Here is a 47,702-nt window from a genome sequence, read left to right as displayed (position 1 = left end):
GGGCAGCACCCAGCAGCAGCCACGCCGCCACCTGGCGGCGGCCCTTGCGGAAGTTGCGCCGTGCTGCACCCCAATTCACGCGACTGCTCACTTTCGGGCCCTTCAGTCCCCGCCCGCTCGTTCGATCTGTCCCACGTCGCGCACCGCCATGCTCGCCCCGGCCCGCTTCTCGACCCAGCCGCGCACCCGAATTCGTTGTCCTGTCAGAGACTTGGGTGCGAGCCCGGCGGCCTCGAACGACCCGATGATGCGCCTTGAAATAGTCACCGCAAAGCCACGAGTCCAGCGACCGCCAAAGTTCAGATAGACCGTCGAACCGACTTCCCGCACCGAGCTGATTCGGCCTTCGACCACGGTAAAGCGCCCTATCCGGGTCACCATATCGCCGGAATTTGCGGCGTTTTTTATGACATCCCTCGCCATCCAGATACCGACCGCCCCTGCACGCGCGCCAGCTTCCGCCGCCAGCAGGTCCTTCCGGCACTCCGCCGGGAGGACCTCGATCCCTACCAGTGCACCACCCTCGGCCAGCAGCCGGCGCTGCACCAGCTCCCTACCCGGCTCCGTCACCACGAAGGCCGATTGCCGGCCGTAGCGGTCCGGCCCGTCGTCGGCACCATGCAGCGATACATTTCGGCCGAGCGTCAGGGCCGACAACGCCGCGACCTCTGCATCATATCGTTCGCGGCCCGGCTCGATTCCGGCGAGCCGGATTTCGCGGCCGTCGGCCAAGCGTAGTGTGCGCGGATCGATCACCGACGCCACCACCCCCTCGCCCTGCACCGGCAGATCCAAACAGCCGGCCGCCCCGGCGCCGCCCGCCTGCGACAGCAGCACAGCACCGCCGCAGATCGCGTTCAGCCACCAGGCGCTGTTTCGCCGAAATGCCATCGAGACCGCCGTGCTGATTCGGGTTCGCCGCAAACATCACGAAGACTAGCGATCCGCGCGATCCCGGCGAAGTGGAATGGCTATCGGTCTCGGTCGAGACGCTGGTCGTTACGCGACCGACCGATGAGCGATATCGCAGGCCCGTGCAGCGCGTATCGCGCGGGCCCGCATCGATCGTAATCGCGCGACTACTAATCGCCTCAGATGCATCAACGTGTAGTAACAAGCCTCTGCACGCACAGACTCATTCCACTCGCCGGAAAACTGCGTCGCTTGCCGCGCAGCAGGCGATGCGGCATGATCGCGCCCAATCATCAGAAGCGCCGCGATCATGATCGGCGCTCGCCAGGGAGGATGTCTTGAAGCCGTTCCGCAGCACTCTACTCGCATGTCTGTCGATCGCAGCGATCACCGCCGCGCAGGCGCAGTCGCAGCCACCGCTGAAGCTCGGTGCAATCCTCGACATGTCGGGCCTCTATGCCGACATCACCGGAACGGGCAGCGAGACTGCGGCCAAGATGGCGGTGGAAGATTTCGGCGGCACGGTGCTGGGGCGCAAGGTCGAGATCATCGCCGCCGACCATCTCAACAAGGCCGATCTGTCCGCCAACATCGCCCGCGACATGCTCGACAATCAGGGCGTCGAAGCGATCATCGACGTCGCCGCCTCGGCGACCGCGCTGGCCGCCGCCGAGATCGCCAAGGCCCGCAACAAGATCATCATGTTCTCCGGCCCGGGCTCGATCCGGCTCAGCAACGAAGCCTGCGGTCCCTATACCGTGCACTACGTGTTCGACACCTTCGCGCAGGCCAACACCACCGGCCTTGCGGCGGTGAAGCAGGGACTCGACACTTGGTTCTTCCTGTCGGCCGACTACGCGTTCGGCCAGGACCTCGAGCGCGACACCACCAACGTCATCAAGGCGTCAGGCGGCAAGGTGCTGGGCAGCGTCAAGCATCCGCTCAACACCTCCGACTTCTCCTCATTCCTGCTGCAGGCGCAAAGCTCGAAGGCGAAGGTGATCGGCCTCGCCAATGCGGGCGGCGACACCATCAACGCGATCAAGCAGGGCGCCGAATTCGGCATCACCAAGGGCGGCCAGAAGATCTCGCCGCTGCTCGCCTTCATCTCCGACATCGACAGCGTCGGGCTGGAAACCGCCCAGGGCCTGATCCTCGCCGAAGCGTTCTATTGGGATCTCAACGACGAGACCCGCGCGTTCTCCAAGCGCTTCATGGAGCGCACCAAGCGGATGCCGACCTCGGCGCAGGCGGGCCTGTACTCCGAAACGATGCACTACCTGCAGGCAGTCAAGGCGGCCGGCACCACCGATGCGGCCGCGGTGACCAAAAAGATGAAGGAAATGCCGATCAACGACTTCTTCGCCAAGAACGGCAAGATCCGTGAGGATGGCCGGATGGTGCATGACATGTACCTGTTCGAGGTCAAGAAGCCGTCGGAGTCGAAGGGCCGCTGGGACTACTACAAGCTGCTCGCGACGGTGCCGGGCGATCAGGCGTTCCAGTCGCTCGCCGATTCCCGCTGCCCGCTGGTGAAGAAGTAGCCCGATCAACACCGTCATTGCGAGGAGCGCAGCGACGAAGCAATCCAGCTCAGTCCGCGGCGCTGGATTGCTTCGCCTTCGGCTCGCAATGACGGAGAATCCGTGAGACGGCGCCGTGGCGCGCGTCATCAAGACAGTCGCTGGGCACAACGAACAACAACAAGGATCCGCCATGACCGACATCGTCCTGCAAGACCTCGACCGCGGCCTGCTCACCATCACGATGAACCGTCCGGATCGGCGCAACGCGCTCAATCAGGACATGATCCGCGGCCTGGTCGAGGCAGCGCATCGCGCCAAAGACGATCCGGACGTCCGCGCGGTGCTGCTGAAGGGTGCCGGCGGCACGTTCTGCGTCGGCGGCGACGTCAAGTCGATGGCGGCTGCGGGTGCTCCGCCGCCGCTCGAACAGAAGGTGGCGAACCTCCGCCGCGGCATGGAGGTGTCTCGCATCCTGCATCAGATGCCGAAGCCGGTGGTGGCGCAGATCGACGGCGCGGCGGCCGGAGCTGGCCTGTCGATGGCGCTCGCCTGCGATCTGCGGGTCGCGGGCGCGTCGGCGAAGATCACCACTGCGTTCGCCAAGGTCGGGCTCTCCGGCGACTTCGGCGGCACGTACTTCCTGACGCATCTGATCGGCGCCGCGAAGGCGCGCGAGCTGTATCTCACCTCGCCGGTGCTGACCGCCGAGCAGGCGCAGGCACTCGGCATCGTCAGCCGCGTCGTCCCCGACGCCGAGGTCGAATCCGCCACGCGCGAGCTTGCGCTGTCGTTGGCACAGGGCCCGACCGTGACGCTCGGCTACATCAAGACCAACATCAACAATGCCGAAACGCTGTCGCTCGAAGCCTGCTTCGACGGCGAGGCGCTGCATCACTCGCGCTGCGCCGAGACCGCGGACCACAAGGAAGCCGCGGCCGCCTTCGTCGAGAAGCGCGCGCCGGTGTTTCAGGGCCGCTGACGATGGCGCCGTTCCTCCGCCTGCGCCAGATCTGCCTCGTCACTGAGCCGATCGAACCCGCCGCCTCGCGCATCGCGACGATTCTCGGGCTGAACATCTGCTACCGCGATCCTCACGTCGGCAAATACGGCCTGGAGAACGTGCTGTTGCCGGTCGACGCGACGCTCTTGGAAATTGTCGCACCGACCCAACCGGGCACCGCGGCGGGCCGCTTCCTGGAGAAGACCCAAGGCCGCGGCGGCTACATGGCGATCTTCTGTTGCGACGATCCGGACGCCCGCGGCCGTCACGCCGCCAGCCTCGGCGTCCGCACCGCCAATGTGATCGATCACGCGCCGTATCACGGCGTCCAGCTCCACCCGCGCGACTGCCGCGCCGCCTTCATCGAGCTCAACCACACTGCAGGAAGCGACAACATTCGCGGCCCCTACCCGCCGGCCGGCCCCGATTGGGACAAGGCGATCCGCACCGACACCACGCAGGCGCTGACCGCAGTCGAGATGCAAAGCCCCGACCCGGCCGATCTCGCCGCGCATTGGGGCCGGATTCTCGAACTGCCGGTGGAAACGGATGCAGATGGCGTCGCCCAACTGCGCCTGCCGAACGCCACGTTCCGGTTCGTGCAGGGCGCCAGCGAAGCGATGACGGCGCTGACGTTCAAGGTGACGGCTCCCGAGAGGGTCCGCGCAGCCGCACAAGCGCAGGGCATGCCGCTCACCGCCAACGGCTTCCGCCTGGCAGGCGTCGAGTTCAGGCTGAAGAACTAACAACCTGCATGGCCTCATCCTGAGGAGCCCGGCTAAGCCGGGCGTCTCGAAGGATGGCTGCGAGCCACGCCGTGCACCACAACCTCATGGTTCGAGACGGCGCTACGCGCCTCCTCACCATGAGGGCCGATGACTTGGGAAACAACTTCGGGATTCCGGGTTCACGCGCTGGCGCGCGTGCCCCGGAATGACGTGCCAATGAGGAAAGCTACCGTCCCTTGAAATGCGCGACGCGGCGTTCTTCGGTGGCTTTGACGCCTTCCTTGAAGTCTTCGGTGGCGCGCAGGCGGGTCTGCTCGGCGAGTTCGTGCTTGGTGGCTTCCATCACCCGGTCGGCGAGGCCGGCGCGCATGGTGGCGCGGGTCGAGAGAAGACCGAGCGGCGAGCATTCGGCGATCTCGCGGGCGAGCTTCAGTGCGCCGCTGCGCACCTCGTTGATCGGCACCAGCACGTTGGCGAGGCCCATCTGCACCGCTTCTTCGCCGGTGACGCGGCGCGAGGTGTAGAACATCAGCTCGGCGTTATTCTTGCCGATCAGCTCCGGCAGCGTCACCGTCAGGCCGAAGCCGGGATGAAACCCGAGCTTGGTGAAGTTGGCCGAGAACCGCGCCTCTGCGCAGGTGACGCGGAAGTCCGCCGACACCGCAAGACCTAGTCCTCCGCCGATCGCGGCGCCGTGCACCGCTGCAATGATCGGCTTCTTGGCGCGGAAGATCCGCACCGCCTCGTAATACAGATGACCGATCTCGCCGAGGCTGTCGGCCGGATCGCCCTTTGCTGCGGCCGGGTCGGCTTCCTGCCGGGCAGGATCGCCGAAATTGGCGCCGGCGCAGAACGCCTTGCCTTGCGCCGCCAGCACGGTGGCGCGCACTTGCGGATCGGCGTCGATCTCATCGAGCGCGTTGGCGATCTGCCGGATCAGCGAGATGTCGAAGAAATTCAGCGGCGGCCGCTGGATCTCGATTGTGGCGACATGGCCGGTCTTTTCGACCGCGATATCGGTGTAGCTGCTCATGATTGATCCTCGATCGTTCGATGCGCGCCGGCGTCAGCGCAGGCCGAGCCCGCGGGCGATGATGCCGCGCAGCACCTCGGTGGTGCCACCCTGGATGGTCAGCTTCGGCGCCAGCTTGGTGGCGAACGCCGTCAGTTCGTCGAGCGTTGCATGATTCGATGCCTCGCCGTCGACGAAGGCGGCGAGCTCACGCACCCGGTGCGGCAGTTGCTGCTCCCAGATCGTGCCGATGTCCTTGACGATCGAAGCTTCCACCACCGGCTCCTTGCCGGCCTGCAGCATGCCGGCGACCGACACCGACATCCGCCGCATGGTGTGGAGTTGTGCCACCAGCCGGCCGATACCCTCGGCGCCGCGGGTGTCCGGATCGGGACCGAGCGCGCGCACCAGTTCGGTGAGCACGTAGTAGGTCTCGAGGAAGCGTTCCGGCCCCGAACGCTCGTAGGCGAGTTCGGAAGTCGCCTGCTTCCAGGCGCCGTCGACCTCGCCAAGCAGATGATCGTCCGGCACGAACACGTCGGCGAACACCACCTCGTTGAATTCGTACTGTCCGGTGATCTGCGCGATCGGGTTCACCTTGATGCCCGGCGACTTCATGTTGACCAGGAATTGAGTGAGCCCGTGGCGGCGGTTTTCCTTGGTCGGCGGCGAGGTACGGAAGATCGCGATCATGTAGTCGGCGATGTGCGCCGAGGTGGTCCAGATCTTCGATCCATTGATCAGGTAGCCGCCGTCGGTCTTGGTCGCCTTGGTCTTGGCGGCGAACAGATCGGAGCCGGAATTCGGCTCGCTCATGCCGATCGCGAAACACAATTCGCCGCGGCAGATCCGCGGGAGAATGTCCATCTTGATGTGCTCGGGCGCGTATTTCAGCAGCACCGGTCCGCTCTGGCGATCGGCGACGAAGAACCGCCGGGTCGGCGCATTGGCGACACGCATCTCTTCGGTGACGACGTAGCGCTCCAGGAAGGTGCGCTCGTGGCCGCCGTATTTCTTCGGCCAGGTCATGCCGAGCCAGCCGCGCTCACCGACGCGGCGGGAGAATTCAGGCGCGTCGGAATCTTCGCGCTGCGGCTTATTGGGATCGAAGGTGCCGGCGGCGATCTCTTCGGCAAGGAAAGCGCGGACTTCTTTGCGCAGTTCTTCGCAGACGGGCGGCAGGCGGATCGGATCGAAACGGAGGGCGGCGGTCATCGCATTATCTCGCTACGTTGATGCGGTCAGCGCGAAGCGACCAGCGGCCACAAATCATCGGCGCCGCGCGCGGCGACCATGCGGCCGAGCTCGACCGCCCAATGGCTCTCGTTGCCGAAATCGTCGCGCCAGGTGAGCGCGCGCAGGCTGAAGCGATGCAGGATGTGCTCGCGGGTGAAGCCGATCGCGCCGTGCACCTGATGGGCGATCGCCGCGCCTTTCTCAGCCGCTTCAGCGCAGCGAATCTTGGCCGCACTGGCTTCGAGGAACACGGCGTCGTCGAAGCCTTCGGCGCTGCTGATCGCATCGGCCGCGGAGGTTGCAGCAGCCAACGCAGCAGACGTCTCGCCGGCGAGCTTCGCAAGATTGTGCTGCACCGCCTGGAATTTGCCGATCTTCTTTTCGAACGCGACGCGCTCATTGGCGTAGGTCACGCTGCGGTCGAGCAGGGTTTCAAGCGCGCCGGCGATCTGCAGGCTGCGCGCGACGGCGCCCATCAGCATCAGCGAAGTCTGATCAAGCCCTTCGGGCGCGGACGCTGTGGTAATCGGCGCGACCTTGTCGAAGGTGACGACATCCGACGCATCGCCACCAAGGCCGAGACCTTTGTCGATCCGGCACGCGGACGCCGGCACCAGCGCGATCTTCGCGCCGGCGGCGCTCTGCGCCAGCACGGCGATATGCTGCGCGTCTTGCGCGAACGGCACGCTGCGCGCACGACCCGACAGCTTGCCATCGGCATCGAGCGTGAGGCGATCTTTCGGATGGGCCGGCGCGATCGTCATGGCGCCTTCCGGCGCGACGATCTTGCCCTGCGCCAACAGCCAGCCGGCCAGCATGGTCTCGGCGAGCGGCACTGCGAGGCCGGCGCGGCCTGCTGCGTTGAGGACGCCGAAGCCTTCGGCAAGGCTCGCGCCCGAGCCGCCGAATTCCTCCGGCACCCATGACAGCGGCAGCCCGGATTCACTCAGCGCCTGCCACAGCGGCGCCTTCCAGGTTTCGGCTTTGTCGGCGTTGATGGTTTGCGCATCGGCGAGGTCGGCGAAGATCTTCTCCGCGGTCTCGACGACGATATTGTCGGTCTCCGTCACGGCGTTTCCCGGTTGCGCACTCAGCTCCCGGCGGATCGCCAAGCATGTGTGCTGGTCTTGTTGTTGTGCGGCATGATGCGGAAAAGCTGAAACGAACACAAGCGCAGCCGGCACGGGGCGGATTGCGCGCCGGACATGGTCGAAACGCCTCACGCCGCAGGCTTATTCCGCATCATGGGCTTTGCCGGCTTGCTCTCGATATCGCAACCGATATGGTTGCGGCGACGCGGCGAAGCCGGTTCGATGCAAAGGGAGTGAAGATGTCAGACGGACTGAACGTAATCGTCACCGGGTCGGCCTCGGGCCTCGGCGCCGCGACTGCCAAGATCCTCGCCAAGGACGGCGCGCGGCTGGTGATCAACTACGCATCGAGCAAGGACGACGCAGAAAAGACCGCCGAAGAGTGCCGCAAGCTCGGCGCCGCCGAAGTGATCGTGGTGCAGGGCGACGTCGCCAAGGACGAGGATTGCAAGCGCATCGTCGAAGCCGCTGCCCCCTGGGGCAAGCTCGACGCGCTGGTGAACAACGCCGGCACCACCAAGCACGTGGCGCATCATCTGCTCGATCAATTGTCGGCCGACGACTTCCAGCGGATCTACGCGATCAACACCATCGGCCCGTACCAGATGGTCCGCGCGGCGCGCGAGCTGCTCGTCGCCGGCGCCAAGGCGGCCGGCCATGCATCGGCGGTGGTCAACGTCTCGTCGGTCGCCGGCATCAGCGGCATCGGCTCGTCGATCGCCTATGCGGCCAGCAAGGGCGCGCTCAACACCATGACGTTGTCGCTGTCGCGCGCGCTGGCGCCGAACATCCGCGTCAACGCGATCTGCCCCGGCTATATCGATACGCCGTGGTTCACCAAGGGACGCGGCGCCGAGGAAGCCAAGCAGGTGCGCGACATGGTGGTGTCGCGCGTGCCGCTGAAGATCGCCTCGACCGCCGAAGACATTGCCGAATTGGTATGCTTCCTGGCAACGCCGAAATCGAGCAGCATGACCGGCGAACTGGTGCGGATGGACGCCGGCATGCACCTGGCCGGCTGACGTCACATCCGCAGACAGCAGTGAGCGGCCCGGCGCACCGGGCCGCGATAGCCTCAGCGCGGATCGTAGGGATAGCGATTGCCGGGATCGGAAATCACCCGCCGCGCCACCAGCCTGTTCCAGATGAACAGCACCGCCACCGCGCCGATCGTCGCGGTGATGAAGCCGGCGCCCTGATTAGGGCCGTAGTGCCCGATCATCTGCCCGACCGCGGTGGCGAGGAATGCGCCAGCGATGCCGAGGACCGTGGTGAGCACGAAGCCTTGCGGATTGTTCGGCCCCGGCGACAACACCCGCGCGATGATGCCGGCAATAAAGCCGACCAGCAGAATCCAGAGTAACCCGCCCATCTTCCGTATCCTTTCTCACGGTCCGCTCCGGACCGCTCGCAACCAAAGCAACAACAACCCGGCCGCTGCCGATCAGATCCAGCGCGACGCTTCGTCGTCGGTCGGCAGCCGCCCGTCCGGGGTGAGCTGGTCGACCACGTCGGGCAGATAGCGACTGAGGCCGTCGAGCAGTTCGTCGCGCGACATCCCGGTCTGCCGGGTCATCGCGTCGATCTGTTCTGAGCCGAGCGCGTTGGCGAGATCGCTCGGGCCGATCTGCTGGTTGGGGCCGTGACCGACCCAGGAGTTGGCGGCATCGCCGAGGCCATTGTGCTGGAGCTGCCGCAGCAGATCGCCGAGCCCGCCCGACAGCACGCTGCCGGCCGCACCGCCGAGCACCAGGCCTCCAAGGCCGCCCTTAAGGAAGTCACCCCAACCACCGCCGGTATTCGCGGGCGGAGGCGCCGGCACCGGGCGCGGCTGATTGGCCGGCGCAGTCTGCGGCTGGCCGCTGGTCATATGTTTGTAGGCCTTCCACGCCAGCAGCGCGAGAATCGCCATGGTGAACTTGGACATGCCGCCGCTTTTGTCCTGCGGGTCGGCCGGGCCGCGCGGGCCGTTCTGCATGCCGTTGAGGATGTCGAGCAAACCCATCGAGACCTCCTATGTGGTTCCGGCACGGCGCCGCTCCGGCGCGGCGCTCCCGGCCGGCATCACAACGTAGGAAGGGGTGATGGAGTTTCCAAGGCGGACCCGGCGGTCGCACCGAATCCGAAAACCGTACCTGTCGCTCAGCTGGTGATGCGCGCGTCGGCGACTGCCTTCTTGAACAACGCGTTCATCGCTTCGGCGATACCCTGGGTGGGGCTGACCTCGAAGTAGAAGCCCGGCGACGCGCAGGCTTCCATGTTTTGCGCGATCTCGCTGTTCGGCGACGGGCCGTAGGGGCCGGCGTTGAACGGCGCGATCCACTGCTTGTACCAGTCGTTGCTCGGCAGGTTGAGATAGGTGGTGTACAGCACCGCGATCTTGACGCCGCGATCCTTCAAGGTCTTGCACAAAGCCGGATTGATCGGCGACTGGCAGCGGTTGCCGGTCTTCGGCTTCAGGCAGCTCGGATTGTATTCGTCGGCGACGCCGTCGGAGACAAAGAACAGATATTTCTGCGGCGAGCCGGACACGCCCGAGCCGGGCGTGCTGATATCTTTGTTGATGGCAGGAAAGATCGTCGTGTAGCTGGTGTCCTGGTCGTTGTTGTCGTTCTGACCCTTCACCGTCATCAGGTCGATCGCGCTCGCCGCGGTCTTGGCGCTCGACAGGCTCGCCGATACCGAGAACAGGTTGCGCAGTCCGGCGGTCTGGGCCGACGCCCCGAAATCGTAGATCGCCATGCGGAACTGGTTCGAGTAGGTCGCGGTCGCGGTCGCGGTGTCCATCAGTTGCTGCGTGGCGCTGCGCAGTACGTCGATCCGGGTGGTGATACCGAGCGACTTGGCCAGATTGTAGTAGTTATTCTTGTTGTTGACGTCGTGACAGGCGAACGCGCAGTGATCGTCCGACGATTTGTTGGCGGTGGCCGCGATCATCGCCGACACATCATTCGGCGTGGCGCCCACACCCATCGACGGCGAATTGTCGAGCAGCAGATAGAAATCGATGTATTTCGGCATGCTGGCGGTAGCGGTGGACGTGCCGCCCACCGTCATGGCCGACATCCCGACCACCTTCATGAACATCGTCGAGATCTGGGCCGAAAACGTCACCTGCGAGGTGACGACGTCCGACACCTTGGTCACCGTCGCCGATGAGCTGGCGAGGGTGTAGCCGGTCAGGCCGTTCAGATTGCCGTTGAAGATCCGCAGTGCGTCATCCGCACCGGACGAGATCACACCGTCGCCCGACATCGCTCCGGCCGCCACATAGGCCGGCGAGGTCCGCGACACCGCGCCGACCGAGGCCGCATCCGCCGCGGCCTGCAGCTTGCTTCGCAGCGCATTGGCCCGGCTGTAATCGACCGCGCAGCCGATTGCGGAAACCAGCGGAACCAACACCAGCGCAAAAATCACCGCGATATTGCCGCGCCGGTCACGAGAAAAGCGAGCTATCGACCTCGAAAACGTCATGGGTACGCCCGACTAACACAGCCGGGCGCGAACCTAGCGGGGGCCGCCTAAGCAAGATTTAAAGTCTATGACAAAACACCGGCTGGAGCGGGCGCCGGGCGACAATCGGGGGAGCCCGATCGCGGTCAGCAAGCCCGACTTCCGGGTGGCGATCGGTCCGCCGCTCTGCTATGGGAGGCTCCTGCTCGCGGCCCTGGCCGCAGCCGGACGGTCCCGTAGCTCAGCCGGATAGAGCGGCGGTTTCCTAAACCGTAGGTCGGATGTTCGAGTCATCCCGGGATCGCCAGCTTTGCTCCCCGGCACGGCTGGCCGGCACGAGGCCGGCCAGCAAGTCGACGGGCAAGCCCCCCTTAGCTCACACCTTGACCATCCGCTTGCCGCGGTTTTCGCCGGCCAGCAGGCCGATCAGCGCCTGCGGGGTGTTCTCCAGGCCGTCGATGACGTCCTCCTGGACCTTGAGCTTGCCGCTCGAGACCCACTCCTGCAGCTTGGCGACTGCTTCGTCGCGCTGATCCATGTAGTCCATCACGATGAAGCCCTGCATGATCAGCCGCTTCACCACGATCAGGCCGGGGATGCCGCGCGGGCCGGTGGCCGAGGGGGTGCGGTCGTATTGCGAGACCGCGCCGCAGCAGGCGATCCGGCCCTTCATGTTCATCTGCGGCAGGCAGGCTTCGAGAATGTCGCCGCCGACGTTATCGAAATACACGTCGATGCCGTTCGGCGCCGCGGCGCGCAGCGCCTTGAACAAAGCGCCGTCCTTGTAGTCGACCGCCGCATCGAAGCCGAGCTCGCTCACCAGCCAGTCGCACTTCTGCTTGCCGCCGGCGATGCCGACGACGCGGCAGCCTTTGATCTTCGCAATTTGGCCGACGATCGAGCCGACCGAACCGGCCGCGGCCGACACCACCACGGTCTCACCGGCGCGCGGCTTGCCGATGTCGAGCAGCCCGAAGTAAGCGGTCAGGCCGGCGATGCCGTAGACGCTGAGCAGATGCGTCATCGGCTCGACCTTGGGCAGCTTGGCAAGATGCTTGGCGGGCAGCGCCGCATAGTCCTGCCAGCCGGTATCGGCAAACACGAGATCGCCCGGCGCCAGGCCCGGCGCTTTCGAGCTCACCACTTCGGCGACGCTGCCGCCCGGCATCACGCTGTCGGTTTCGACCGCGGCCCGATAGGTCGCGCCCTGCATCCAGGCGCGGTTGGCGGCATCAAGCGAGATGTAGCGAACCTTGACCAGCGCCTCGCCATCTTTGGGCTCAGGAACCGGCGATTCCGCCAAACGGAAATGCTCCGGGCCGAGTTTCTCCTTCGGCTTCTCGATCAGCAGGATCTGGCGGTTGACGGTCGCGGTCATGAGCTTCCTTGTTGCTTGATGGGAATGCGGACGCGACGCGATCTTAGTTGATCCGCAGCGAAAGGAAATCGGCGGCGCCGAACGCTGTGCTGCTAGACCGCCATCGCCTGCATCACGCGATCGAGCGCGCGGGTGTAGACCTGCCGGGCGATGTCCGGAAACCGGCGGCTGAGCGATTCGATCATCACGCCCGAATTGATCTCGAGCACGCGGGGACCTTGCGGGGTCCACACCACGTCGACGGCGCCGAAGCCAAGACCGATCGCACCGGCCGCTTCGGCCGCAAGCGCGACGCAGCTGTCGCGCAGCTCGCCATCGCCGAGTAGTTCGGGCTCCGCGCCGAATTCGAGATTGTGCCGCCAATCGAGCCGGAACTGCGCGCCGGCCGGCACCACGGCATCGAGCGCGGCGTGATCCGCCGGCAGGTTCGCCAGCACGGCGCCGAGCCGGTCCGCCGGGACCGCGTCGAGGAGAAGCTGCAACGCGCTGCGGACGCCGTCGCCGCTGATCGCCGGCCGCTTCTTTTCGTAAACCACCAGCGGCGCCCGATCGAGCAGGATGACGCGAACCTCGCGGGCGATATCGAAATACGTCGCGATCGCCAGATTCTGATTGGCGGCGAAGATCGCGGTGGCGGCCTGTTCGAGTTCGAGCTCCGTCGTCGCCTTGAACACCAGATGACCGCAGGTACCCTCGTTCGGCTTGAGCACCAGCCCGGCCGGATGCGCGCGCAGCATCTCCAGCATCGCCGACCAGTGGCCGCTGCTCGGCACGTATTTGAAGTGCTGGTGATTCATGAACAGCCGGTGCGGCACGCAGGCTAGGCCGGCCGCACCGAGGATATCGGCGGTCGCCGCTTTGTCATTGGCGAGGCGATGCGTCACCGAGCTGTTCAGACCGAAATCGTAACCATAGATGAAGTGCCGAGCCTCGCCTTTGCTCAGCACGATCAGCCAGCCGTCGAGCCCGAGCGTGACGTCGACGCCGCGCGCGCCGCAATAGTCTTTGACGATCCGGACGATCACGCGGTCGGCATATTGCATCGGGGTCTCGTCAACAGGCGGTGACCGGCGCGGCGGACGGCTGCCGGCGGGCGCGCGGTGGGATCGCTTTGCAGCGGCGAAATGTCAAGCCGAACCGCATCGCCCGACTCTCAGGGCGCCAGCCATCGTCACAGGATTGCGACCGCGGCGTGACCGGATGATCGCGGAAGCTCCGAGGTTATCGAGGCCGGCGCGCCGTGCTATACCGCGGCCCGGTCGCCGCACTCAGACGCACGGGGCTCCCCGCTGCGGCGGCCGATCGAACGTCCGTCCTGCCGATCCCGCGGGGATTCCATGGAAACGCTGCTGCTTCCGCTCTCGCCGCGCTACATCGTTCTCACTGTCTGCGCCGTCCTCACCGCTCTCCTCGCCGCACTCGCAGCGTTCGACGCCCACACGCCGCTGTTCGGCGTGGTGCTGGTGCCGCTGCTGGTGTTCGGCGCGCTGACGCTGCTCGGCATCCACGATCTGCTGCAGACCAGTCACGCGGTGCTGCGCAACTATCCGATCTCGGCCCATCTGCGCTTCCTGCTCGAAGAAATGCGCCCGGAGATGCGGCAGTACTTCTTCGAGAGCGAAAAGGACGGCAAGCCGTTCAGCCGCGACACCCGCGCGCTGATCTATCAGCGCGCCAAGATGGAACTCGATAAGCGTCCGTTCGGGACTCAGAAGGACGTCTATGGCGACGGCTACGAGTGGATGCACCACTCGGTCGCGCCGCGGCCGCATGCCGAAGAGCCGTTCCGGATCACGATCGGCGGACCGGATTGCGCCAAACCTTATTCAGCCTCGGTGTTCAACATCTCTGCGATGAGCTACGGCGCGCTGAGCCCGAACGCGATCCGCGCCCTCAATGCCGGCGCCAAGAAGGGCGGCTTCGCGCACGACACCGGCGAAGGCGGCGTCAGCCCGTATCACCGCGAGCACGGCGGCGACCTGATCTGGGAGATCGGCTCCGGTTACTTCGGCTGCCGCACCCGCGACGGCAGGTTCGATCCCGAGGCATTCGCCCGCGTCGCGACCGACGACCAGATCACGATGGTCGAGCTGAAAGTCAGCCAGGGCGCCAAGCCGGGCCATGGCGGCGTGCTGCCGATGGCCAAGATCTCCGAAGAGATCGCGCAGATCCGCGGCGTCGGCATGGACGAAGACTGCGTCTCGCCGCCCTATCACAAGGCATTCTCGACGCCGATCGAGATGATGCGGTTCATCGCCGAGATGCGCCGCCTCGCCGGCGGCAAGCCGGCCGGTTTCAAGCTTTGCGTCGGCCACCCCTGGGAATTTCTGGCGATCTGCAAGGCGATGCTCGCCACCGGGATCTATCCGGACTTTATCGTCGTCGACGGCAAGGAGGGCGGCACCGGCGCAGCCCCGCTGGAATTCATGGACCATCTCGGCATGCCGATGCGCGACGGCGTCAGCTTCGTGCACAACGCGCTGATCGGAATCGGCGCCCGCGACCGCATCAAGCTCGGCGCCTCGGGCAAGATCGCCACCGGCTTCGACGTCGCGCGCGCGATGGCGCTCGGTGCGGACTGGTGCAACTCGGCGCGCGGCTTCATGTTCGCGCTCGGCTGCATCCAATCGCTGAGCTGCCACACCGACCGCTGCCCGACCGGCGTAACCACGCAGGAGCCGTCGCGCTATCGCGCGCTGGTGGTGCCGCACAAGCTGGAGCGGGTTTACAATTATCACCGCGCGACGCTGCAGGCGCTGGCCGAACTGGTGGCCGCCGCCGGGCTCGACCACCCGCGCGACATCCGCCCCTATCACTTCTCGCAGCGGACCTCGCCGTCGGACGTCATCTCACTCGCACAGCTCTACCCGGCGCTGCGTCCGGGCGAGCTGCTGGAAGGCACCGACGATCCCCGTTTCAAGCAGGCCTGGGCGATGGCCCGAGCGGAGAGCTTTGCGCCGGTGGTTTAGCGCTCGGCGTCGCAGCGCCGATTGGGGCGCGTCAGAATTCCCCGTGCACCCGGCCTGAGAACACCGAGACCGGGCCGCGGTCGGCGTTGTAGGCGGGGTTGGCGATCAGCTGATAGTCGGCGGTCGCGGTCCACGACGAGTTGAGCGCCAGCGCATAGTAGCTCTCGAACACCCGCTCGCGGCGATAGTTCAGAGCGCCGTCGCCGATCAGCGGGCCGAGGCCGCCGGCAGCGAGGAAATCGCGGTGATCACGCGACAAGCCGTTGAGCGCGCCGGCGATGCCGATCACATCGTCCGGGCGGCCCCAGCGCTGGCCGCGGATCGACACGCCGCCCGACAGGCTGCTGTCGATATCGGTGAACGCCATGATCTCGTTCTTGCCGTCGTTCCAGCTCCAGCGGCCGAACACGCCAATGTCGTCGGTGACCGCCTGTTCAAGATTCAGCGCGTAACCGTATTTGATCCGGCCGCGGCGGGTCTGGGTGATGTCGAGGTTCAGCGCCGGATCGTTCAGCGTCTCACGATAGCTGCCCGAATAGGTGCTGTTGATGAAGCCCAGCGTGCGCAGCTTGCCGGGAAGGCCGAACAGCGAATAGCGGGTCTCGAGCTCGGCGACGTATTCGCCGCGCTTGAGCAGCTTCATGTCGTAATTGTTCGAATTGGATTCGGCGTCGACCAGGAAGTAACCGGCGCGGATCGCCCATTGTTTCTGGTTGAGTTCGGCGGTGGCGCCGTAGCCGAGGCCGAGCTTGTCGGCGGCGTAGTCGAACGCGCCCGAGGCCCAGATCGACCAGTTCATGAAATCGCGGCGCGGATCGTGCGCGTAGGAGTTGCCGTCGAACACGTCGATGACGCTGAAGCGGCCGACCTGTAACGTCAGCCGCGAGATGTCGGCCTTGCCGGAGAGCTGCGAACCGCTCGACGCGAGCTGCTCCTGCTCGCCGCCGAGCCCAAAGGTCTGGCGCAAATAGAACCGCGACGGGCTGAAATGCGGATAAGCGAAGCCGGACTTTTGGGCTTCGCCGTTCGGGAAGCCGCCGGCGCCGACCGTGTCGCTGAGCCCGTAGCCCTGCAGGAATTCCGGGTTGAAATAGAACTCGCCGCCGTCCCACAGCCGGACATTGGCGAACAGGCTGGTGCTCCAGGTGTTCTTGAACTGCCCGCCGGGAAACAGGCTGTTGGTGCCGCTATACGGTGCCCGGAACGACGGATAGCCCTGCCCGATGAAGGTGGTCTGGCCGTGGAGCTCCCAGCGATCGGTCTCCGGATCGGCCACCGCGGCGAGCGACGGGAAGGCGTCGGTGCTGCCGGTGCCGAACCAGTCGATCTTGCGATTCACGCCGACACGCACGGCCTGCAGGTTCAGCGACGTCGCGTAGCTCGCGCCGGTCGGCAGCGCGACGGTGGCGTTCTGATACTGGCTGTAGAGATATTCGATCCGTGCGCTCCAGTTCGGCGTGAAGCCGTATTCGACGCCGGCACCGGCCGCCCAGCCGATCCGCGCGTTCATCACGCGGCCGACGTCGGGGTCGGTAAGATAGCGCTCGTGCTCGAAAGCGAGGCCGCCGGTGACATAACCGAGCCATCGGCCGGCGATGACGCCGAGCCGGGCCCGGACCGTGCCGTAATAATCGAGGTGCTGCAGCGTGTTGGCGGTGCCATTGTCGAACTCCGACAGCACCGCGTTCTGCGGCAGATAGCTCGGGAACGAGATGTCGGCCTCGACACCGAGCAGCAGGTTCGATCCGGTGACGAAATTATAGCCCGCCTGGGCGCCCGCGGTGGCTCCACCGGCGCCGTTGCTGTTCTGCGCAATCGAATTGGCGTCCTGCAGCGTCGCGCCGGCATGGCCGCGGACGTAACCCGCATGGGCACCGACATAGAACCCGCTCCAGTCATACGCCGGGTCCGGCCGCGGCTTGCCAATGCCGCCCGCGGCCGCGCCCTGGGGCAGCAGCAACGCGGCGGCGGTCGCCGCGCCGGCGATCAGCGTCGAGGCGGACGGACGCCGAAAGGTCCGATTGTGCGGCGTGCACAGCTCACGCGAGGCGAGGTCGCGGCGGTCCGAAATCGGGCTAGCGGGGCATCGTCGAACAGTCATCAAGCTCACCTGAAACGCAAAAGAGCGCGCGGCGATTGGTCGCGCCTCGTCACCCCGACGGCATCTGAATGTCGTTCGCAACCTGACGAAAGTCGGAAGCAGTGTCAGCTTATGAGGGCCAGCGACACGCAAAAGCGCCATCTACCGCACACAACTCGAAGCGTCGGGAGCAGGACAGCGCCAGTCTAGAATTCCTCAAAGTCCAGATGGCACGGTAACTTACTGCCGTTGATGAGGCGCGCGTGAGGCCGGCGGCCTCTCGGCCTCAAAAGATCGAGTGGTATCAGAGGAAGAGCCGGTCGGCCGGGCACGGCGCAGGTGAGCCGCGACGCAACCCAGCGTGGCGACCCCGCCGATGTGCTCGGCGGATCCCCTCAGGCGGAGGGTTTGGTCGACAGCGCGGCGAGATCGAAGCGGTGCATGTCGGCCAGCAGCTCGCAGAACGCGCCGGCCCCATGGTCGAGCAGCCGCCGTCCCTTCTCGGCAGTGGCCGCGGAGGCGTCGCCGATAGCGCCGCTCGGGTGCAGGTCTTCGGCCGCCCAGGCAAACGGCGCCGGCCGCTGCGCCGACAACCAACGATAGGTTTGCTCCATCGCCACGCTCGCCGGGCGGAAGTCGGCGATCCGATCGGCCCGCACCAGCTCCGGCGCATGCGCCAGCATGATCGAGGTCTCGGTCGCGCCGCCATGGATGCCGTGGCGCAGCTCGTCGGCGGCGAACAGCCCGTCGGGCACGCCGAACCGCGCCCAGCCGGTGGTCACCACCAGCATCCGGTGCCGGACGCGCAGGTCCTGCGCCACCAGGCCCATCGCGGCGCTGTTGCCGCCATGGCTGGTCACCATCACCAGCTTGCGCACACCCGCCCGGGCGATGCTGTCGCCGATCTCGGTCCACAGCTTCAGCGCGGTCTCGGTCGATAGCGTCAGCGTACCCGGGAACGACAGATGCTCGGTCGACAGACCGATCCCCTGCACCGGGAGGAACGTCGCGGGAATGTCGTCCGGCAGGCGATCTCTCACCCGCGCCAGGTAGGCTTCCGCAATGGTGACGTCGGTCGACAGCGGCAGATGCGGCCCGTGCTGCTCGATCGCGGCGAGCGGCAGCACCGCAATCCAGCGCGACGGATCAGCGCCGGTGATCTCCGGCCAGTAAATCGCGCTCCAGTCGCGGGGCGGCAGCTTGGTCATCGGCGAAATGCGGGGTGACGGAGAAGTGGTTCAAATGCCGGCATTGTTTCGCTATCAATCCTGAAACGCTCGAATCCGCGCCGCCCTGATGCCGCCATCATGGGCCAAAATGAACGACGGAGTCCAACCATGAGCCCCGCTTTCCTGCTGCGAGCGTTAACCGGGGTACTGTTGGCGGTGGGAGTGGCGCTGGCTTCTCCCGTTGATGCCTCCGGCCACGGCCATGGCGCCGAAAAACCGGTCGAAAAGCCGCCGGAACCGCCGCCCCCGCCCCGGCCGAAGAAGCCGCAGCCGCCGAAGGTGCAGCCGGTCCGCAAAGTGCCCGAAGGCGGCTTCGACAAGGTGTCGTTCGGCACCAATTGGGTGGCCGAAGGCGAGCACGGCGGGTTCTTCCAGGCGGTCGCGGACGGCACCTACAAGACCTACGGCCTCGACGTCAGCATCGTGCCGGGCGGCCCCAACGTGAACAATCGGGCGCTGCTGATCGCCGGCAAGCTCGACTTCTTCATGACCGCCAACACGCTGCAGTCGTTCGACGCGGTGGCCAACAACGTGCCGGTGGTGGCGATCGCGGCGATCTTCCAGAAAGACCCGCAGGTGTTCGTGTCGCACCCGGAGTCGAAGATCGAAACGCTGGACGATCTGAAGCCGCTGACGCTGTTCGTCTCCAAGGAGGGCATCACCAGCTACTTCCAGTGGCTGAAATCCGAATACGGTTTCAGCGAAGCCAAGGTGAAGCCCTATACCTTCAACCCGCAGCCGTTCATCATCGATCGCCGCAGCGCGATGCAGGGCTACGTCACCTCCGAACCGTTCACCGTCGAGCAGGCCGCCAAGTTCAAGCCGAACGTCCTGCTGCTGGCCGATTACGGGCTCAACGGCTACTCGACGCTGATCGAAACCCGCCGCGATCTGATCGATAAGAATCCCGACATGATCCAGCGCTTCGTCGACGCTTCGATCATCGGCTGGTACAATTATCTGTACGGCGACAATTCCGCCGGCAATGCGATGATCAAGCAGCTCAATCCGGAAATGACCGATGAGATGCTGGCCTATTCGGTCGATAAGATGAAGCAATACGGCATCGTCGATTCCGGAGACGCCATCAAAAATGGCATCGGCGCGATGAACGACGAACGCTACGCTTCGTTCTTCGACAAGATGGCGCGGGCCGGCGTGGTGACGCGCGGCCTCGACTTCCGCAAAGCCTATACGCTGCAGTTCATCAACAAGGGCGTCGGCGTCGACCTGCGCCCGAAGCAGAAATAGCCGGCCGCATGGCCTCATCGCCGCGACCGTCCGCTGCGGATGCCGGCGCCACCGGGCCGGCGATCGAACTGCGCGGCGTCACCAAGACCTACCGCACCGGCACGCTGGCGCTCGGCCCGATCGACCTCAATATCGGCCGCGGCGAGTTCGTGTCGCTGCTCGGCCCCTCCGGATGCGGCAAGTCGACCGCGCTACGGATGATCGCCGGATTGGCAGCGCCGTCCTTGGGGCGGATCGAGGTCGGCACCGCGTCGCCGCGCAGCCGCGGCGAACATCCGATCGGCTTCGTGTTTCAGGAGCCGACGCTGATGCCGTGGGCGAACATCCGCCACAACGTGGCGTTGCCGCTGAAGCTGGCGCATGTCGCCAGCGCCGAAATCGCCCGGCGTGTCGACGAGGTGCTGGCCCGGGTCGACCTAGCCGAGTTCGCCGACGCGTTTCCGCGCGAACTATCCGGCGGCATGAAGATGCGAGCGTCGCTGGCGCGCGCGCTGGTGACGAGGCCGGACATCCTGCTGATGGACGAGCCGTTCGCCGCACTCGACGAGATCACCCGGTTCCGCCTCAATGACGATCTGCTGGTGCTGTGGCGCGAGCTACAGATGACGGTGGTGTTCGTCACCCATTCGGTGTTCGAGTCGGTGTATCTGTCGCAGCGCGTGGTGGTGATGACGCCGCGCCCGGGCCGGATCGCAGCCTCCTTCGATATCGATGCACCGACATCCCGCGGCGAGGAGTTCCGGCTCTCGGCCGACTATGCGGCGCAGTGCCGCGAGGTTTCACGCGCCCTCGCGTCGACAGGCGAAAGCCCCACCACCACACGCGAGGCGCGGGTATGAGCGCCCTGCCCACTTCACGTGACGACGCTTCTCCGCTTGGCGCCCGCGCCGGGCTCCGGGTCGCGCTGCCGATCGTGGTGCTGATCGCTGCGATCGTCGCGTGGGACCTGATCGTCAGACTCAATCAGATCCCGCCTTACGTGGTGCCGGGCCCGGTGCTGGTGGCTTCGACGCTGATGCAGGACTGGCCGGTGCTGTTCGGCTCGCTGCTGACCACGCTATGGACCACGCTGGAAGGCTTCGTCGCCGCCGCGGTCGGCGGCATCGCCCTGGCGCTGTTGTTCAACCAGTCGCGCCTGCTCGAATATTCGCTGTTCCCCTATGCGGTGGTGCTGCAGGTCACGCCGGTGATCGCGATCGCGCCGCTGCTGCTGATCTACCTGCCGCAGGAAACCGCCGTGATCGTCTGCGCCTGGATCGTGGCGTTCTTTCCGGTGCTGTCCAACACCACGCTCGGCCTCGACTCGGTCGACCGCAATCTGGCCGGGCTGTTCCGGCTGTATGGCGCCTCGCGCTGGCAGACGCTGCTGCGGCTGAAGCTGCCGGCAGCGCTGCCCTACATCCTCGGCGGCCTGCGCATCGCCGGCGGACTGTCGCTGATCGGCGCCGTGGTCGCCGAGATCGCGGCCGGTTCGGCCGGCGCCGGCTCGGGTCTCGCCTACCGGATTGCCGAATCCGGATACCGGCTCAACATTCCGCGCATGTTCGCAGCATTGCTGTTGCTGTCGACGGCGGGCATTGTGATCTATCTGCTGCTGGCGCTGGTGTCGCATCTGCTGCTGCGGCGCTGGCACGAGAGCGCGTTGGGAAAGGATAATTGATGCCGGGGGAAACGGGCGCGTCGGAGCCGATTGATCTGTTGATCTACGGCCCCCGTAAGGAGGTCATCGATCAGGGCTTCCCGGCCGGCTATGTGCTGCACAAATGCGAGCGCGCCGACGACCTCGAAAAGCTGAGCGACGAGGCTCGCGGCCGCATCCGCGGGATCGCGGTCACCGGGCTGGTGCCGACCGGCGCAGCGATGCTGGCGCGGTTTCCGAAACTCGAAATCGTGGCGAGCTTCGGCGTCGGCTACGATCATGTCGATTCCGCCTGGGCGGCGCAGCATGGCGTGATCGTCACCAACACCCCCGACGTGCTCACCGAGGAAGTCGCCGATACCGCGCTCGGGCTGCTGATCGCGACGTTGCGCGAATTCATTCGTGCCGACAAATACGTCCGCGCCGGAAAGTGGCAGACTCAGGATTATCCGCTCAGCACCGGCTCCTTGCGCGACCGCAAGGTCGGCATGGTCGGCATGGGCCGGATCGGCCAGGCGATCGCCCGCCGGCTCGACGCCTCGCTGGTGCCGGTGGTGTATCACTCGCGCAATCCAGCCGCCAGCGTCGCCTACCAGCACTATCCGAACCTGATCGAGATGGCCAAGGAGGTCGATACCCTGGTGGTGATCACGCCGGGCGGCCCCACCACCGCCAAGCTGATCAACGCCGAGGTGCTCGATGCGCTCGGGCCGCGCGGCGTGGTGATCAACGTCGCGCGCGGCTCGGTGATCGACGAAGCGGCGCTGATTGACGCCCTGAAGTCCGGCAAGATTCTCGCTGCCGGCCTCGACGTATTCGCGGCCGAACCGAACGTTCCCGAAGAGCTGCGCGCGATGGACAACGTGGTGCTGCTGCCGCATATCGGCTCGGCCTCGGTGGTGACGCGCAATGCGATGAACCAGCTGGTGGTCGACAATCTGAAAGCCTGGTTCTCGGGCCAGCGGCCGCTGACGCCGGTGGCCGAAACGCCGGTGAAAGGCCGCTGACGATGTGGCGCGCGTTCGGCACGGTGATCCTCTCGGCGCTGCTCGCGTCCGCCGCCGCGGCGCAGGACGCAGCCTCGATGAAGAAGGAGATGGTCGGCCAGTGGGAATTGGCCACCACCGAACGTAGCAAGACCTGCGTCGTGACGCTGACGTCCGAGCCCGCCGCCAAGGGGCTGAAACTGACTCTCGAGCCGGACTGCGCCAAGACGCTGCCGTTCACCAAGGCGATCACCGCCTGGGACGTCAAAGGCCTCGACATCGTCCGGCTGGAGACCGCCGACGGCGACTCGGTGATCGATTTCACCGAGGTCGAGAGCGGCATCTTCGAAGGCCATCGCGATGGTGAAGGGATCTACATCCTGCAGAACCTGGTCGCGGCTCGCTCGCTCGCCAAATCGATGGAGCAGATGATCGGTGACTGGACCATGGTGCGCGGTAACGGCCGCCAGGTCTGCGGCCTGACACTCACCAACACCGAAGCCGGCAACGATAATTTCCAGGCATTCCTGAAGCCGCGCTGCGATGCGCAGATCGCCGGATTCGGTCCGACGATGTGGCGGCTCGAGCATGGTGCGATGCTGCTGGTGGCGCCGAACGGCGATAATTGGCGGTTCGAGGCCGACGACAATGCGCAGTGGCGCAAGGTGCCTGATACCGCCGACCCACTGATCATGCTGCGGCAGTGACTTCGTAGAGTTACCAGTCAGCTTCCCGTCTCAACGACCGAGATTCTGGTCGTTTGACCTGCGTCATAGCTCAGCCGGCACACAACTCAGCATCCTGCCCGGAACGCCATCTGCGATGCGTCGAGGGAGGACGGCAACATGATTGGCTGGTTGAAGGCAATGTCGGCGGCCGCAACGGCCGCGCTGCTGCTGATGACGGTGCCAGCGCGAAGCGAGCCGGCGCCGGTCTCCGACGAGGAGGCGCTGAGCCTCGGGATCGATGCTTATTTGTACTTCTATCCGCTGGTGACGATGGACCTCACCCGCAAGCAGTCGACCAATGTCGAGGCGGGCAAGGAGTTCGGCAAAGGGCCGATGAACAGCTTCGTCAGCGTGCCGGCCTATCCGCCGGCGGATTTCAAGACGATCGTGCGGCCGAATTTCGATACGCTGTATTCGATCGCCTGGCTCGATCTGTCGCGAGAGCCGATGGTGGTGACGGCGCCTGACACCAACGGCCGCTACTACCTGCTGCCGATGCTCGATATGTGGACCGACGTGTTCGCCTCGCCCGGCTGGCGCACCACCGGGACCCAGGCGCAGAAATTCCTGGTCACCGCGCCCGGCTGGAGCGGCGCAGTGCCGGCTGGATTGCAGCGGATCGAGGCGCCGACGCCGATCATCTGGATCATCGGCCGCACCAAGACCGACGGGCCGGCGGACTACGCCGCGGTGCACCAGATCCAGGCCGGCTACACCGCGACGCCGCTATCGCAATGGGGCAAGCCGCCGGTACCGGCCCCTGCCTTCGTGCCCGATCCGGCGATCGACATGAAGACACCGCCGAAGCAGCAGGTCGACAGCATGCCGGCCGGTCAGTTTTTCGCCTACGCGGCCGAGCTGCTGAAACAGAACCCGCCGCATATCACCGACCAGCCGATCATCGCGCGGCTGCGCCGGATCGGGCTGGAGCCGGGCAAGAGCTTCGATCTCGACAAAGCCGCCCCCAATGTGCGCAAAGCACTCGGCGCAGCACCGGCCGAGGCGCTGAAGCTGATGAGCTGGAAGATGCCGACCATGGCCCGCGTGACCAATGGCTGGAGCATGAACATCGACACCATGGGGGTGTACGGCAATTACTACCTGAAACGCGCGATCGTCGCCCAGTTCGGGCTCGGCGCCAACGTGCCTGAGGACGCGATCTACCCGGTCAACATCGCCGACGAAACCAGCAAGCCGCTCGACGGCACCAGCAACTACGTGCTGCGTTTCCAGAAAGGCGCCACGCCGCCGGTCGACGCGTTCTGGTCGCTGACGCTGTACGATTCCGACGGCTTCCCGGTGCCGAACGCGCTGCAGCGCCAGGCGCTGAGCAGCTGGATGCCGCTGAAGCCCAACGCCGACGGCTCGCTCGACCTCGTGATCCAGAACGCCAACCCCGGCACCGAGCGCGAATCGAACTGGCTGCCGGCGCCGAAAGGACCGTTTACCCTGACGATGCGGATGTACGCACCCAAACAGGAAGCCCTGACCGGCCGCTGGGCTCCGCCTCCGGTGACACGCGTGCAACCGCCCACCGGATTCAGTCAGTAGATCACCAACACACGACTGAGCGGCACGCCGACATGGCGCGCCGCTCGCCTCAAAGCAACGGTCCAAGACCGGAGCCGCCGCGGCGGGCCATCAGCTCAGGCGCTGCAACTCACCTTCGACCGCCGCGTCGCGGAGGCGGAACTTCTGGATCTTGCCGGACGCCGTCAGCGGGAAACCCGTGCAGGCGTACCAGACCGTCGGCGCCTTGTGCGGCGCGATCTCAGTCTTGCAGAAGGCGCTCAGCTCGGTGGCCGTTACGGACACATCCGGCACGAGCCGGACTGCGGCGGCGACCACTTCGCCCCATTTGTCATCCGGCGCTCCGAACACCGAGATGTCGGCAACAGCGGGATGCCGCAGCAGGCAGGCTTCGACTTCGGCCGGATAGATATTCTCGCCGCCGCGGATGATCATGTCCTTGAGCCGGCCGGTGATCCGCAGATAACCGGCTTCATCCATCGCGCCGAGATCGCCGGTCCTCAGCCAGCCGTCAGCCGTGATGGTCTCGCTGGTCTCTTGGGGGGCGTTGAAGTAACCGAGCATGGTCTGATAGCCGCGGACCTGGATCTCTCCCTCGACACCGATGCCGACCACGCGGTCGCCGTTCGGATCGACGATCCGCACCTCGACGTTCCACAGCGGCCGTCCGACCGTGTGAATGCGCTGCTCGTCCGAATCGTCGATGCTGGTCTGCGAGACGATCGGGCTGAGTTCGGTCTGGCCGAACACGGTGAGCAGCGGCAGCTTCAGCGCGTCGTGAATCCGGCGATGCAGTTCGGGCGGCACCTGTGCCCCGCCGGAGGCAGCGACGCGGAGCGAGGACAGATCGCGCGGCGCCTGCAGCTGAGCATCGATCACCGCGAGCAGCATCGTCGGCACGCCGAACAGCGTGTCGGCGCGGGTGTTCGCGATCGCATCGAGCACCGTGCCCGGATCGAACAGCAGCGGCAGCACCAGAGTCGAACGCGAATTGAGGCAGCCTAAGACGCTCATGATCGAGCCGGCCGTATGAAACAGCGGCATCGGGCTCAGCAGCACGCTGTGATCGAGCCCGGCGCGCGCCGCGACGTAGCTGGCGTTGGTGATCAGCCCGCGATGATGCAGCAGCGCACCTTTGGGACGGCCGGTGGTGCCCGAGGTGTACTGGATCTGTGCCGGCTGACCGGGGTCGATCCGCGGCAGAGCACCGATATCGGTGCGGCGGACCTCATCGAGCCAGCCGCAGAACGAAATGCAGCGTAGCTCCGCAGAGGCAAAGCCGCGCGCCACCGCGCCAGTGTCGACGCCGCGGAATGCATCGAGATGGAACAGCGCCACTGATTGCGATTGCTGCAGCACGAACTCCAGCTCCGACGCCTTCAGGGCCGGATTGGCCGTCACCAGCACAAAACCAGACAGCGCCGGGCCATATTGCAGCACGATCCATTCGGGCACGTTCGGCGCCCAGACGCAGATGTGGTCACCGGTCTTGAACTGCGTCAGCAGCCAGCTGGCGCAGCGGCGCGCGTCATCGTTGAGCTGTGCATAGGTCCAGCTGCGGCTGGTGCTCGCGGCGCCGACCGGCGAGTCCATACCATTCGGCACGACTTCGACCAGCGCCAGTCGGTCGCCTTCCTGCGCCGCGACCTCCGCCAGTACGTCGCCGATCGCAACGTCGAGCACCGGTCGCGACAGATCCGCAGCCCAATAGGACTCGCGCAGCGGCGGTGAATTCATCGTTCCCTCCTTGGATTTTACTGATTACGCCTTGCTGGCGCTTCTGGTCGTTAGGCCGCGTTCAAGGATCGGCCGGATCGCCTCGGTCCAGGAGGCGATCAGTTCGTCCCGCCGTTTCGGCGACAGCCGGACGTTCTCCGAGATCGCCAGCCCGCGCATGAAATGCTGAGTGAGCGCAACAATTTCGGCGTAGGAGTCCGACTTCGCCCAATCGCCGAACAACTGATAGTGGACGCGGTCGATCTCACGCTTCGCCAGCCGTTCGGCGGCGATCAACGTCTGGCGCAAGGCGCTGTCGGTGCGCGCCACCGCCCAGAGTTCGAGTTCGGCCAGATACGCCGGCTGCCGCGCCGCAAAGGCGAGCGCGCCCATCGCAACCTTCAGCCGGTCGCCGCGACTGGGCAGCGCTTCGACGAAGCTGCGTACTGCATACTCGTTGCGCCGGATCAGCTCGGAAACGCTCGCGGCGAGCAACACTTCGCGGCTCGGAAAATGATGCAGCAGCGCGCCGCGGCTGACGCCCGCGCGGTGCTGCACCGCCAGCGTCGATGTCCCCGCCACGCCGAGCTCGATCAAGCATTCGACCGCCGCGTCGAGCAGACGGTCGCGGATCGCGGGCGGGCTATCGGCAGCATCGGACCGGGTCCGGTTCATCTCGTCTCCTGAACAGTCAGGATTGACTGTAGCAGGGAGCGCCGTACAGTCAACGTTGACTGTTTACAGAAAACTACGGAGGAAGCTTTGCCCCAATTCTCGACCTTGACGATCGCACCGGACCCGAACGCCCCGCGGATCGCGCGGCTGGTGCTGAAACGCCCCGACCGCTTCAACGCCATCAACGACGCGATGCCGCGGGACATCCGCGCCGCGGTGGAATGGGCGCAAGCCGAGGACGCAATCCATGTGATCGTCATCGAAGGCGCCGGGAAGGGCTTTTGCGGCGGCTACGATCTGGTCGACTACGCCGAAAGCGACATCGACCACCCCTGCCAGCAGGAAAAGGAGCCGTGGGATCCGCTGGTCGACTACGCGGCGATGAAGCGCAACACCGAGGACTTCATGAGCCTGTGGCGCTGCTCGAAGCCGACCATCGCCAAGATTCACGGCGCGGCGGTCGCTGGCGGCAGCGACATCGCGCTGTGCTGCGACATGATCGTGATGGCCGACGACGCGCGCATCGGCTACATGCCGACCCGCGTCTGGGGATGCCCCACCACCGCGATGTGGACCTTCAAGCTCGGCCCGACGCGCGCCAAGCAGATGATGTTCACCGGCGACGTGATCACCGGCAAGACCGCGGCCGAGTGGGGCCTCGTCAATCTGTCGGTGCCGGTCGCCGAGCTGGAAGAGGCGACGATGAAACTCGCCACCCGCGTCGCCGGCGTGCCGAAGAGTCACCTCGCGATGCATAAGCTCGTGGTCAATCAGGTGATGTTGAACATGGGCCTGGAGCAAACCCAGATGCTCGCCACGATCTTCGACGGCGTCTCGCGGCACAATCCCGAAGGCCTGTGGTTCCGCCGCTACGCGCAGGAATCCGGCTTCAAAGCCGCGATCGAATGGCGCGACAGCGGCCGCCCGATCCCCGAGGGCGACGACGCGCGGGCGCGGATCAGGGAGATCGATGAACGGAGAAACGCGCGTTAGTGCTTTCTCTGTCCATCAACGAGTTCAATAACCGCGTCATGGCGGGACAAGCCGGCCATGACGACGGCGCCATACCCTTTCCGTCATCGCCCGCGCAGGCGGGCGATCCAGTATCCCGGTGCGTTCGCTTAATCAGCGAGCGCACCGCCGTACTGGATCCTCCGCTTTCGCGGAGGATGACGATGGCAATGGGCGAGCGGCCCAAGCTAACCTCAGATCCCCGCCATCATCACGTATTTGATCTCGACATACTCTTCGATGCCGTGATGCGAGCCTTCGCGGCCGAGGCCGGATTCCTTGACGCCGCCGAACGGCGCGACTTCGGTGGTGATCAGGCCGGTGTTGACGCCGACCATGCCGCTCTCCAGCGCTTCTGCAACGCGCCAGACGCGGCCCAAATCGCGGGCGTAGAAATAGCTGGCGAGGCCGAACGGCGAGGCGTTGGCGAGCCGGATCACTTCGGCTTCGTCCTTGAAGCGGAACACCGGCGCCAGCGGACCGAAGGTTTCTTCGTGCGCCACCAGCGCATCGGGACGGACATTGGCCAGCACGGTCGGCTCGAAGAAAGTGCCGCCGAGCGCGTGGCGCTTGCCGCCGGTGATCACCTTGGCGCCGTTCGACAGCGCATCCGCAATGTGCCGCTCGGTCTTCTCGACCGCGGCCTCATTGATCAACGGGCCTTGCGTCACGCCCTGCTCGGTGCCGTCGCCGACCTTCATCGCCTTGACCTTGGCGGCCAGCTTCTCGACGAACGCGTCGTAAACGCCGTCCTGCACGTAGAGCCGGTTGGCGCAGACGCAGGTCTGACCCATGTTGCGATATTTCGACACCATCGCGCCTTCAACCGCGGCGTCGACGTCGGCATCGTCGAATACGATGAACGGCGCGTTACCGCCAAGCTCGAGACCGAGCTTCTTCACCCCGACCGACGCCTGCTTGTAGAGGATCTTGCCGACTTCGGTGGAGCCGGTGAAGCCGACGAACCGCACGGCCGGATGCTCGCACAGCACCTTGCCGATCGCCGGTGCATCGCCGGTGAGGACGTTGAACACGCCCTTCGGCACGCCGGCCTTTTCGGCCAGCGCCGCCAGAGCAAAGGCGCTCAACGGCGTTTCCTCGGCCGGCTTCAGCACCACGGTGCATCCCGCCGCCAGCGCCGGCGAAACCTTGCGGGTGATCATCGAGCTCGGGAAATTCCACGGCGTAATCGCGCCGCAGACGCCGATCGGCTGCTTGATGGCGATCAGCCGGGCGTCTGCGCGCTGGGTCGGGATGGTTTCGCCATACACCCGACGCGCCTCTTCGGCAAAGAACTCGACATAGGCGGCGCCGATATCGACTTCGCCGAGCGCCTCGGCGAGCGGCTTGCCCTGTTCGGTGGTGAGGATCAGCGCCAGATCCTCGCGGTTGGCGATGATCAACTCGAACCATTTGCGCAAAATGTTGGAGCGCTGCTTGGCGGTGAGCTTGGCCCACGCCGGAAATGCCTGCGCGGCCGCTTCAACCGCCTGGGTAGCCTCGGCAGCGCCGAGATGCGGCACCTTGGCAATTGTCTGGCCATTGGCCGGATTGGTCACCGCGATCGTCGACGTCCCCGACCAGGCGCCGCCGATGTAGCACTGCTCGCGCAGCAGCGACGGGTCCTTCAGACGATCGCGCAGCGAAGCGGCTTGATCGGCGGTGCGGGCGGCGGCGGTGGGTGACATTGAATGCTCCGGCGTTGCTGGTGGATCGCAGCGGGACCGCGATGGCCCCTGTCGCCGGTCAATATAGGCAGAGATCGCGCGGCGCACAGCGCAGGCCCGGCATCGTCCTTCGCATCACCGCACGCTTTCGCGGACGCGAATGGAGGCCGCGTCGCACCGCGTTCAGGCGGCGCCGGCGATCCAGGTGCTGCGCAGATTGATCATGCGTTCCGCGGCGGTACGGGCATGAGCGCGCGAAGTGGTGGCGCAGACGCGATACTCAAGCTCCGGGAACGGCTGTGCGGTGCGGCGGCCGAACCACGATCCGGCGCGTGCCGATTTCACAGGCAGTTGCGCCAGCGCGACCGCGAGATTGTCGACGGCCTCGAAGCCGTACAGTGCGCCGGTCTGCGCGTAACGCACTTCGTAAATCCCGGGACTGACCGGCGCCTCGATATTGCCGCCACGGCCAGGCTGCGGATAGCGCTTCCAGTCACTCCAGGTCGGGATCATCTCGGTGCTCCGGGCGGGGGGCGTCGCAACTTTGGGTTGGACGACGGCTGAGGCCGCGAGGTTCAACACTGCGGCGACTTTGTGAACGCGAGGCCTACCCGTTCGTTCCCGGCACGATTCGTCGCCGCTCGCAGATGCGAGACTTTGTCGCCCGACCTCGTTATCGCTTGCCCAGCGGAACCGCTCGGTGAACAATCCGGCCGCTTTAGAAAACTGCCAAGCAAACAAGGGAGGACAACATGCAAAGCAGCAACCCGATCGACCAGAGCTTGCGCCAGATGAGCGAGCGCGGCGACATCCCCGGCGTCGTGGCAATCGCAGGTAATTCGCAGGAGGTGTTGTACCAAGGCGCGTACGGCAAGCGCGATTTGTCGAAGCCGGAGCAGATGACCACCGATAGCGTGTTCTGGATCGCGTCGATGACCAAGGCGATCACAGCCGCTGCGGCGATGCAGCTCGTCGAGCAGGGCAAGCTGTCGCTCGACGAGCCGATCGGCAAGCTGCTGCCCGATCTTGCCCAGCCGCTGGTGCTCGACCGATTCGATGCCGACGGTACGCCGAAGACCCGGCCGGCCAAATCTCCGATCACGCTGCGGCAATTGCTCACCCACACCGCCGGCTTCTGCTACGACATGTGGAATGCCGACATGGTGAAGTACATGGAGCGGCACGGCATCCCAGGCATCATCGGCTGTCAGGAAGCCGCACTGAAGACGCCGCTGGCGTCGGATCCGGGCACGCGCTGGGAGTACGGCATCAACATCGACTTTGCCGGCAAGGCGGTCGAGGCCGCCAGCGGCATGAAGCTCGACGCGTATTTGCGCGATCATTTGTTTGCGCCGCTCGGCATGACCGACATCGGCTTCAAGATCACCGACGACCAGCGGAAGCGGCTGGTCGCGGTGCATGCCCGCGGCGAGGATGGCTCGCTGTCGCCGATCCCGTTCGAGGTCGCGCAGGAGCCGGAATTCCACATGGGTGGCGGCGGCCTGTACGGCACCGCGGCGGACTATCTGAAGTTCACCCAGATGATCCTCAACAAGGGCCGCGGCAACGGCAACCAGGTGCTGAAGCCGGAGACCGTGGCGATGATGGGCCAGAACCACATCGGCGATCTCAACGTCACCAAGCTGAACTCGGCAATCGCCTTCGCCACCAACGACGTCGACCTCTATCCCGGCATGACCAAGAAGTGGGGCCTCAGCTTCCTGATCAACACCGAGAAAACGCCGGAAGGCCGCAGCCCCGGCAGCCTCGCTTGGGCCGGGCTCGCCAATACCTATTACTGGATCGATCCGACCCGCGACGTCTGCGGCGTGATCCTGATGCAGGTCTTGCCGTTCGCCGACGCCAAGTGCCTGGAGGCGTTCGCCGCTTTCGAACGCGGAGTCTATGCCGGCCTCGGCGCCGGACAGCAGGCGGCCTAAGAATCGCTCGCGCCGCCGGCGGGGTCGCAATGCCCTGCCGGCGGCGCTATGCTTCGTGAAAGAGGCGACAAGCCCACACGATGACGACCCGGCACTCCAAACCGTCCGGGCGCTAAGGCGAGGACCAAGGACGTGACCAGCTCGACCCCCAGCTATGTCTGCGGCGTCTCCGACGCGCCGCTGCTCGGAATCACCATCGGCCAGGCACTCGACCGCGCGGTGGCGCTTTGGCCCGATCGCGAAGCGCTGGTTTCACCCAGCCATGACACCCGTTGGACCTGGCGTGACTTCGCTGAACGCGTGGATGCGCTGGCCGCCGGCTTTGTTGCGCTCGGCTTGGAGCGCGGCGCCCGCATCGGCATCTGGTCGATGAACCGGCCGGAATGGACGCTGACGCAGTTCGCCGCCGCCAAAGCGGGACTGATCCTGGTCACCATCAATCCGGCCTACCGGTTGAGCGAGCTGGAGTTCGCTCTCGCCAAGGTCGGCTGCGCCGCGCTGGTGACCGCCACCGCGTTCAAGACCTCGCACTACATGGAGATGCTGAACACGCTGATCCCAGAGCTGGCGACGTCGCCGCCCGGCGCGCTGCAATCAGCCAAGCTGCCGAAGCTGCGCACCGTGATCCAGATCGGCGGACCGAAAGCGCCGGGCACGATTGCGTTCGACGAGGTCGCGGCCATGGGCGGCGCGCGCCACCGCGACCAGATCGCGGCGTTCGCAAGCGAGCTGCAGTTCGACGATGCGGTCAACATTCAGTTCACCAGCGGCACCACCGGCTCGCCCAAGGGCGTGACGCTGACGCATCACAACATTCTCAACAACGGGTACTTCGTCGGCCGCGCGATGAAACTCACCGCTGCGGATCGCATCTGCATTCCGGTGCCGCTGTATCACTGCTTCGGCATGGTGATGGGCAACCTCGCTTCCGTCACCTCCGGCGCCACGATGGTTTATCCGGGCGAAGGCTTCGACCCGCTGGTGACGCTGCAGACCGCATCGCGCGAGAAATGCACCGCGCTGTATGGCGTGCCGACGATGTTCATCGCCGAGCTCGATCATCCGGACTTCGCCAGCTTCGATCTGTCATCACTGCGCACCGGGATCATGGCGGGCGCGCCGTGCCCGGTCGAAGTGATGCGCCGCGTCAACGATGCGATGAACATGCGCGAAGTCACGATCGCCTACGGCATGACCGAGACCAGCCCGGTCAGCTTCCAGAGCGCCGTCGACGATCCGGAAGACCGCCGGGTCTCAACCGTCGGCCGCATTCATCCGCATGTCGAAGTGAAGGTTGTCGATCTCAACGGCAAGGTCGTGCCGCGCGGCCAGCGCGGCGAACTCTGCACCCGCGGCTACAGCGTGATGCTGGGCTATTGGGACGAGCCGGAGAAGACCGCCGACGTGCTCGATGCCGCCGGCTGGATGCACACCGGCGACCTCGCCACTATCGATGACGAAGGCTTTTGCAACATCGTCGGGCGCATCAAGGACATGGTGATCCGCGGCGGCGAAAACCTGTATCCGCGCGAGATCGAGGAATTCCTGTACCGCCACCCGAAGATCCAGGACGTCCAGATCTTCGGCGTCGCCGACGACCGCTACGGCGAAGAACTCTGCGCCTGGGTCCGCCCGCGTCCCGGCGAAACGCTGAGCGCCGACGACGTCCGCGCGTTCTGCCAGGGCCAGATCGCCCACAACAAGATCCCGCGCTACATCGAATTCGTCGACGAATTCCCGATGACGGTGACCGGCAAGATCCAGAAGTTCATCATGCGCGAAAAGGTCGAGGCCAAGCTCGGCCTGAAGGCGGCAAAGACGGCGTAAGCTGTGGTTGCTAGTCACAACAAGGGCGACGTCATTCCGGAATGCGCGCGACAGCGCGCAGACCCGGAATCCCGACATGTTCTGCGAGACGCCGATGCGACAAGCAGGAGATTCCGGGTTCGCGAACTTCGTTCGCGCCCCGGAATGACTTGGGGGAGAGGCTTACACCGCCAGCCCGTGCTGCTGCGCCAATTCCTTCAGCGACACCTGCGGGCGGGCGCCGATGTGCTGGATCACTTCGGCAGCCGCCAGCGCGCCGAGGCGGCCGGCGTTTTCGTAGCCGAGATTGCGGACCAGGCCGAACAAGAAGCCGGCCGCGAACAGGTCGCCGGCGCCGGTGGTATCGACCAGCTGATCGATCGCAGCCGCCGACACCAAAGTGACGCCATCCTTATCGACCACCGCGCAGCCCTTTTCGCTGCGGGTGACCACGCCAAGCGCGACGTCCTGAGCCAGCAGAGTCAGCGCCGCATCGAAATCCGAGGTCTGGTACAGCGAGTGAAGCTCGGCCTCGTTGGCGAAGATCAGGTCGACGGTCTTGGAGCGCATCAGCTCGAGGAATTCGCCGCGATAGCGGTCGACGCAGAACGCATCCGACAGCGTCAGCGCCACCTTGCGGCCGGCGCCGTGGGCGATCTTCGAGGCCTTCAGGAACGCTTCCTTGGCCTGCGGCGGATCCCACAGATAACCTTCGAGATAGGTGATGGCGGCCGCCGCGATCTTGGCCTCGTCGATATCGGCCGGCGACAGATCCTGCGCGGCGCCGAGATACGTGTTCATCGTGCGCTGGCCGTCCGGCGTCACCAGGATGTAGGAGCAGCCGGTCGCCGGGCCGTCCGTCGCCGGCTTGGTGTCGAAGGTAACGCCCGCGGCGCGGATGTCGTGGGTGTAGAGCTTGCCGATCTGGTCGTCCTTGACCTTGCCGAGATAGGCCGTGCGGGCGCCGAACGAAGCCAGCCCGACGATGGTGTTGGCGGCCGAGCCGCCGGACATTTCGGTGGCTTGGCCCATGTCGGCGTAGATCGCCGTGGCGCGGGCTTCATCGATCAGCGCCATGCCGCCCTTGGCCATGCCGTGCTTGACCAGGAAGTCCTCTTCGGTGCGGACCAGCACGTCGAAGATCGCGTTGCCGATGGCGAGGACATCGTATTGGGCTGAGCTCATCGATTTCGATCCATAGCGGGGAGAAATAAGGAAAATCCCGCGGATTGTGCGGGTCGGGCCGGTGCATCGCCGGCCGCGCGAAAGGCGCGCCGACCTATCATGTTCGGGTCGGCAGCCGCAAGCGAGGGCGGTTCCCAAGGTCGTCATGCGCGGGCTCGACCCGCCTGCGGGGCCGAAGCCCTTCGGCGCGGCGAAGGCCCGCGCATCCATCGTCTTCGCAAGATGCCGTTTTGAGAAAGGATGGATGGCCGGGTCGAGCCCGGCCATGACGGCGGGAGTAAGGAAGCCTACCGGCCAACAGGGCCACCCCCTTTACCAATCGGCCACTAAACCGAGCTGCGCCGGGCCGTTGCGCCGGCAATCCGGCTATAAGGCCGGGATGCTTCGCCCGCTGCTCACCGTCTCCGCAGGGACTCTGTCGTCACGTTTGTTGGGATTCGTTCGCGACGCGCTGGTCGCGGCGCTGCTCGGCGCCGGCGTGGTGGCGGATGCGTTCCTGCTGGCGTTTCAGCTCGTCAACGTGATGCGGCGGCTATTGACCGAAGGCGCGCTCAACGCCGCGCTGGTGCCGGCGTGGCTGAAAGTGCGCGAGCACAACGGTCCCGCAGCGGCGGCCGCGTTCGCCGGGCGGCTGCTCGGCAGCATTGCGCTGGCGACGTTGCTACTGGCGATCCTGCTCGGCGTGTTCATGCCGCTACTGATCGCCGCGCTGGCCCCCGGCTTCATTGGCCAGCCCGCACTGCTGATGGCAACCCGCGACGCCCGGCTGATGCTGCCGTATCTGGCCTTCGCCGGCCCGGTCGCGGTGATGATGGGGTTGTTCAACGCGCAAGGCAAAGTCGGCCTTACCGCGTTCTCGCCGCTGTTATTCAACGTATCGCTGATCGTCGTCACGGCAGCGCTGCTGCTCGGCCACAACGACCCGACCATTGCGGCGCTGATCCTGTCCGGCACCGTCGGGGTTGCCGGGCTGCTGCAGCTTTCGATCCTGGCGGTCAACGGGCGCGGCGAAAGGCTGGCGACACCGCTGCGCGCCGGGTTCGACGCGGCGATGCGGACATTCTTCGCCAAGGCGATCCCCGGAATGATCGCCAATTCCGGACCGCAGCTCCTGATCGTCGCCGGCGCCATCATCGCCTCGGCGCAGCCGGCGGCAGTGTCATGGCTGTACTTCGCCAACCGGCTGATCGAGCTGCCGCTCGGCATCGTCGGCGTTGCGATGGGCGCGGTGCTGGTGCCGGAACTGGCGCGGGCGGTTCGCGGTGGCGATCGGACCGCGCTGTCCGAAGCCGCCTCGCGCGGTCTGGAACTGGCGGTCGGAGTGGCGCTGCCTGCGACTTTCGGACTGATCGTCCTCGCCGAACCGATCGTGCGGCTGTTGTTCGAACATGGCGCGTTCAGCGCAGCGGACTCGGCCGCCACCGCACAGGCGCTGGCGGTGCTGGCGGTCGGCCTGCCCGCCCAGGTGCTGGCCAAGAACTGGTCGGCCGCGTTCTTCGCCCGCGAGGACACCCGCACGCCGCTTGTGGCGACCCTCATCTCGGTCGCGGTCGCGCTGGTTGCCGCCGTGCTGCTCGGCCGGCTATTCGGCGCCGCCGGGGTCGCGGCCGCCATCAGCCTCGGCGCCTGGAGCAACGCAGCCCTGCTGCTGGGGCGCGGCGTGCAGCGCTTCGGGGTCACCATCGATGCGCCGGCGCGGCGCCGGCTGGTGCTGATCGTGCTTGCATCCCTGGTGATGGGCGCGCTGCTGTGGCTCGCCGCCGGCGTGGTGCTGCCGCTGATGGCGACGGGCTCCACTTTGGTCCAAGCTGCGGCGCTCGCGGTGCTGATCGGCGGCGGTCTAATCGTCTATGCCGCAGTTTTGATGCTGGCCGGCGTCATTCGTCCTGATGGGGTGCTCCGCGCGCTGCGGCGGCCACGCGGCTTGCGCGACTAGCGCAGCTGTGCCACTTCACGGCGCCTTTTCCAGACCAAGCGCGGGAATCACGATCATGGCCATCACGCAGCGGGTATTCTCCGGCATCCAGCCGACCGGCAATCTGCATCTCGGCAATTACCTCGGCGCGATCGTGAACTTCGTGAAGATGCAGGAGACGCACAATTGCGTTTACTGCGTCGTCGACCTGCACGCGATCACCGTTCCGGTGACGGTCTGGGGCGGTCCCGACGAGCTGCGCAAGAACATCCGCGAAGTGACCGCAGCGTTCATCGCGTCCGGCATCGACCCGAAGAAGCAGATCATCTTCAACCAGAGCCAGGTGGCGGAACACTCGGAGCTGGCCTGGGTGCTGAACTGCATCGCGCGGCTCGGCTGGCTGAACCGCATGACCCAGTTCAAGGAGAAGGCCGGCAAGGATCGCGAGAACGTCTCGGTCGGCCTGTACGACTATCCGGTGCTGATGGCCGCCGACATTCTGGTGTATCGCGCCACCCACGTTCCGGTCGGCGAGGATCAGAAGCAGCATGTCGAACTGACCCGCGACATCGCCCAGAAGTTCAACAACGACTTCTCGGCCTCGATTGCGGCGCAGGGCTTCGGCGACGCTTACTTCCCGCTGCCCGAGCCGGTGATCACCGGCCCGGCGACGAGGGTGATGAGCCTGCGCGACGGCACCAAAAAGATGTCGAAGTCGGATCCGTCCGATTACTCGCGCATCAACCTGACCGACGATGCCGACGCGATCGCGCAGAAGATCAAGAAGGCCAAGACCGATCCGGAGCCGCTGCCGAGCGAGGAAAAGGGCCTGGAGACCCGCCCTGAAGCCGACAACCTGGTCGGCATCTACGCCGCGCTGTCCGGCAAACCGAAGACCGATGTGCTGACCGAGTTCGGCGGCGCGCAGTTCTCCGCGTTCAAGTCGAACCTGGTCGACCTCGCCGTTACCAAGCTGTCGCCGATCGCCGGCGAAATGAAGCGGCTCTCGGCCGACCATGCCTATGTCGACTCGGTGCTTGCCGACGGCAGCGACCGCGCCCGCGCGATCGCGGCCGAAACCATGGTGGCCGTGAAGGACATCATGGGCATGGTGCGCAAGAAGGGCTGAGGCTTCGCACGCTCCCGTCATGGCCGGGCTCGACCCGGCCATCCATCTTCTTCAAAGGACTCTTGCAAGATTGGATGGATGCGCGGGTCAAGCCCGCGCATGACGTCGGGTCCGAGACGCCCGCTTGTCCTGCCCGCTGTCGCCATGGCAGCATCGCTTCGTTGCGCGGGCGCGCGCTTGGGAACTCCGGGGGCACCAATGAGCAGCCAGCGACGGAGCTATGAATCCGGCCACAAGCCGAAATGTCTGGTGATCGTTGACGACACCGCCGAGTGGGATCGCGCGGTGTATTACGGCAGCCGCTGGGCGGTGCGGGTCGGCGGCGGCGTGGTGATGCTGCGCGTCATCGAGATCCTCGACAAGAACCAGCAATGGCTCGGCGTCGCCGACGTGATGCGCGCCGAAGCAATCGAGACCGCAGAGCTTGCGCTCGACCGCGCCTCCGGCCGCGCCAATGGCGTCGCCGGGATCACGCCGGAGCGGGTGATCCGCGAGGGCGACACCATCGCCCAGGTTCGCAAGGTGATCGACCAGGACGTTGACATCGTCATGCTGGTGCTGGCGGCCGACGATGGCCCGGAAGGACCGGGCCCGATCGTCACCGCGATGGTGCGCCATCTCGGCACCTTCCCGGTGCCGGTGATGATGGTCGCCTCCAGCCTCACCGACGACGACATCGACGCCCTCGCCTGAGCCTGTGCGGCCCTCGAAAACGTGAGCGTTGTCAGCCACTTTCAGCAACCTCCGGGAGAGCCCGCGGGTTGACCGTGCGTTTCCGAGCGCTATTTGCTAGGAGAAACCTACGCACCGGCCTTGAACCGGCGACGACGGAGACAATCGATGTTCATTCAGACCGAACCGACCCCCAATCCGGCCACGTTGAAATTCATTCCCGGCCGGACCGTGCTCGACAGCGGCACGCTGGAATTCACCGATGCGGCCCAGGCGGCCCGCTCGCCGCTCGCGGCGCGGCTGTTCGACATCGATGGTGTCAGCGGCGTGTTCTATGCCACCGACTTCGTCACCGTCACCAAGGACAAGGGCGAGTGGCAGCACCTCAAGCCCGCGATCCTCGGCGCCATCATGGAGCACTACATGTCGGGCGCGCCGATTCTGGCCGACGGCAAGTCGGACGGCGAGGATGGCGATGACGACGAGTTCTACGCCGAGGGCGACGCCGAGACGGTCGAGATCATCAAGGACCTGATCGAAACGCGGGTGCGCCCGGCGGTCGCCAACGACGGCGGCGACATCACGTTCCGCGGCTTCAAGGACGGCATCGTCTATCTCAACATGCGCGGCGCCTGCGCCGGCTGCCCGTCATCGACCGCGACCTTGCAGCACGGCATCCAAAACCTGCTGAAGCACTTCGTGCCGGAAGTGGTGGAAGTCCGCCCGGTCACCTGACCGATAGCTGCCGCAACGCTAGGCAAGCACGACAAACAGGCATGACGCACCGCGCCATGCCGTCCATCCGAATAGTTGTCGATCGACCCGCCCGGGACATGACGCAACCGTCGCATTGCTGATATGTTAGCCGGATGCTGATCCTCGCCATCGATACGGCGCTCGACGCCTGCGCAGCCGCGGTGCTGGACACCGAGGCTAATCGGCTGCTCGCGGGCGAATCGCAGGCGATGCAGCGTGGTCACGCCGAAGCCCTGATGCCGCTGCTCGGCCGGGTGATGGACGCTTCCGGGATCGGTTTTCTCGATATCGACCGCATCGCAGTGACCACCGGGCCTGGTAGTTTCACCGGCCTCCGGGTCGGCCTCTCGGCTGCGCGCGGTATCGCACTCGCGGCCGCCAAGCCGGTCGTCGGGCTGACGACGCTGTCGGCGTTCGCGGCGCCGCTGGTGAGCGAGACCGACGACACGCCGATCCTGTCGGTGATCGATGCCCGTCACGACCACGTCTACTACCAGCTCGTCGCCGGCAACGGCACGATGATCATACGCCCGCGGGTGGCGCCGATCGCCGAAGCGCTGGAAGCCGCGCGTTACGGCGCGCCGCGGCTGGTCGGCAACGCCGCGCAGCTGCTTGCCGATCGCTGGCCGGCCCTGACCCCACCGCCGCTCGCAGTGGATCAGCGCCCCGCCCCCGATATCGGCTGGCTCGCCTGGCTGGGTGCAGCAGCAACACCGGAAGCCGCGCCTGCCAAGCCGTTCTATTTGCGGCCGCCGGACGCCAAGCCGAAGATTGATCCCATCGCTCAATCGGCGCAGCCCGCCGCATGACGCGCTGCCATATGTGCCATCAATGATGACTTGGCTGGCCGAATTCTGGGGCTACGCCGACGCTGTGGTCGAAACGGCGACGCTGCGCGATGCGCCTAAGCTTGCCGAACTGCATGCCGCTTCGTTTCATCGCGGCTGGGACGAACAGGAATTCGCCGACCTTTTGAGCGAGCGCAATACGCTGGTGCACCGACTGCGCGTCGGCCGGCGAATCATCGGATTTGTTGCATCGCGGATCGGCGCGGACGAAGCCGAAATCCTATCAATCGCGATCGCCGCCTCGTATCGCGGCCGCGGTCTGTCGCGTGAAATGCTGCTGACTCACCTCCGTCATCTCGCAGGACGTGGCGTCGCCACGGTGTTTCTCGAGGTGGAGGAAAACAATCAGCCGGCACGACGACTCTACAATCGTACCGGTTTTCAGGTGGTTGGCCGACGCGAGCGCTATTACCGACAGCCCAACGGGGAACAATTGAACGCATTGATAATGCGTCGCGACTTGTCCTGATCGCCTTACAGTGGCAGAACAATGCCCAATAACCATTCACCCGCAACCACGTTGACGCCGATGTCCGAACCCAAGGCAACCGAAATCGAAGCCCGCTGCGCCGCCACCGGCATGCGCATGACGGAGCAGCGCCGCGTGATCGCGCGAGTTCTGGCGGAGTCGGAAGATCATCCCGACGTCGAAGAACTGTACACCCGCTGCGTTGCGATCGACGACAAGATCTCGATCTCGACGGTGTACCGTACCGTCAAGCTGTTCGAAGATGCCGGCATTATCGAGCGTCACGACTTCCGTGAAGGCCGCGCCCGCTACGAGCAGATGCGCGACAGCCATCACGACCACCTGATCAACCTGCGTGACGGCAAGGTGATCGAATTCACCAACGAAGAGATCGAGAAGCTGCAGGCCGAGATCGCCCGCCGCCTCGGCTACAAGCTGGTCGATCATCGGCTCGAACTGTATTGCGTACCGCTCGAAGACGATAAGTCCTGAGCCGATAGCACGCCCGACGCATCTGCCGATCGCCGCGAGCTTACCGGCTCGCGGCGTTATTAGTTTCAATCGCAGCCGGCCGCAGATGTGACTCCCGAACTTGTTATCTTCGATTGTGACGGCGTCCTGGTCGACAGTGAGCTGATCTCCTGTCGGGTTCATGCCGAGACGCTGACAAGCTACGGCTATCCGATCACGCCGGACCAAGTCGCGGCGCGTTTCCTCGGCCGGTCGGGTCGCGAGGCCCGGCGCGAGATCGAAGCCGAGACTGGCCGGCGCTTCGCCGACGACATCGAAACAAACCTGCTCGGCGCACTGCTGCGCGCCTTCGCCGAAACGCTGCAGCCGATCCCGTTCGTCACCGAGGCGCTCGACACGCTGGGGCGGCCGTTCTGCGTCGCCTCGAGCGGCACGCTGGATCGGATCCAAGTCGCGCTGACCCACGCGGGTCTAATTGGCCGGTTCGCTCCGCATCTGTTTTCGGCCGAGCAGGTCGCGCACGGCAAGCCGGCGCCGGATCTGTTCCTGTTCGCGGCGGCGCAAATGCGAGCCGCCCCGGAGCGCTGCGTGGTGATCGAAGACAGCGTGCCGGGGGTGCTGGGGGCAAAAGCGGCCGGCATGACCGTGCTGGGCTTTCACGGCGGCGGCCATTGCACCGACGCCAGCGCGGCCGCGCTGACCGCCGCCGGGGCCGATCGGTGTTTTGCCGATATGCGGCAACTGACGACAATCATTGAAGAAATTTAGCCGCCCGACGGACTGCGCGCGGCAAATCGACGGTCGCGGCTGGATTTCGCCGGGTTTCGCCTATAAGTGACGGGCAACGCGCTGGAAAACGCGCGTTTTTTGTTTGGGCTCCCGCACACGATGTCTCCGCCGCGCAAGCTGCACATCAAGTCATACGGCTGTCAGATGAATGTCTACGATGCCCAGCGCATGGTGGACGCGCTGGCGCCGGAAGGCTTTGTCGAGACCGCGAACGTGGATGACGCCGATCTGGTGATCCTGAACACCTGCCACATCCGCGAGAAGGCGTCCGAGAAGGTCTATTCCGAGCTCGGCCGGCTGCGCGTCGCGCGTGACGAGGCCGCAGGCCAAGGCCGGCGGATGCAGATAGCGGTCGCAGGGTGCGTGGCGCAGGCCGAAGGCGAAGAGATCATCCGCCGCGCGCCGGTGGTCGACGTCGTGGTCGGGCCGCAGAGCTATCACAACCTGCCGCACCTGCTGGCGAAGGCCGAGCAGCATGGCCGCGCGCTGGAAACCGAGTTCCCGATCGAGGACAAATTCGGCGTGCTGCCACAGCCGGCGCCGGACGCGATCCGTGCCCGCGGCATCTCGGCCTTCGTGACGGTCCAGGAAGGCTGCGACAAGTTCTGCACCTTCTGCGTCGTGCCCTATACCCGCGGCGCCGAGATGTCGCGCCCAGTGGCGGCGATCGTCGAGGACGTCAAACGGCTCGCCGAAAACGGCGTCCGCGAGATCACGCTGATCGGCCAGAACGTCAATGCCTATCACGGCGACGGGCCGGACGGCCGCGCCTGGTCACTCGGGCGCCTGGTGCGGCGCCTGGCCGAGATTCCGGGGATCGTCCGGCTGCGCTACTCGACCAGCCATCCGAACGACGTTGACGACGATCTCTTGGCCGCGCATCGCGATCTGCCGGCGCTGATGCCGTTCGTGCATCTGCCGGTGCAGTCGGGTTCCGACCGGATTCTGGCGGCGATGAACCGCAAGCACACCGCCGACGATTATCGCCGCGTGATCGACCGGTTCCGGTCTGCTTCCGCAGCGATCGCTTTCTCGTCGGACTTCATCGTCGGTTTCCCGGGTGAAACCGAACGCGATTTTTCCGCGACTCTCGCGCTTGTCGCACAAATCGGCTACGCTGGGGCGTATTCGTTCAAATACTCCCCGCGGCCCGGCACGCCCGCGGCGGACATGCCGGAGATGGTGCCTGCAGCGGTCATGGACGAGCGGTTGGAGCGGCTCCAGCAATTGATCGACCAGCAGCAATCGGCCTTCAACAAGGCCGCGATCGGCCGGACCGTGGAGGTCCTGTTCGAGCGCGCCGGCCGCAAGCCCGGCCAGATCGTCGGCCGCACCGCTTATCTGCAGCCCGCCCATGTGATGGCGCCCGACAGCATTATCGGACAGGTGCTGCCGGTCCGCGTCGACAGCCTCGAACGCTACAGCCTGCTCGGCGAACTCGCATCCGCAACCTCCCGGCCGGCCGATGCGATGGCCGCCACAGGAGCCTGAGCCCCCTTGGTCAAAAGCGCACCGGAATCGTCTTCGTTCGTTTCCCGCCGCAAACCCGATCGCGACAGCTTGAACCCGCCTGAAACCCAGGTCGTCATCGATTTCGACGACAACCGTGCCGCCTCCGCTCTGGTCGGCCCCTACGGCCAGAACCTCGCTCAGATCGAGCGCAGGCTCAGCGTGGTGGTGGATTCGCGCGGCAACCACATCACCATCGGCGGCTCGCGCGAGGGCTGCGACGCAGCCCGGCGCGTGCTGGAAACGCTGTATGCCCAGGCGGTGTCGGGCCACGATCTGGTGCAGGGCGACGTCGAAGGCGCGATCCGCGCCGTGATCGCCCAGGGCTCGCTGTTCGAATTCGACACCAAGCAGCCGTCCGCCACCGCGTTCGAAGCGATCAATTTGCGCAAGCGCCCGGTGCGGGCCCGCACCGCCGCGCAGGACTCCTACATCCGCGCGCTGAAGCGCCACGAGCTGGTATTTGGCGTCGGCCCGGCCGGCACCGGCAAAACCTGGCTGGCGGTGGCGCATGCCGCGCAACTGTTCGAGCGCAAGGAAGTCGACCGCATCATCCTGTCGCGGCCCGCGGTCGAAGCCGGCGAACGGCTTGGCTTTCTGCCCGGCGATCTGCGCGAGAAGGTCGATCCTTACTTACGGCCGATCTACGACGCGCTGTACGACCTGATGGATGCCCGGATCGTCGAACGCGCGCTGCAGTCCGGCGAGATCGAGATCGCGCCGCTGGCGTTCATGCGCGGCCGCACCCTGACCAACGCGGCGATCATCCTCGACGAGGCGCAGAACACCACGTCGATGCAGATGAAAATGTTTCTCACTCGTCTCGGCGAGAACAGCCGGATGATCATCACCGGCGACCCCAGCCAGGTCGACCTGCCGAACGGCCAGACCTCCGGCTTGTCCGAAGCGGCCCGGCTGCTATCCGGCGTCGAGGGCATCGCCCAGGTCCAGTTCAGGGCCGAGGACGTGATCCGCCACGAATTGGTGGCGCGGATCGTCGCCGCCTACGAAGGAGCGCCGTCACCGGCGAATGGTAAGTCGTGATGTCGCAGCCACGCCCTGGGTGCCACCCCGATTGCAACGGGGCGGACCCGGATAGTAATTTTGCCTCGATGACCCATCGTGCTCGTCCATTCACCGAAGTCGTGATCGAAGCCGATTGCTGGCAGGCCGAAGCATCGGCCGAAGCAACCGTGCTGCGCGCCATCGAAACCGCCGCCGATGCGCTCGACGCCGACACCGGCGGCGCCGAGCTCGCCGTGATGCTGACCGACGACGATCACATCCGCCAGCTCAACGCCTCTTTCCGCGGCAAGGACAAGCCGACCAACGTGCTGTCGTTTCCCGCGACGCAGCCCGAGGTGCAGCCGGACGGCGCGCCGCGGATGCTCGGCGATATCGCGATCGCGTATCAGACCGTCCGCCGCGAGGCCGACGACGAAGACAAACCGTTCGATCACCACCTCAGTCACCTCGCCGTGCACGGCTTCCTGCATCTGGTCGGTTACGACCACGAGACCGATGAGGAAGCCGAGGAGATGGAAGACGCCGAGCGCGCAATCCTGGCGCGGCTCGGGATTCCGGATCCGTATGCGGGCCAGGATCGGGTGAGCTGACATGCCCGACGGCGACAGAGCTCAGACTGGTTCGCAGGCCTCGCTGCAGGACTCGACGCGCGGCCAGTTACCCGCGGTGGTGCACCAGGGCGAAGTGCTGCATCCGCATGGCGGCAACTGGCTGATCCGTGCGATCCGTTCGCTGTTCGGCTGGAAGCCCGGCTCGGTGCGCGACGATCTGCAGGTCGTCCTCGACACCAGCCCGCCCGACGACTCCGGCTTCTCGACGCTCGAGCGCACGATGCTGCGCAACATCCTCGGGCTGCACGATCGCCGGATCGCCGACGTGATGGTGCACCGCGCCGACATCGTCGCGATCAAGCAGGACATCCAGCTCGGCGAACTGCTCAGCCTGTTTCAGGACGCGGCGCATTCGCGACTCGTGGTTTACAACGAGACGCTCGACGATCCGGTCGGCATCGTTCACATCCGCGACCTCGTGGCGTTCATGACCGCCAAGGCGAAGGTGCCGCCCGCGACGGTCGCAAAGCGCAAGAAAGCGCTTCCCGCCGGGCTCGATCTGCGCGCCATCGATCTGAAGATGCCGCTGACCGAAACCGGCATCATCCGGAAGCTGCTCTACGTGCCGCCATCGATGCGGGCGATCGACCTGCTGGCCCAGATGCAGGCGGCGCGGATTCATCTGGCGCTGGTGGTCGACGAATACGGCGGCACCGACGGCCTGGTATCGATCGAAGACATCGTCGAACAGATCGTCGGCGAAATCGATGACGAACACGACTCGACCGAACCGCCGTCGATCGTGCGCCAGGCCGACGGCTCGTTCATCGCCGATGCGCGAGCCAGTCTGGAAGACGTCCGCGCCATGATCGGCGATCAGTTCGTCACCGGCGAAGCGGGCGAAGACGTGGAAACTCTCGGCGGCTACCTCGTCAATCACGTCGGCCGGCTGCCGGTGCGCGGCGAAGTGATCGCCGGCCCCGGCACCTTCGAATTCGAAGTGCTCGATGCCGACCCGCGGCGGGTGAAGCGGCTACGGATCGGGCCGCGCAAGGAACGCCCCGCACCACGCACACGCGACAGTCGGCGGCGCGAGACCGCGACCGATTCCGCTGCGCCGCCAACCACGGACGGCAGCGGCTCCACCTCATCACCAACGACCGGCGACGGGACCGGTTCGCCGTGACGCGTCGGGGTGTGCTGAGCCGGATCGCCTCGGGCATCATCCTGGCGTGGGGCTGGAAGCGCGCTGTGATCGCGCTGCTGGCCGGCGCACTCTCCTCACTGGCGATGGAGCCGTTCAACGCCTGGCCGGTGCTGTTCATCACCTTCCCGATCGCGGTGTGGCTGATCGACGGCTCTGCGGCCGGCAAACGGCGCGGCGTCCCGGCTGCGGCGATGGCCGGCTGGTGGTTCGGCTTCGGTTATTTCGTCCCCGGCCTGTACTGGATCGGCTACGCGTTTCTGGTCGATGCCGACACCTTCGCCTGGCTGCTGCCGGCGGCGATATGCGGCTTGCCGGCCTATCTGGCGCTGTTCACCGCGCTCGGCTTCGCGCTGGCACGGCTGCTGTGGCGCCCCGATAGTCTGCGCATCCTGTCGCTCGCCGTCAGCCTGACGATCAGCGAATGGCTACGCGGCCATCTGCTCACCGGCTTTCCCTGGAATGCGTTCGGCTACGCCCTGACCGAGCCGCTCGCGCTGGCGCAAAGCATCTCGGTGATCGGCATCTGGGGACTGACGCTGCTGGCGGTGGCAATCTTTGCCTCGCCCGCGGTGCTGATCGATGGCGGCACCACCGCCAAGCGGCGCTGGGCGGCGCCGGCGATCGCACTGGCCGTGCTGGCCGCGATGGCGGTGTTTGGCGGCATTCGACTCAAATTGTCGCCGACCCAGCTCGTCGACAACGTCCGGCTGCGGATCATGCAGCCCAACCTGCCCCAGGACGCGCGCTTCAATTATTCTGCCAAAGCCGACGTGATGCAGAAATATCTGTCACTGTCGGACCGCTCGACAGGGCCGAAATCGACCGGGGTTCGCGACGTCTCGCTGCTGATCTGGCCGGAATCGGCGTTTCCGTTCTTCCTGTCGCGGGAAGCGGATGCGATGGCCCAGATCGCAGAGCTGCTGCCGAAGGGCACCGTGCTGCTGACCGGGGCGGTCCGCCCGCCTGAATTACCGCCGGGGCGCCGGATTACCCGCGCGTACAATTCGATCTACGCGATCGATCATGATGGCAGCATTTTGTCGGTCTACGACAAACTCCATCTGGTCCCATTCGGCGAATTTCTGCCGTACCAGAATCTGATGGAGAAGATCGGCTTCGTCCAACTTACCAAGGTGCAGGGCGGATTTTTAGCCGGTGTGGCGCGTCATAACCTCGAACTGCCCAACGCCCCGCCACTGCTGCCGCTGATTTGTTACGAGGCAATTTTCCCGGACGAAATTGCGATCGGCAACAACCGTCCCGGCTGGATGCTGAATCTCACAAACGACGGCTGGTTCGGCATTTCCAGCGGCCCCTATCAGCACCTGCAGCAGGCGCGGATGCGTGCCATCGAGCAGGGCCTGCCGCTTGTTCGCGCAGCGAACACCGGCGTTTCCGCAGTGATCGATCCGGTCGGACGGATCGTCGCAGAGCTCGGCCTCGGCGTCGAAGGGGTGCTGGATTCGGGGCTGCCGGCACCGGTGGCACCGACGATCTATGCGCGGGTGGGCGAACTTCCTGCAGCCGTGCTGGTTGCGTTAGTGATGATGCTTGTACTATTACGAAAGCGCTCACCGGGCTCGTGCTAATACGCGGATCGGCGACGCAACCA

At 65.7% G+C, this 47,702-nt stretch carries 43 protein-coding genes and 1 tRNA gene; 28 read left to right on the top strand and 16 right to left on the bottom strand.

The features are described from left to right. Positions 1–102: 102 nt before the first annotated feature. Positions 103–891, bottom strand: a complete 789-nt coding sequence (locus DY467_RS15450; RefSeq protein ID WP_164637264.1) for a thermonuclease family protein — start codon at positions 889–891, stop codon at positions 103–105. Between the two features lie 359 nt (positions 892–1,250). Here DY467_RS15450 and DY467_RS15445 point away from each other — a divergent pair, with 359 nt between their 5' ends. The 3 genes from DY467_RS15445 to DY467_RS15435 all read left to right on the top strand — a co-directional run bounded on the left by DY467_RS15445 (position 1,251) and on the right by DY467_RS15435 (position 4,184). After that, a complete protein-coding gene (locus tag DY467_RS15445; RefSeq protein ID WP_164573900.1) occupies positions 1,251–2,456 on the top strand; it encodes an ABC transporter substrate-binding protein in 1,206 nt (401 codons plus the stop codon). A gap of 172 nt (positions 2,457–2,628) precedes the next feature. Further along, positions 2,629–3,417 (top strand): enoyl-CoA hydratase, encoded by a 789-nt coding sequence (locus DY467_RS15440; RefSeq protein ID WP_164637262.1) that lies wholly within the window; start codon positions 2,629–2,631, stop codon positions 3,415–3,417. A 2-nt stretch (positions 3,418–3,419) separates the two neighbouring features. After that, complete coding sequence (locus DY467_RS15435) at positions 3,420–4,184, top strand: VOC family protein (RefSeq protein WP_164637260.1); 765 nt, start codon at positions 3,420–3,422, stop codon at positions 4,182–4,184. Between the two features lie 208 nt (positions 4,185–4,392). On the opposite strand, the gene DY467_RS15430 is transcribed toward DY467_RS15435, so the two are convergent. The 3 genes from DY467_RS15430 to DY467_RS15420 are packed head-to-tail and all read right to left on the bottom strand — an operon-like array spanning position 4,393 to position 7,484. Beyond that, the gene (locus DY467_RS15430) at positions 4,393–5,199 is read right to left on the bottom strand and encodes an enoyl-CoA hydratase/isomerase family protein (protein WP_164637258.1); all 807 of its coding nucleotides are present in this window, start codon (positions 5,197–5,199) and stop codon (positions 4,393–4,395) included. Between the two features lie 33 nt (positions 5,200–5,232). After that, the gene (locus tag DY467_RS15425) at positions 5,233–6,393 is read right to left on the bottom strand and encodes an acyl-CoA dehydrogenase family protein (protein ID WP_164637256.1); all 1,161 of its coding nucleotides are present in this window, start codon (positions 6,391–6,393) and stop codon (positions 5,233–5,235) included. A gap of 26 nt (positions 6,394–6,419) precedes the next feature. Next, entirely contained in the window at positions 6,420–7,484 is a 1,065-nt protein-coding gene (locus DY467_RS15420) for an acyl-CoA dehydrogenase family protein (RefSeq protein ID WP_164637254.1), read from the bottom strand. Positions 7,485–7,744: 260 nt separating this feature from the next. Here DY467_RS15420 and DY467_RS15415 point away from each other — a divergent pair, with 260 nt between their 5' ends. Continuing rightward, positions 7,745–8,527 (top strand): SDR family NAD(P)-dependent oxidoreductase, encoded by a 783-nt coding sequence (locus DY467_RS15415; RefSeq protein ID WP_164637252.1) that lies wholly within the window; start codon positions 7,745–7,747, stop codon positions 8,525–8,527. 53 nt (positions 8,528–8,580) lie between these two features. On the opposite strand, the gene DY467_RS15410 is transcribed toward DY467_RS15415, so the two are convergent. From DY467_RS15410 to DY467_RS15400, 3 genes are all read right to left on the bottom strand, one after another. Continuing rightward, positions 8,581–8,877 carry a GlsB/YeaQ/YmgE family stress response membrane protein gene (locus DY467_RS15410; protein ID WP_164637250.1) on the bottom strand — a complete coding sequence of 99 codons (297 nt, stop codon included), beginning with the start codon at positions 8,875–8,877 and terminating at the stop codon, positions 8,581–8,583. A gap of 72 nt (positions 8,878–8,949) precedes the next feature. Continuing rightward, entirely contained in the window at positions 8,950–9,510 is a 561-nt protein-coding gene (locus tag DY467_RS15405; RefSeq protein ID WP_164571797.1) for a YidB family protein, read from the bottom strand. 137 nt (positions 9,511–9,647) lie between these two features. After that, on the bottom strand, positions 9,648–10,979 hold the full coding sequence (locus tag DY467_RS15400) for a TadE/TadG family type IV pilus assembly protein (protein ID WP_164637248.1): 1,332 nt from the start codon (positions 10,977–10,979) through the stop codon (positions 9,648–9,650). Positions 10,980–11,188: 209 nt separating this feature from the next. Here DY467_RS15400 and DY467_RS15395 point away from each other — a divergent pair. Beyond that, positions 11,189–11,265 (top strand) — tRNA-Arg (locus tag DY467_RS15395). A gap of 69 nt (positions 11,266–11,334) precedes the next feature. Here DY467_RS15395 and DY467_RS15390 read toward each other — a convergent pair. Together DY467_RS15390 and DY467_RS15385 are read right to left on the bottom strand one after the other, a co-directional pair. Continuing rightward, positions 11,335–12,336 (bottom strand): NADP-dependent oxidoreductase, encoded by a 1,002-nt coding sequence (locus DY467_RS15390; protein WP_164637246.1) that lies wholly within the window; start codon positions 12,334–12,336, stop codon positions 11,335–11,337. Positions 12,337–12,428: 92 nt separating this feature from the next. Next, the gene (locus tag DY467_RS15385) at positions 12,429–13,379 is read right to left on the bottom strand and encodes an ATP-grasp domain-containing protein (protein WP_164637244.1); all 951 of its coding nucleotides are present in this window, start codon (positions 13,377–13,379) and stop codon (positions 12,429–12,431) included. A 294-nt stretch (positions 13,380–13,673) separates the two neighbouring features. On the opposite strand from DY467_RS15385, the gene DY467_RS15380 reads away from it, so the two are divergent. Next, positions 13,674–15,305 (top strand): FMN-binding glutamate synthase family protein, encoded by a 1,632-nt coding sequence (locus DY467_RS15380; protein WP_164637242.1) that lies wholly within the window; start codon positions 13,674–13,676, stop codon positions 15,303–15,305. 31 nt (positions 15,306–15,336) lie between these two features. On the opposite strand, the gene DY467_RS15375 is transcribed toward DY467_RS15380, so the two are convergent. Together DY467_RS15375 and DY467_RS15370 are read right to left on the bottom strand one after the other, a co-directional pair. Then, the gene (locus DY467_RS15375) at positions 15,337–17,406 is read right to left on the bottom strand and encodes a carbohydrate porin (RefSeq protein WP_205502409.1); all 2,070 of its coding nucleotides are present in this window, start codon (positions 17,404–17,406) and stop codon (positions 15,337–15,339) included. A gap of 374 nt (positions 17,407–17,780) precedes the next feature. Further along, positions 17,781–18,593: a creatininase family protein gene (locus DY467_RS15370; RefSeq protein ID WP_164637240.1), complete on the bottom strand. Its 813-nt coding sequence runs from the start codon at positions 18,591–18,593 to the stop codon at positions 17,781–17,783. Between the two features lie 129 nt (positions 18,594–18,722). On the opposite strand from DY467_RS15370, the gene DY467_RS15365 reads away from it, so the two are divergent. The 6 genes from DY467_RS15365 to DY467_RS15340 all read left to right on the top strand — a co-directional run bounded on the left by DY467_RS15365 (position 18,723) and on the right by DY467_RS15340 (position 24,769). Further along, complete coding sequence (locus DY467_RS15365; protein WP_164637238.1) at positions 18,723–19,865, top strand: ABC transporter substrate-binding protein; 1,143 nt, start codon at positions 18,723–18,725, stop codon at positions 19,863–19,865. A gap of 8 nt (positions 19,866–19,873) precedes the next feature. Then, positions 19,874–20,704 (top strand): ABC transporter ATP-binding protein, encoded by an 831-nt coding sequence (locus DY467_RS15360; RefSeq protein ID WP_164637236.1) that lies wholly within the window; start codon positions 19,874–19,876, stop codon positions 20,702–20,704. Further along, on the top strand, positions 20,701–21,525 hold the full coding sequence (locus tag DY467_RS15355; protein ID WP_164637234.1) for an ABC transporter permease: 825 nt from the start codon (positions 20,701–20,703) through the stop codon (positions 21,523–21,525). Before DY467_RS15360 ends, DY467_RS15355 begins: the two co-directional genes overlap by 4 nt. Continuing rightward, entirely contained in the window at positions 21,525–22,511 is a 987-nt protein-coding gene (locus DY467_RS15350) for a 2-hydroxyacid dehydrogenase (protein WP_164637232.1), read from the top strand. The genes DY467_RS15355 and DY467_RS15350 overlap by 1 nt, the downstream gene beginning before the upstream one ends. 2 nt (positions 22,512–22,513) lie before the next feature. Then, positions 22,514–23,197, top strand: a complete 684-nt coding sequence (locus tag DY467_RS15345) for a protease inhibitor Inh/omp19 family protein (RefSeq protein WP_164637230.1) — start codon at positions 22,514–22,516, stop codon at positions 23,195–23,197. A 138-nt stretch (positions 23,198–23,335) separates the two neighbouring features. Further along, a complete protein-coding gene (locus DY467_RS15340) occupies positions 23,336–24,769 on the top strand; it encodes a DUF1254 domain-containing protein (protein WP_164637228.1) in 1,434 nt (477 codons plus the stop codon). Between the two features lie 90 nt (positions 24,770–24,859). Here DY467_RS15340 and DY467_RS15335 read toward each other — a convergent pair whose 3' ends face one another. Further along, a complete protein-coding gene (locus DY467_RS15335) occupies positions 24,860–26,485 on the bottom strand; it encodes an AMP-binding protein (RefSeq protein WP_164637226.1) in 1,626 nt (541 codons plus the stop codon). 24 nt (positions 26,486–26,509) lie between these two features. Continuing rightward, the gene (locus tag DY467_RS15330) at positions 26,510–27,139 is read right to left on the bottom strand and encodes a TetR/AcrR family transcriptional regulator (protein WP_164637225.1); all 630 of its coding nucleotides are present in this window, start codon (positions 27,137–27,139) and stop codon (positions 26,510–26,512) included. Positions 27,140–27,226: 87 nt separating this feature from the next. On the opposite strand from DY467_RS15330, the gene DY467_RS15325 reads away from it, so the two are divergent. Continuing rightward, positions 27,227–28,132: a crotonase/enoyl-CoA hydratase family protein gene (locus DY467_RS15325; RefSeq protein WP_164637223.1), complete on the top strand. Its 906-nt coding sequence runs from the start codon at positions 27,227–27,229 to the stop codon at positions 28,130–28,132. 212 nt (positions 28,133–28,344) lie between these two features. On the opposite strand, the gene DY467_RS15320 is transcribed toward DY467_RS15325, so the two are convergent. Next, complete coding sequence (locus DY467_RS15320) at positions 28,345–29,838, bottom strand: NAD-dependent succinate-semialdehyde dehydrogenase (protein WP_164637221.1); 1,494 nt, start codon at positions 29,836–29,838, stop codon at positions 28,345–28,347. 162 nt (positions 29,839–30,000) lie between these two features. Further along, positions 30,001–30,330 (bottom strand): hypothetical protein, encoded by a 330-nt coding sequence (locus tag DY467_RS15315; RefSeq protein ID WP_164572411.1) that lies wholly within the window; start codon positions 30,328–30,330, stop codon positions 30,001–30,003. 239 nt (positions 30,331–30,569) lie between these two features. Between DY467_RS15315 and DY467_RS15310 the strand changes: the two genes are divergently transcribed. Both DY467_RS15310 and DY467_RS15305 read left to right on the top strand, forming a co-directional pair. After that, a complete protein-coding gene (locus DY467_RS15310) occupies positions 30,570–31,757 on the top strand; it encodes a serine hydrolase domain-containing protein (protein ID WP_164637219.1) in 1,188 nt (395 codons plus the stop codon). Between the two features lie 132 nt (positions 31,758–31,889). Beyond that, positions 31,890–33,584, top strand: coding sequence for an AMP-binding protein (locus DY467_RS15305; protein ID WP_164637217.1), 1,695 nt, complete (start codon positions 31,890–31,892; stop codon positions 33,582–33,584). A 162-nt stretch (positions 33,585–33,746) separates the two neighbouring features. On the opposite strand, the gene DY467_RS15300 is transcribed toward DY467_RS15305, so the two are convergent. Further along, positions 33,747–34,748: an adenosine kinase gene (locus DY467_RS15300; RefSeq protein ID WP_164637215.1), complete on the bottom strand. Its 1,002-nt coding sequence runs from the start codon at positions 34,746–34,748 to the stop codon at positions 33,747–33,749. 379 nt (positions 34,749–35,127) lie between these two features. Between DY467_RS15300 and murJ the strand changes: the two genes are divergently transcribed. The 13 genes from murJ (at position 35,128) to lnt (ending at position 47,679) form a co-directional block, all read left to right on the top strand. After that, a complete protein-coding gene (gene murJ, locus DY467_RS15295) occupies positions 35,128–36,684 on the top strand; it encodes a murein biosynthesis integral membrane protein MurJ (protein ID WP_164637214.1) in 1,557 nt (518 codons plus the stop codon). 55 nt (positions 36,685–36,739) lie between these two features. Then, a complete protein-coding gene (trpS, locus tag DY467_RS15290) occupies positions 36,740–37,792 on the top strand; it encodes a tryptophan--tRNA ligase (RefSeq protein WP_107353998.1) in 1,053 nt (350 codons plus the stop codon). Between the two features lie 198 nt (positions 37,793–37,990). Beyond that, positions 37,991–38,485 (top strand): putative universal stress family protein, encoded by a 495-nt coding sequence (locus DY467_RS15285; protein WP_107342673.1) that lies wholly within the window; start codon positions 37,991–37,993, stop codon positions 38,483–38,485. Between the two features lie 147 nt (positions 38,486–38,632). Next, entirely contained in the window at positions 38,633–39,199 is a 567-nt protein-coding gene (locus DY467_RS15280; RefSeq protein WP_164637212.1) for a NifU family protein, read from the top strand. Between the two features lie 134 nt (positions 39,200–39,333). Beyond that, entirely contained in the window at positions 39,334–40,029 is a 696-nt protein-coding gene (gene tsaB / locus DY467_RS15275) for a tRNA (adenosine(37)-N6)-threonylcarbamoyltransferase complex dimerization subunit type 1 TsaB (protein ID WP_164637209.1), read from the top strand. Between the two features lie 22 nt (positions 40,030–40,051). Then, positions 40,052–40,537, top strand: coding sequence for a ribosomal protein S18-alanine N-acetyltransferase (gene rimI / locus DY467_RS15270; protein WP_107342670.1), 486 nt, complete (start codon positions 40,052–40,054; stop codon positions 40,535–40,537). 60 nt (positions 40,538–40,597) lie between these two features. Next, the gene (locus DY467_RS15265; RefSeq protein WP_107342669.1) at positions 40,598–41,029 is read left to right on the top strand and encodes a Fur family transcriptional regulator; all 432 of its coding nucleotides are present in this window, start codon (positions 40,598–40,600) and stop codon (positions 41,027–41,029) included. A gap of 87 nt (positions 41,030–41,116) precedes the next feature. Then, positions 41,117–41,776, top strand: coding sequence for an HAD family hydrolase (locus DY467_RS15260; RefSeq protein WP_164637207.1), 660 nt, complete (start codon positions 41,117–41,119; stop codon positions 41,774–41,776). 120 nt (positions 41,777–41,896) lie between these two features. Beyond that, complete coding sequence (gene miaB / locus DY467_RS15255; protein WP_164637205.1) at positions 41,897–43,288, top strand: tRNA (N6-isopentenyl adenosine(37)-C2)-methylthiotransferase MiaB; 1,392 nt, start codon at positions 41,897–41,899, stop codon at positions 43,286–43,288. 6 nt (positions 43,289–43,294) lie between these two features. Continuing rightward, positions 43,295–44,350 carry a PhoH family protein gene (locus tag DY467_RS15250; RefSeq protein ID WP_107342667.1) on the top strand — a complete coding sequence of 352 codons (1,056 nt, stop codon included), beginning with the start codon at positions 43,295–43,297 and terminating at the stop codon, positions 44,348–44,350. Positions 44,351–44,418: 68 nt separating this feature from the next. After that, positions 44,419–44,922: an rRNA maturation RNase YbeY gene (gene ybeY / locus DY467_RS15245; protein WP_164637203.1), complete on the top strand. Its 504-nt coding sequence runs from the start codon at positions 44,419–44,421 to the stop codon at positions 44,920–44,922. Between the two features lies 1 nt (position 44,923). Next, positions 44,924–46,069, top strand: a complete 1,146-nt coding sequence (locus tag DY467_RS15240; RefSeq protein ID WP_107342665.1) for a hemolysin family protein — start codon at positions 44,924–44,926, stop codon at positions 46,067–46,069. Further along, complete coding sequence (lnt, locus tag DY467_RS15235; protein WP_164637193.1) at positions 46,066–47,679, top strand: apolipoprotein N-acyltransferase; 1,614 nt, start codon at positions 46,066–46,068, stop codon at positions 47,677–47,679. The genes DY467_RS15240 and lnt overlap by 4 nt, the downstream gene beginning before the upstream one ends. Positions 47,680–47,702 lie beyond the last annotated feature (23 nt).

The sequence above is a fragment of the Rhodopseudomonas sp. BR0G17 genome (assembly GCF_010907025.1).
In the GTDB taxonomy this organism is placed as follows: domain Bacteria; phylum Pseudomonadota; class Alphaproteobacteria; order Rhizobiales; family Xanthobacteraceae; genus Rhodopseudomonas; species Rhodopseudomonas palustris_H.
The sequence above is the reverse complement of the archived record's forward strand: the minus strand, read 5'-3'. Positions and strand labels throughout refer to the sequence as shown.

Bases quoted from the DNA above. Each gene is read 5' to 3' on its own strand.
- DY467_RS15375 (WP_205502409.1), bottom strand. From the start codon at position 17,406: ATGACTGTTCGACGATGCCCCGCTAGCCCGATTTCGGACCGCCGCGAC.
- DY467_RS15360 (WP_164637236.1), top strand. From the start codon at position 19,874: ATGGCCTCATCGCCGCGACCGTCCGCTGCGGATGCCGGCGCCACCGGG.
- DY467_RS15430 (WP_164637258.1), bottom strand. From the start codon at position 5,199: ATGAGCAGCTACACCGATATCGCGGTCGAAAAGACCGGCCATGTCGCC.
- DY467_RS15330 (WP_164637225.1), bottom strand. From the start codon at position 27,139: ATGAACCGGACCCGGTCCGATGCTGCCGATAGCCCGCCCGCGATCCGC.
- DY467_RS15240 (WP_107342665.1), top strand. From the start codon at position 44,924: ATGCCCGACGGCGACAGAGCTCAGACTGGTTCGCAGGCCTCGCTGCAG.
- DY467_RS15435 (WP_164637260.1), top strand. From the start codon at position 3,420: ATGGCGCCGTTCCTCCGCCTGCGCCAGATCTGCCTCGTCACTGAGCCG.
- DY467_RS15390 (WP_164637246.1), bottom strand. From the start codon at position 12,336: ATGACCGCGACCGTCAACCGCCAGATCCTGCTGATCGAGAAGCCGAAG.
- DY467_RS15440 (WP_164637262.1), top strand. From the start codon at position 2,629: ATGACCGACATCGTCCTGCAAGACCTCGACCGCGGCCTGCTCACCATC.
- DY467_RS15380 (WP_164637242.1), top strand. From the start codon at position 13,674: ATGGAAACGCTGCTGCTTCCGCTCTCGCCGCGCTACATCGTTCTCACT.
- DY467_RS15415 (WP_164637252.1), top strand. From the start codon at position 7,745: ATGTCAGACGGACTGAACGTAATCGTCACCGGGTCGGCCTCGGGCCTC.
- DY467_RS15405 (WP_164571797.1), bottom strand. From the start codon at position 9,510: ATGGGTTTGCTCGACATCCTCAACGGCATGCAGAACGGCCCGCGCGGC.
- murJ (WP_164637214.1), top strand. From the start codon at position 35,128: ATGCTTCGCCCGCTGCTCACCGTCTCCGCAGGGACTCTGTCGTCACGT.
- ybeY (WP_164637203.1), top strand. From the start codon at position 44,419: ATGACCCATCGTGCTCGTCCATTCACCGAAGTCGTGATCGAAGCCGAT.
- DY467_RS15450 (WP_164637264.1), bottom strand. From the start codon at position 891: ATGGCATTTCGGCGAAACAGCGCCTGGTGGCTGAACGCGATCTGCGGC.
- DY467_RS15300 (WP_164637215.1), bottom strand. From the start codon at position 34,748: ATGAGCTCAGCCCAATACGATGTCCTCGCCATCGGCAACGCGATCTTC.
- DY467_RS15355 (WP_164637234.1), top strand. From the start codon at position 20,701: ATGAGCGCCCTGCCCACTTCACGTGACGACGCTTCTCCGCTTGGCGCC.
- trpS (WP_107353998.1), top strand. From the start codon at position 36,740: ATGGCCATCACGCAGCGGGTATTCTCCGGCATCCAGCCGACCGGCAAT.
- DY467_RS15345 (WP_164637230.1), top strand. From the start codon at position 22,514: ATGTGGCGCGCGTTCGGCACGGTGATCCTCTCGGCGCTGCTCGCGTCC.
- DY467_RS15320 (WP_164637221.1), bottom strand. From the start codon at position 29,838: ATGTCACCCACCGCCGCCGCCCGCACCGCCGATCAAGCCGCTTCGCTG.
- DY467_RS15350 (WP_164637232.1), top strand. From the start codon at position 21,525: ATGCCGGGGGAAACGGGCGCGTCGGAGCCGATTGATCTGTTGATCTAC.
- DY467_RS15425 (WP_164637256.1), bottom strand. From the start codon at position 6,393: ATGACCGCCGCCCTCCGTTTCGATCCGATCCGCCTGCCGCCCGTCTGC.
- DY467_RS15370 (WP_164637240.1), bottom strand. From the start codon at position 18,593: ATGACCAAGCTGCCGCCCCGCGACTGGAGCGCGATTTACTGGCCGGAG.
- rimI (WP_107342670.1), top strand. From the start codon at position 40,052: ATGATGACTTGGCTGGCCGAATTCTGGGGCTACGCCGACGCTGTGGTC.
- DY467_RS15385 (WP_164637244.1), bottom strand. From the start codon at position 13,379: ATGCAATATGCCGACCGCGTGATCGTCCGGATCGTCAAAGACTATTGC.
- DY467_RS15315 (WP_164572411.1), bottom strand. From the start codon at position 30,330: ATGATCCCGACCTGGAGTGACTGGAAGCGCTATCCGCAGCCTGGCCGT.
- DY467_RS15285 (WP_107342673.1), top strand. From the start codon at position 37,991: ATGAGCAGCCAGCGACGGAGCTATGAATCCGGCCACAAGCCGAAATGT.
- DY467_RS15365 (WP_164637238.1), top strand. From the start codon at position 18,723: ATGAGCCCCGCTTTCCTGCTGCGAGCGTTAACCGGGGTACTGTTGGCG.
- miaB (WP_164637205.1), top strand. From the start codon at position 41,897: ATGTCTCCGCCGCGCAAGCTGCACATCAAGTCATACGGCTGTCAGATG.
- DY467_RS15265 (WP_107342669.1), top strand. From the start codon at position 40,598: ATGTCCGAACCCAAGGCAACCGAAATCGAAGCCCGCTGCGCCGCCACC.
- DY467_RS15400 (WP_164637248.1), bottom strand. From the start codon at position 10,979: ATGACGTTTTCGAGGTCGATAGCTCGCTTTTCTCGTGACCGGCGCGGC.
- DY467_RS15335 (WP_164637226.1), bottom strand. From the start codon at position 26,485: ATGAATTCACCGCCGCTGCGCGAGTCCTATTGGGCTGCGGATCTGTCG.
- DY467_RS15340 (WP_164637228.1), top strand. From the start codon at position 23,336: ATGATTGGCTGGTTGAAGGCAATGTCGGCGGCCGCAACGGCCGCGCTG.
- DY467_RS15310 (WP_164637219.1), top strand. From the start codon at position 30,570: ATGCAAAGCAGCAACCCGATCGACCAGAGCTTGCGCCAGATGAGCGAG.
- DY467_RS15410 (WP_164637250.1), bottom strand. From the start codon at position 8,877: ATGGGCGGGTTACTCTGGATTCTGCTGGTCGGCTTTATTGCCGGCATC.
- DY467_RS15280 (WP_164637212.1), top strand. From the start codon at position 38,633: ATGTTCATTCAGACCGAACCGACCCCCAATCCGGCCACGTTGAAATTC.
- tsaB (WP_164637209.1), top strand. From the start codon at position 39,334: ATGCTGATCCTCGCCATCGATACGGCGCTCGACGCCTGCGCAGCCGCG.